Source organism: Pseudomonas sp. MN1F (assembly GCF_009391885.1).
Taxonomy (GTDB): domain Bacteria; phylum Pseudomonadota; class Gammaproteobacteria; order Pseudomonadales; family Pseudomonadaceae; genus Aquipseudomonas.
Window position 1 is genome coordinate 224,884 of the sequence record NZ_VZII01000037.1, and the last position, 56,673, is coordinate 281,556.

The following is a 56,673-nucleotide window of genomic DNA, read 5'->3' on the forward strand; positions in this document are numbered from 1 at the left end:
CCTGCCACTTTGGCAATACACAGGCAGCGTAAACGTCCGGGGATTTCGAGGTCAGCTTACTGGCGGTAGGCTTGCCTGGGTTGGCGCAAGCGGCAAGGCTTGCAGCGAGGGCGGCACAGAACAGGATGCGAAAGGTTGGCATTTGCAATTAACCAGACTGGAACGTGCGCCATTCTAGCCGGGTTCGCGCCAAAGGAGTAATCCACCAAGGTCGTGCCCAGGCTTGATGGCCATGGCGCAAGACTTCTGTCGAATGGGCAAGACGGCTCGATCCCATAAAATGCAACACGCTGATGGATCAGCACCCATCGCAAAAAGCCCGCTCTCATGTGCGCGGGCTTTTTGCTCTTGTGAATCAACGGTTCAGGCTTTTTTACACATCAACGCAGCATCGAGCAACCTGCCATGGTCATACCAGGCGTCGCGCTGGTAGGCCGTGAACTGACGCTGGGAGCCGGTGCCGCGCAGTTCCACCAACCCTTCGGCCTGGGTGGGGTCGCTACTTTCGACATACAGCTTGACCGAGTTGTCGCCATCAACTTCATAGGTTTTCACATTGCCTTGAAGTTCGCCTTTGACACACCCCAGATAAGCGGGCGTGCTTCTGTCGGTAGTGCCGGACGTATAATCATGGCCATCGCGCAGATCCCGGTTCTGTGCGCACCCGGCCATGAACAGCGTGGCAAAAGTGGTTAACAGTATTGCGCCTGTGACCGATCTTGAACTCTTCACGCGACACGCTCCTGCTGCCCCATCGAGAACTTACGAAAGAGTGGCCAAGCCGAACGCCCTTTTTTGGTTTTCGTGTGCCTATGGTACTGCGCAAAGTGCGCAGCACAATATGCTTGTTTGCTATATGGGCAAAGGCCCATTACGGGCAACTCTCACGCTTTCTCACTATTTCTTTAGCCGAACGGAACGATTTCAATCAGCCATGATTCTCATGCCTATCGACCCGGCACATCGATCAGGAGAGGCCCATGGTGTGGTGGTTGGACATACTCGCCCAGTTCGTGACTTCTGCGGGGCTCGCCGTGTTCAGTATCTTTGTGTTCTGGGCCTATACGCTGGCATTCGGCAGGACGTACAGCAAGCTGCTGTCAGTCGCATTGGCGGTGGCCTTGCTGGGCATCGCCGCTTTCCCCCATGGGGCGAGCTTCGCCATCAGCCAACAGGCGCTGCTGGAGGACGGCAGCGAGTTCCTGCTACTGGTCGCGGACGCGTTGGGTGTGATCAGCGCCGTGATGATTGCATCGTTCTTCTTCAACCCTGGGCGGTTGCTCGAAGAATCATGACGGCAACCGGGCTATCCGCTCAGCCCTTGGCCGGTGAGCGAACAGCCGTCTGTATCAATACTCTCAGCGTGGGCCGCCACCGTGCCCGCCGCCCATCATGCCTGGGCCACCATGCCCCCCACCATGCCCCCCACCGCCTCCTGGCGGCATGAACATCCAGCAACCTGCCAGCGTGGATACCAGTGCAGCCACCACGGCGGCACGCAATACATGCTTCAACTTCATTACAACGCTCCAAAGGCAAAAACCGGTACCCTGCCTTATGGCAGGCAGGGCAGCGCTGCCAGTGTAAATTCCAGACCGGCCAGCCTGGGCGAGCTTTTACCTAACTTTACTGTTGCGTGGCCCAGGCCTGGCCGCAAGCGGAAGGCATGAAGTCAATGCTGCCTTGCGTCAGTAGCGACGATAGTCCTGGTGCCCCCCACGATCTTCATCGTAGTAATGCCGGTGGTGGTGACCCCCGTCGTGCCAGTAAGGCCAGCAGCCACTGAGCAACAACAACCCTGAAAACACGACAACCCATGCGGTCTTGCGTTTCATGTGCGTACCTCCGGCCAGGTGAAGCGAGGCCTTGCTTACGTTGGACTGCGCAAAAAAGCGAGGTTCGGGCCGCTCGCCTGCCGCTGATCTTGTTTCATCTGCATTTGACGCCACCCTCGCCGCGTGCTCTCCTTACGCCTTGCGTCAGGTGCCCCCATCGGGGGTGAAACGGGAAATCGGTGCGTCACAGGCCCTTGCCAGGGCCGGGCAAATCCGGTGCTGCCCCCGCAACGGTAAGCGAGCGAAGCGTCCAGACCACTGTGCCAGGCAGTCCGGCATGGGAAGGTGATGCTTTTCAAGGAGCCCTGCTCCTCCTCGCAAGCCCGGAGACCGGCCTGGCGTTCATGAACACCCCGCGGTGGGCGGGCGCTGTCGCATTCCCTTGGGCGCCTTGCACCCGGGATTGCCGCGCTTGTCCGTTGCCCTTACAAAAAAGCAGAGGATCGCGTCATGCCCGTCACCAGCGCCAAACACAGCATCGCCACTCCCGTCACCCTCAGCCAACGCCTGGTCATCGCCGTCGGCGCCAGCCTGCTCGGCCTGTGCCTGGTCTACTTTGCCGGGTTCTCGCACATCGAAGCCGTGCACAACGCCGCGCACGACACCCGCCACAGCGCTGCCTTCCCCTGCCACTGAGGCTGCCATGATCAAGCGAATTGCCCGCACAGCCGGGTTCAGCGGCCTGCTCGCCGCGCTGTTGCTGACCCTGCTGCAAAGCTTCTGGGTCGCACCGCTGATCCTCGAAGCGGAAACCTACGAATCGGCCGCCCCGGCTGCCGAACACCACAGCCACGGCGAAGAGGCCGGCGCTGGCCACACCCACAGCGAAGAAGCCTGGTCGCCAGAAGATGGCTGGCAGCGCATCCTGTCGACCACCGGCGGCAATCTGGTGGTTGCCGTCGGCTTCGCCCTGATCCTCGCTGCGCTCTACAGCCTGCGTGAGCCGGGCCGTACCAGCACGGGCGCGCTGTGGGGGCTGGCCGGTTTCGCCGTGTTCTGCCTCGCCCCGACCCTGGGCTTGCCACCAGAACTGCCAGGCACCGCCGCCGCCGACCTCGGTCAGCGCCAGAGCTGGTGGGTCGGCACCGCCGCCGCGACCGCACTGGGCCTGGCCCTGCTGGTGTTCGCACGCCATGGCGTGCTCAAGGCACTGGGCGCGGTCTTGCTGGTGGTGCCCCACGTGATCGGTGCACCGCAGCCGGAAGTCCACGAAAGCCTGGCTCCGCAAACCCTGGAAGCTCAGTTCAAGATCGCCTCCTGGCTGACCAACGCGGCCTTCTGGGTGGCCTTGGGCCTGCTCAGCGCCTGGCTGTATCGCCGCTCCAGCCACGCCTGATGGCCATCGCGCAGCCAATGCCGGCGCTGTATGCCGGCTTGGGTTGCCGCCGGGGCTGCTCGGTGGACGTCCTCGAAGCCTTGCTGCAAGAGGTGCTGGAGCATCACAACCTGAATGCCACGGCACTTCGCGGCTTTGCCAGTATCGCCGGCAAGGCCGACGAGCCAGGCTTGCAACAACTCGCCGCACGTCACGCCCTGCCTTTGGTGGTTTTCGCTGCCGAACAACTGCAGGCGTTCGAGCCGCAGCTCAGCCACCGCTCCGCCGTCGCTTACGCCCACAGCGGCTGCTGGGGCGTCGCCGAGAGCTCGGCACTGGCCCTGGCCAGCCTCAGTCACGCCAGCGCCACACTCAGGGTGGCCCGCCAGGTGCGTGGCCCCGCTACCCTGGCACTGGCCTGCGCCGGATAATCGCTTCTTTCATCTTTTCAAGGATTTGCCATGACGGTCTACTTCATCGGCGCCGGCCCCGGCGACCCGGAACTGATCACGGTCAAGGGCCAACGCCTGATCCGCCAGTGCCCGGTGATCATCTATGCCGGCTCGCTGGTACCCGCCGCAGTGCTCGAAGGGCATCAGGCCGAGACGGTCATCAACAGTGCCGAACTGCACCTCGAACAAATCATCGACGCCATCCGCGCCGCACATGCCAACGGCCAGGACGTGGCCCGGGTGCACAGTGGCGACCCCAGCCTGTATGGCGCCATCGGCGAGCAAATCCGCCACCTGCGCGAACTGGGCATCGATTACCAGATCATTCCCGGCGTCACCGCCACCGCCGCCAGCGCGGCACTGCTGGGCTGCGAGCTGACCCTGCCGCAGGTGGCGCAAACGGTCATCCTCACCCGTTACGGCGACAGCTCACCGATGCCCGCAGGCGAACAGCTCGGCGACCTGGCCCGGCACGGCAGTACCTTGGCCATTCACCTGGGGGTCAAGCACTTGCCGCGCATCGTCGAAGAACTGCTGCCCCACTATGGCCCCGACTGCCCGGTCGCGGTGGTCCATCGGGCTACCTGGCCGGACCAGGACTGGGTGCGCGGCACGCTGGCCGATATCGTCGGTCAGGTTGCCAGCAAAGGTTTCCGGCGCACCGCGCTGATCCTGGTCGGCCATGTGCTTGGCGATGCGCCGTTCGCCGAGTCGGCGCTGTACCGCGCCGGCCACGCCCACCTGTACCGCCCCGGCGACTAGCATTGCCAAGCTTGAGAGGGGCGGAGCAGACTGCGCATTCAACCCGACCGGAGGGAGACCCATGCTGGAGCTGCGCCCTAATTGTGAATGTTGCGATGCCGACCTGCCGGGCGATAGCCCCGACGCCCTGATCTGCTCGTTCGAATGCACCTTCTGCCGCCACTGCGCTGACCACCGCTTGCAGGGCCGCTGCCCGAATTGCGGCGGCCAGTTGCAGCCCCGCCCGACGCGAGTGGGCCAGGCCTTGAGCAACAACCCCGCCTCGACCCAGCGCGTCCTCAAGCCACACCCGGCCTGCGCCTGACCCTCCGCCAACACAGGCATCGGCGCTTGCGACGGTGCCTGTAACGGCTTCCTTGTAGGAAATTTCTACAATACCGGCTCGCTTGTTCAACACATCTATACTCGCCATTACCATGGATCCGGAATGGTCGTATCGTGCCGCACAGCAGAAAAAGCTTGCAGACGTATTCCTGATTGCTTCAGGAAACCGACCACATTCCGACAGGAGCTAGTGACATGACAACCGTGCTGATCGTTGATGATCACGCCATCGTCCGTTTTTCCTTGCGCATATTGCTCGAGCGTGAGCGCTTTCGTATCGTCGGCGAAGTCGACAATGGCAGTGAAGTGGCGCAAAAAGTGCGCGAGCTGCGCCCCGACGTGGTGCTGCTGGACATCGGGCTCCCCGGCCTGGATGGCATGGAAGTCATCAAGCGCCTGCAACAACAGGAGCCGGCGCCGAAGATCATGGTGCTGACCGGGCAGGCCACCGACCTTTACGTGCGCCGCTGCCTGGATGCCGGCATCGGTGCATTCGTCACCAAGGGCGAAGACCTGGAGGCCGTGGTGTTCGCCCTCAAGGCCCTGATCAAGGGCTATTCCACCTTCCCCCAGATGGCGGTGAACAGTAATACCCTGGAAAGCGAGCCAGAGCGCCTGGGCAGCCTGTCCAACCGCGAGATGGAAGTACTGCGGCGCCTGAGCCGTGGTGAAAACAACAAGAACATCGGCGCTTGCATGAACCTCAGTGCCAAGACCATCAGCACTTACCGTGGCCGCATCATGGAAAAGCTCAAGACCGAGTCACTGGTGGAAATGGTTGACCTGGCCAAACGCAACCAAGTCAACTGAGCGTACGGGTAGCATGAAACCTGTCCTGGCCGGCCTGACTCTGTTCATCGCCCTGCTCTGCTGCCCGCTCATGACGCTCGCCGACGGTGAGCCACGGCATTTGCTGGCGCGCGCTACCAGCGCCGCCCAACCTCTGCAACTGGACGACGCCGACCGCCAGTGGCTGCAGCGGCGCGGCGTGTTGTTGCTGGGGACTTCACAACCGGATTACCCACCCTTCGAGATCAACGTCAGCCTGGCTGATTACGAAGGCCTCAGCGCCGACTACGCCGGGCTGATCGCCGAGCAGCTGGGCGTGCCGATCGAAGTCAGGCGCTTCGCCAGCCGCCACGAAGCGATCGCCGCGTTGCGCGCGGGCACCCTCGACCTGCTGGGCAGCTCCAATGGTTTTGAAGCTGCCGATGCCCAGCTCAGCCTCAGCCAGCCCTACGCCGACGACCTGCCGGTGATCGTGACACGCGAGGACGCTTCGCTGAATCAGGGCAAAGACCTGGCCGGCCTGCGCCTGGCGATGGTCGACCACTACTTGCCGGGCGAGACCGTTCGCACCCTCTACCCCAAGGCACAACTGAGCCTCTATCGCTCGACCCTGGCAGGCCTGGCAGCGGTCGAAATGGGTGAGGCCGACGCCTATCTGGGCGATGCCATCAGTACCGATTACCTCATAGGCAAGAGTTACCAGGGCACGGTGAGGATCGATCACTTCTGCCAGGTGGCGCCCGGTTCCTTTGCCTTCGCTTTCGCCAATGACAACCTGCGGCTGCGCCGTCTGGTCGATGCGGCCATGGCCAGGATCACCGAAAGCGAGCGCCTGAACATCCTGCGCCGCTGGAGCAGTGGCAATACCAGCCTGTTGCTGGAGCGGCACCTGTCGGTACTGACGAAAGAAGAAAAGGACTGGATAGCCCGCAACCCTACGGTCAGCGTGCTGGTCGACACGGCCCTGGCCCCGCTGACGTTCAACGACGCCCAGCAGCATGTCAGCGGTATCACCGTCGACCTGCTCAAGCAGATCACCCTGCGCACCGGTTTGCAGTTCAGGTTCATCGAGCAAGGCACCGTGCAGCAGATGGTTGAAAAGGTTGCCCACGGCGAGGCACAGATGATCGGGGCACTGGGTTATGGCACGGAACGCGCAGCGCGGCTGCGCTACACCCGTCCCTATCTGGTCAGCCCCAGGGTGCTGGTGACCCGCGACCAGGCGCCCTCGCCGCTGCACGCCAGGCACCTGGACGGGCAACGCATTGCCCTGCTGCAGGGCTCTCACCTTCGCGACGAGGTATTGCGCCGCTTTCCGCAAGCGAAACTGATCAAGGTGAACAACCCCCTTGGCCTGATGGAAGCGGTGGCCAACGGCGATGCTGACGCCGCCTATAGCAGTTATATCAACGCCTCGTACTACATCAAACAGGTCTTCAAGGGGCGCCTGCGTATCGCCGATGTGCTGGGGGACGAGCTGGCCGTCGCCGCCTTTGCCGTGGCGCCTGGCCTGCCGCAACTGCAGGCCATCCTCGACAAAGCGCTGATGAGCATCCCTCCTGAAGAACTGGAACAGTTGATAAACCGTTGGCGCACCAGCACCTTGGTCAGCGACAGCCCCTGGCGCAACTACCGCACGCTGGCCCTGCAAGTGTTGGTGCTGTCAGCCCTGCTGCTGGCGGGCGTGGTGTTCTGGAACAGCTACCTGCGCAAGCTGATCCACCAGCGCACCGAAGCGCAGCACGCGCTGCAGGCGCAACTGGCCTTCAGCCGCGGCCTGCTGGAGCAACTGCGCCAGGCCAAGAACGAAGCGGAACAGGCCAGCAAGACCAAAAGCACGTTCCTGGCGAACATGAGCCACGAGATCCGTACCCCCATGAACGCGGTGATAGGCTTGCTGGAACTGGCACTGGAAGACAACCGCGCTGGCCACTGCGACACCCAGACCCTGCAAACCGCTTACGATTCCGCCATCGGTCTGCTCGGGTTGATCGGCGACATCCTGGACATTTCCCGCATCGAATCCGGGCACATGAGCCTGCAGCCGGTTGCCACCGACCTGGCCGAACTGCTGCGTAGCACCCTGCGTGTGTTCGAAGGCAACGCGCAGATGAAGGGCTTGCACCTGCAAGGCGAGCTGCCAGACGCGCCACTCTGGGTCCTGGCTGACCCGTTGCGAATCAAGCAGATCCTCTCCAACCTGCTGAGCAATGCCATCAAGTTCACCGATCGTGGCGACGTGCTGGCCCGTCTCTCGTTCAAGCCCTCGGCCACAGCCGACACCGTGCGGGTCGAGCTGAACGTAACCGACACCGGTATCGGCATTGCCGCTCAGGATCAGGCCCGGCTGTTCAACACCTTCACCCAGGCTTCAGGCCCACGGGCCAGCCAAGGCGCCGGCCTGGGCCTGGTCATCAGCCGAACCCTGACCGAACTGATGGGGGGCCGGCTGGACCTGCAGAGTGTGGAAGGTGTCGGCACCCGTGTGCTCGTCCAGTTGCCGCTGCCACTGAGTGCGCCACCGGCACCACTGCAACACGACACGGTGGCCGAAGCCGCCGACAGCGGGCCGCTGAATGTCCTGGTGGTCGATGACTACCCTGCCAATCTGCTGTTGCTGGAAAAACAGCTGCACAGCCTGGGCCATCAGGTGACGCTGGCCGAGAACGGTGAAGCGGCGCTGGCCCTGTGGCGAGCACACGCCTTCGACCTGGTCATCACTGACTGCAGCATGCCGGTCATGGACGGCCATGAGCTGGCCCGCAGGGTTCGGCTACTCGAACAAGAACGCGGGCAGCCCGCCTGCAGCATTCTCGGCGTGACCGCCAATGCCCAGGCCGAAGAGCGTCAACGCTGCCTGCACAGCGGCATGGACGACTGCCTGTTCAAGCCCATCGGGCTGCAGGCACTGAAGGCTCACCTGCCACAAAGGCGATCCGCCAGCCCTGCACCCGCGCCAAGCGAAAGCGGTTTCAATCTGAACGAGCTGCAGCATCTGACCCAGAATGACCAGCAGCTGACCAGGCGCCTGCTCGAGCAACTGACGCAAAGTGCCCGCGAAGACCTTGCCGCCCTGCACGCCCTTGACGCCGCCCACGACCGCGAGGCGCTACCCGCGCTCGCTCATCGCATCAAAGGGGGCGCCAAGATGCTGCGGGTACGCGGGGTGGTCAAGGATTGCGAAGCCATCGAACAGGCACATGCCCAGGGGCTGCCGACGAACGCGCTGCACCTGCAGCTGGAAGCCAGCCTGCAGGCCTTGCTGCGGGAACTGGGCGACACCCTCAGTGCAATTGCAGCGTCGAGTTGATCTGGCTGATGGCGTCGACCACGTGACGGGAACCCTGCTGGATTTCCATGATCACCGTCCCCGCCTCGTTGGCCAGGGCAACGCCATGCCCGGTGCGTGACAGGCTCGACTGCATGCTGGCCACGGCAGTCAGCGACAGGTCGTGGTTCTGGCGTACCACATCGACGATTTCCAGCGTCGCCTTGCTGGTGCGCGCCGCCAGGCTGCGCACTTCATCGGCCACCACGGCGAAGCCGCGACCATGCTCACCGGCCCTCGCCGCCTCGATGGCTGCGTTCAAGGCCAGCAGGTTGGTCTGGTCGGCGATGCCGCGAATGGTCAGCACGATCTGCCCGATCACATCCGACTGCTTGCTGACCGCATCGATACTGCGCGCGGCATCGTTGAGTTCCTCGGAAATCTGCTCGATGACCGCTACGGTCTGCTGCACGACCTCGGTCCCCTTGCGCGCGCAGGCATCGGTCTGCACCGAACTGGCATGGGCCGCATCGGCGGCACTTTGCTGGGTGTTGACCTGCGCAGTGATGTCGCTGGCGAATTTGACCACCTTGTACAAGCGCCCTTTGCTGTCGAAGATCGGGTTGTACGAGGCTTCCAGGTAAACCGTCTGGCCCTGTTTGTTGATCCGCTCGAAGCGGTGCGAGTGGTATTCGCCGCGATTGAGCGAAGCCCAGAACTCGCGGTATGCACCGGATTCGCGCTCATGGGGCAGGCAGAACAGGCCGTGGTGACGCCCGACTACTTCCTCCAGGCGATAGCCCATGGTCACGAGGAAGTTCTCGTTGGCCTTGATCACCCGCCCTTGCGGGGTGAACTCGACCACAGCCATGGACCGCCCAATGGCCTTGAGCAAGCTTTCGCTCTCGTGCTCGTCCTTGACCCGCTGGCTGATATCGGCCGCCACCTTGATCACGCTGGTGACCTGTTGTTGCTCATCGAGCACCGGCATGTAGCTGGCCTCCAGCCAGACCTCGCGGCCAGCCTTGTCGACGCGCTCGAAGGTGCCGCTGATGGCCTTGCCCTGCCCCAGCTCACGCCACAGCTGCTGGTATTCGGCGCTCTTGGCGTAGGCTGGGTCACAGAACAGACGGTGGTGCTTGCCGCGCAATTCGTCGACGCTGTAGCCCATGGCCTGGCAGAACTGGGCATTGGCATCAACAATGGTACCGTCCGGGGCGAACTCGATCATTGCCATGCAGCGGCTGATCGCCGCGAGCTTGGCCTGGGCCTCGGCCAGGGCCTTGCGAGTGCGCTGAATCTCGATCAAATCAGACTTGCGGTGGAAGTCGAACATGGCGCCAGGATCCTTGATGCCCAGGGTTTCCTGAGCATAGATCGGCTTTGATAGCGTGCAAGCACCTTGATATCACTTTGTGATTAGCCAGTTAGCGAAAGTTCCTGAGAATCCTCAAGAGCTTTCACGCACCATCAGTTCAAAGCCCAAGTCCTGCTGCTCGGTCGCTACCCGCTTGCCATCGAGCAGCGCCAGCAGTGCCTGGGCGGCGCCTCGACCAACGGCAGCCCTTGGCGTGCGAATGGAGGTCAGGCGCGGCACCATGTGCGCCGAAGCCGGCAAATCGTTGAAACCGACCATGGCCACCTGGCGCGGCACTTCGATGCCTTGACGCAATGCCTGCAACACCGCGCCCTGGGCCAGGTCGTCGTTGCAGAAGAAGATCCCGTCCACATCAGGCGCCTGCGCCAACAGTTGGCTGAACAGTTCGCTGCCCAGTGCGATGGATGACGGTTGCGGCGCCAGCATCTCCAGCTCGCAGGCCTGCATGCCGGCTTCGGCAAGGGCCTGGCGGAAGCCCTCGGCGCGTTGCATCACCCGTGGGTCGAGCTGCGCAGCAATGAACGCCAGGCGCCGCCGGCCGCGTTCGATCAGGTGCGTCGCCGCAGCCCGCCCGGCCTGCTGCTGGGAAAAGCCCACCGACAAGGCGCCCGCCTCACCGCCCAACTCCATCATGTGCACGCAGGGCACGCCGCTGGCTGCCAGCATCTGCCGCGCCGCATCGCTGCGATCGAAGCCGGTGAGCAACATGCCGCAGGGCTGATAGGCCAGGTAGTTGCGGATCAGGTTTTCTTCTTCGTCGAGATCGTAGTGATAGTTGCCGATCAGCACTTCGAGCCCACGCGGGCGCATCACCTCGTGAATGGCCTCCAGGGTGTCGATGAACAGCTGGTTGGACAACGACGGAATCAGCACCACCACCGACTGGCTGCGCGCCGACGCCAGCGCCCGGGCCGCCGGGTTGGCGACGTAGCCCAGGGACGCGGCGGCGACCCTGACCTTTTCCACCAGTTCCGGGGCAACCGTGCTGACCCCGCGCAGCGCGCGCGAAGCAGTGATCGGGGAAACCCCGGATAGCCTGGCGACTTCAGCCAGTGTGGGACGACCTGTGGTGCGAGAGCCGGTGCGGGACATGGATGTTGTAATTTTACTACTTGCAGGAATGGGGAACGGCCACTAAGGTAGCGCTGTCTCAGGACGCAGGCAATGTAATCTTTGGTAGTGGCCACTGCAGCACGCTGCCAAGCGTCCATACTGCGTAAGGACAAGACCAATAACACCGGGGAGGTGGCGTTTCGTTTGCAACGAGACAGCGCTATCTCACCCCGCAGGAGGTACTGATGAATTCTCCCCTGTCCGCCATCGTGGTGATGGGCGTGGCTGGCTGCGGCAAAAGCTGCGTCGGCGATGCCATTGCCAAGCGAAGCGGCGGTCGCCTGATCGAAGGCGACGCATTCCACCCTGCCGAAAACATCCGCAAGATGAGCGCCGGCATCCCCCTGGACGACGATGACCGTGCCGGTTGGCTGGTGCGCCTGGGCCAGGAACTGCAAGCAACGGTAAAGGCTGGCGAACGGCCGATCCTCACCTGCTCCGCGCTCAAGCGTCGTTACCGCGACACCCTGCGCGCGGCGATGCCGGAGTTGGTGTTCGTGTTCCTCGAACTCACCCCCATCGAGGCCGAAAAGCGCGTACTCGCCCGCCCCGGCCACTTCATGCCGGCCAGCCTGATCGACAGCCAGTTCGCCGCCCTCGAGTCACCCCGTGGCGAGCCTCTGACCCTGCCGCTGGACGCCACTCAACCGATTGCGGTGCTCGCCGAAACGGTCGACGCCTGGCTAAAGCCCTGCGGTGAGCGGAACCTGGCGCGGACTGCCTGAACCGGCGGTTTTTCCGGCTCACCAAAGATAGCGCTGTCTCGGCGCCTGAAGGCGCCACGTTTTCACTCATAGCTACGCCCAAAACAACGATAAGACCGAGGCATCAAAACCATGTTCGGACTGGCTACAGATACCTACCTGCTGCTCGACGCGCTGGTCACCATCGTCGGGCTGATCCTGCTGATCACCCATTTCAAGGTCCACCCCTTCGTCGCCCTGACCCTGGCCGCCGGCTTCCTCGGCCTGACCTCCGGCATGCCGGTGGCCAAGGTCATGAAATCGTTCCAGGACGGTTTCGGTGGCGTGCTCGGCTTTGTCGGCATCGTCCTCGCCCTGGGGACGATGCTCGGCAAGCTGATGGCCGACTCCGGTGGCGCCGACCAGATCGCGCAGACCCTGATCCGCGCCTTCGGCAAGAAGAATGTGCACTGGGCGATGATGTTCGCCGCCTTCCTGGTCGGCATCCCGCTGTTCTTCGAGATCGGCTTCGTGCTGCTGATTCCGCTGGTGTTCATCGTCGCCCGGCGCTCGGGCGTGTCGCTGATCAAGATCGGCATCCCGCTGCTGGCCGGCCTTTCGGTGGTCCATGGCCTGGTCCCACCACACCCGGGGCCGCTGCTGGCGATCGGCATCTTCCACGCCGACATCGGCAAGACCATCTTCTATGGCCTGCTGGTGGCGCTGCCCACGGCGATCATTGCCGGCCCGCTGTTCGGCAACTTCATTGCCCGCTACATCCCGGGCAGCCCGTCGCAGGAACTGATGGACCAGATTGCCAAGGAGTCGGATCAGAACAACCTGCCAAGCTTCAGCATCACCCTGATCACCGTGCTGCTGCCGGTGGCGCTGATGCTGCTCAAGACCTTGGCCGACGTGGTGCTGCCGGCCGAGCATATCTTCCGCCAGTGGATGGACCTGATCGGCCACCCGATCACCGCGCTGCTCGCCGCCCTGTTGCTGGCCTTCTACACCTTCGGCTCGGCCCGTGGCTTCAACCGCCAACAGATCATGAAAATGCTCGACCAGAGCCTGGCACCGACCGCAGCCATTGTGCTGATCGTGGGTGCCGGTGGCGGCTTCAAGCAGATGCTGGTGGATACCGGCGTGGGTAACGTCATCGGGCAGATGGCCGTGCAGGCTGAAATCTCGCCGATCATGCTGGCCTGGCTGGTGGCGGCAGTAATCCGTATCGCCACAGGTTCGGCGACCGTGGCCACCATCACCGGCGCCGGCATCGTTGCCCCGGTGATCGACCTGGTGCCCGGGGTAAACCGCGAACTGCTGGTGCTGGCCACGGGTGCTGGCTCGCTGATCCTGTCCCACGTCAACGATGCCGGGTTCTGGCTGGTGAAGCAGTACTTCAACATGACCGTGGCGGAAACCTTCAAGACCTGGAGCATGATGGAGACGATCCTGTCGATCGTCGGCATTATCTTCATCATGGCGCTGTCGACGGTGGTGTGACCGCTGATCGGGGTGATGGCACCCAAGCCGCTCGGGCAGGGCCCAACTCAAGTGTGAGCCCTGTCCCTTGCAAAGGAGCCTGCCATGCCCCGCTCAACCCTGCTGCTGGTTGCCCTGTTCGTCTCGCCATTGGCCCTGGCCGTAGGCACCGGGCCAACCTACCCCGATGATCCGCACAACCCGGCGCCGCAGCCGGGTGTCGATAGCACCCTGAACCCGATCGAGAAACCCATGCCCCGGGATACCGATCCGCGCATCCAGGGCAATGACCCAGAAAGCCCGCCGGCCAGGCAGAATGACAACCGCGACCTGCCGGGGATGGATGGCAGCGGTTCCGAGGGCACCGGGCGACAAGGCGGAAACGGTTCAGAGGGTGGCCAGCAATAAAGCTCAAGGGGCGCCATGCGCCCCTTGCCTCACCACTGACGTTTGTCGGGCCGGGTAAGCCCGAGCTTCTCGATGCGGTACCGCAGCATGTCCCGCGACAGGCCCAGCATCCGCGCCGACTTGGTGACATTCCAGTCAGTGCGGTCCAGGGTCTTGCACACCAGGTCGCGTTCCATGTCTGGCAGGCTGGTGCCCGGCTCCGGTTCATGGCGTGGCAATTCGTACACGGTCGCCGTGGGCTGAGCCACCAGCGGTTCGTCGATCAAGGTCAGGCACAGGTTCAGCTGATGCGCCTGCACCACTTCATTGGGGGCAAGCAACACCGTCTGCTCCAGCATGTTGCGCAGTTCACGCACATTGCCCGGCCAGCTGTAGCTCAACATCAAGGCTTCGGCCTCGGCGCTGAAACGCAGGTTCGGCTTGCCGTAGCGGCGCCCGTGGTGTGCCAGGAAATGCCGGGCCAGCAACAGCACATCCTGGCCACGGGCGTACAACCGCGGGACTTTCAGGGCGATGATGCGCAGGCGGAAGAACAGGTCACGGCGGAATTTGCCCTGCTGTACCATCTGTTCGAGGTTGCAGTTGGTGGCACTGATCACCCGCAGGTCGACCTTGCGCTCCTTGACCGCACCAATGCGGCGGATGCTGCGGTCCTCCAGCAGCTTGAGCAGCTTGGCCTGCAGCACCAGGTCCATCTCGCCGATCTCATCGAGGAACAGCGTGCCGCCATCGGCCGCTTCCACCAGGCCCACGCGGCGCTCCTTGGCGTCGGTGAACGCGCCCTTCTCATGACCAAACAGCTCGGCCTCCAGCAGATTGGCGGGGATCGAGGCGCAGTTGAACTCGATGAACGGGCCCTTGCTGCGCGAACCGTCGAAATGCAGCGCGCGAGCAACCAGTTCCTTGCCGGTTCCCGTCTCGCCTTCGATCAACACCGGCGGCAGGTCGTCACTGGCCATGCGCCGCTCGGCGTCCAGTACCTGCTGCAAGGTGTGTTTGAGGGTGAGCATCGCCGGTGACTCGCCGATCAGCGCCTGCAACCCGGACTTCTGCGCCTCGCGCTCCTGGTAGAACGACAGGGTGCGTTCCAGGCGTTCGGCAGCCAGGGCCTTTTCCAGGGTCAGCTTGAGCTCGGCCAGCACCACCGGTTTGGTCAGGTAGTGGAATGCCCCCTCCTTCATGGCCTGCACGGCGTCTTCGACATTGCCGTAACCGGTCATCATGATCACCTTGAGGTCCGGCGCCTGCGCCACCAGGGTGCGTAGCAGGTCGTGCCCGCTCATGCCGGGCAGCGAGTTGTCGGTCAGTACCGCATCGGGCTGGGCCCGCTTGATCTGTTCCAGCGCCAGCTCCGCACTGTGGCAGAGCGTCACCTCGAAGCCCTTGAGGCTCAGGTAGGTGCGAATGTTGTCGCCGAGGATTTCGTCATCCTCAACTACCAGGATGCTGTGCTCCATGGTCCCCTCCCGCTGCGATATTGAAAGTGAGGCTGACGCGGGTTCCTTCCTCTTCGCGGCTGCTCAGGCTGACCGAGCCGCCAAAACGTTCCATGATCCGCTTGACCAGGGCCAGGCCGACGCCGAGGCCGCCCTGCTTGGTGGTGAAGAATGGCTTGAACACCATCCTTTCCTGTTGTTGGCTCATGCCTTTGCCGGTGTCGCTGAGCAGCAGCTGCGCGCGCTGCCCCTCCTGCACGCTGACGTGCGCATGCAACACGCCGCCCTTGGGCATGGCTTCCAGGGCATTGGCAAACAGGCTGTTGAGAATCTGGGTCAATTGCAGGGGCTGGCTGGCCACCCACAGCACCTGCGGCCCTTCGAAGCTGAAGCGCACGCCGTTGCGCTCGATCTGCTGGGAAAAGGCCTGGTGGGTATCTTCGATGGCCGCCACCAGGTCGACCGCCTCGGCGTTGTCGCTGGCCGGGCGCAGCGACACCAGCAACTCACGCACCCAGCGCGACATGCGGTCAACCTGGCTGATGATGTCGTTGATGTTCTTCTGCGCCAACGGGCTGGCTATTTCCTCGGCCAACTCGGCACTGGAGCGAATATTGGCCAGCGGGTTGCGCAAGCTATGGGCCACGGCGGAAGACATCTCGCCCAGGGCCACATAAGTTTCGCTGGCCACCAGCCGGTCCTGCTGCTGACGCAGCATGAACGCGGCGCGGCGCACGATCCAGAACAGGCCGAAGTAGATCAGTGCGCCGCCCACCAGGGTCGAAGCCCAGATCAGCACGTAACCGCGCTGGATACGCCGCACCAGATCCTGCGGCTCCTTGTAGATCTCGACCATGGCCATGGCCTGCTCGCCCTGGCTGTCAAACAGAGGGATGTAGTTCTCGATGAACAGGTATTTGGGTTCGCGCAGGAATTTCTGCTCTTCTCGGCCTTTTACAACCTTGTGGTAGCTGGCCGACACCGCCCTGCGCGAGTTGAAGGCGCGGTTCAGGCCACCGTCGTTTTCGATGCGCTTGCCTATCAGCTCAGGGTTGGTGGACCAGACGATGCTGCGGTCACGGGCATAGACTATGGCCAGCAAGGTATCAGGCAAGTGCTCGACGTGGTCGAGAAACTCGACCCGGGTCGCCTCAACAAGTCCCGGGCTGATCTGCAGGTGCTGTTGGTCCAGGCGCGGGTTGAGCAGTTCGCCCATGGTGGTGCCGGGCGGTAACTGCGAATGACGCACTTCAGCCAGGGCCAGGGACTGGATGAACTGGGCGGTGAGCATGGCATCCCGCTCGACGCTGTCGCGCACCACGAAGCGGGTCGACACGTAGCCCAGCCCGCCAGCCACCGAAGCGATGATCAGCAGGCTGATCAGCGAGAACCAGCGCAGCAGGTTGAACTCGCGAAGCGGCACGGCCAGGCCGCTGCTGCTAGGCGGTGCCGCGGGCCTCACGGAAACATCTTCATCCAGCATCTGCATCGCGTCGTTCCCGTACAGGGAGTCCGTTCAGAAGGTGGTCACCGCATTGCTACCAATAGTAGCAAACTGATACCACCTCACCAGGGCAGCTGCCGCCGCCTTTGCCGCGCATTACCTGCTGCGAGAACCTGCAAGAACTTCGCCATGCCCGTTAACCAATCGTCATATCCATATCATTCAATGGGTTACATAACATTCATGGCTTCTGTTAGAGGGTTACTCCCCACATTTGGGTACTGTTTACCCATAAACGCATAAATTCTTTTATATCAAGCAGTTAAACAACACTCATGATGCCCATTGTTATGAGCGCACCAAGCGGAAGCTGAGCGAGACCCGCGTGCCATGGCCCTGGCTGCTGCTCAGGCGGACTGAACCGCCAAAGCGCTCCATGATGCGCTTGACCAGCACCAGCCCCACACCCAATCCACCTTGCTTGGTGCTGTAAAACGGCCTGAACGCCAAACGCTGCTGCTGTTCGCTCATGCCTTTGCCGGTATCGGCAAGGCGCAGGGTCAGGCTGCGCCGGTCACGCTTGACCACCTCGATCCGCAACCGCCCGCCCTGCTCCATCGCCTCGAGGGCATTGGCGATCAGGCTGCTGAAAATCTGCGCGAGCAATGCCGGGTGGCCAAGCACCTGCACCGGTGGTAACGGTCGCAGATCCAGGGTTACCCCATTGCGGGCCATCGGCACGGCAAAGTTTTGCAGGCTTTCCTGCAAGACCTGGGGTAAGTCGACCGGCACCGCTTCGTCATTCAGCGGCCGCAAGGATTGCAGCAACTGGCGAATCCACTGCGACATGCGGTCGACCTGGCTGATGATGTCATTGATGTTGCGTTGCGCCGGGCCTTCATCGAAGGCCTGGGCCAGTTCGGCGCTGGAACGGATGCTGGCCAGCGGGTTGCGCAGGCTGTGGGCCACCGCCGAAGACACCTCGCCAAGGGCGACGAAGGTCTCGCTGTTGATCAACCGCTTCTGCTGCACCGCCAACACCCGCGCGGCGCGGCGCATGATGCCGTACAGGCCGATGTAGACCAGCGCAGCACCGACGGTGATAGCCAGCCAGATAAGAATCAGCCCGTGCTCGATGCGCACGATCAGGTCTCGGGGTTCCTTGTAGATTTCCACCATCGCCGTGACGGTATCGCCATCGGCATCGAACAATGGGATGTAGTTTTCGATGAACAGCTGTTCCGGCGGGATCACGAACTTCTGTTCGACGCGTGCCTGCTCGAAATTGTGGTAGCTGGCCGAGACCCGCATCTTGTACTCGAAGGCCCGGTCCAGGTCGTCATCAGCGTCGATCAGCTTGCCCACCAGCGCCGGGTTGGTCGACCAGATCACCGTCCGGTCCGGGGCATAAATGTTGGCCAGCAGCATGTCCGGCAGGTGGGCGATATGATCAAGGAACTCACCGCGGGCCTTGCGCCGTGCTTCCGGGTCGACGTCGGGCATGGCTGTACGGTCGGTGCGTGGATCGAGCAGTTCACCCATGGTGCGCACATTGGGGATCGACACATGGCGTACTTCGGCGTCGGCGATCGAGGTGATGAACTGCGCGGTGAGCAAGGCGTCGCGCTCGATGCTCTCATCGATGATGAAGCGGCTGGAAATCAGCCCCAGGCCAGCGGCCACCGACAAGATGATCGCCAAGCTCACCCAGGCATACCAGCGCAGCAGGTTGAACGGCCTGTGCGGGGCGGCTTCAGTGCCGGCAGGCGCCTCAAATACTTCGGAACGGGGGGCGACGTCCATGACGGACTCCACTGCTGGGCACCTTTTGAAAGGTTATAGCCCAGAGTTGGGTAACCATGGCATTGATTGGGGACGAGTTGCATCACTTTCGCGACGCAAGGCCCGTTCAGAGCGGCGAATCATCGGCCAGCCCCTGCAGTTTGCGGTATTCGCGCAACACCGTTGGCACATAACGGCGGGTCTCGGCGTATGGCGGTACCGCACCGCGCCGCCGCACGGCATCGGGGCCGGCGTTGTAGGCGGCCACGGCCAGGGTGATGTCATTGTCGAACAGGGTCAGCATACGCTTGAGGTAGCGCGCCCCGCCCTGCACGTTATCTTCCGGGTCGAGACGGTCTTCCACGCCCATCTCCCTGGCCGTGTCGGGCATCAGCTGCATCAGCCCGACTGCCCCGGCCGCCGATCGGGCCTTAGGGTCGTAGCCTGACTCGGCCTTGATCAGCGCATGCAGCAGCGCCAGCGGCACATCGTAATCACGGGCCGCCGCGGCCACCAGTTCGGCATAGGGCCGCCCAGTGATCATCTGCGCGTCGGCCGGGCCAGCCTGGGCAAGCGGTTCGCTGATCACCCGTTCGTAATGGCGTCCTGGCCGATGAACGTTGCTCAGTACATAACCACCCTTGGCATCAATGGAAATGTACATGTCGGCCTGGGCGCTTGCCGCCACCAGCCAGGTCACTACCAGGATCACCACACGCATGTCGGTCGCCTCCCCGCCGTGCTCCCCCGATGTGGGGGAAATGCCCCGGAAAACCCGGGCTTTTCTACTGCGTCGCAAGCACCGTGCCGCTTGCCATGGCGCATGGCGCAAGGCCCCGAGGCAGACGTGCACGGCTGTTGCATGACGCTTGGAAAAGCGTGTCCCCATGCAGCGGAGGGCTTCACCATGCAGCGCAAATCCAACCCCCAACGTGGCTTCACCCTGCTTGAACTCCTGGTGGTCCTGGTGGTGCTCGGTTTGTTGGCCGGTATCGTCGCGCCCAAGTACTTCAGCCAGCTCGGTCGCTCGGAAGCCAAGGTGGCGAAGGCGCAGATCGAAGGCCTGGGCAAGGCCCTGGACCTGTACCGCCTGGAGGTGGGCCACTACCCCAGCAGTGAGCAGGGCCTGCAGGCGCTGGTCGCCGCCCCCAGTGGCGAGGCACGCTGGTCGGGGCCCTACCTGCAGAAGGCCGTGCCGCAGGACCCATGGGGCCGCGCTTACATCTACCGCCAACCCGGCGAAAACGGCGGCGAATACGACCTGCTGTCGATGGGCAAGGACGGCCAGCCCGGCGGCGATGGCGAAAACGCAGAAATCACCAGCTGGCAATGAGGAGAATCGACATGCGCTATAGCCTCAAGGCCCTCGGCAGACAGGGCATTGTGCAGTTGCAGATTGACGCCGAGGATGCCGAGCACGCGCGTCGTCAAGCCGAGAATCAAGGGCTGCGGGTGGTCAGCGTGCGCGGCCAGGGCAAAGCCCTGGGCGGCCTGGGCTGGCGCCGCGCGGCGACGTTCGACCTGGTGCTGTTCAGCCAGGAACTGACCACCCTGCTGCACGCTGGCCTGCCGCTGATCGATGCCCTGGAAAGCCTGGCGGAAAAGTCCCCCGTCGGGGCCACGCGCAAGGTCCTGACCGAGCTGGTGCGCCAGCTCTATGAAGGCCACTCGTTGTCCCAGTCGTTGGCAAAGCAGCCGCGGGTGTTCCCGCCGCTGTATGTGGCGCTGGTGCAGTCCAGCGAGCGCACCGGCGCGCTGGGCGATGCCCTGGCCCGCTACATCGGCTACCGCCAGCGCCTGGACCTGGTCCGGCAGAAACTGATGGGCGCTTCGGTCTACCCGTTGCTGCTGTTGCTGGTGGGCGGCGGCGTGGTGCTGTTCCTGCTCGGTTATGTGGTGCCGCGCTTCAGCCTGGTGTTCGAAGGCATGGGCAGCGAACTGCCCTGGTTGTCGCGGGTGCTGATGGAGGTCGGCCTGTTCCTGCATGCCCAGCAGCTGCCGCTGGCACTGGTGGTTGCAGGCGGTATCGGTACGTTGGTGGTACTGCGCCGCAACCCGCTGGTGCGGCGCTGCGCGTCACGACAACTGCGGCGCTTGCCAGCCTTGCATCAGCGCCTGGTGATGTATGAACTGGCGCGTTTCTACCGTTCGCTGGGGATCCTGCTGCAGGGTGGCATCCCGATTCTTACTGCCATGGGCATGGCCCACGGGCTGCTCGGCAGCGCTTCGGCGCAAGGCCTTGAGCAGGCCAGCCGGCGTGTTGGTGAAGGGCTGCCGTTGTCGGATGCACTGGAGGCTGGTCAGCTGGTGACTCCCGTGTCGTTGCGCTTGCTGCGGGCGGGGGAACAATCGGGGAATCTGGGGGAAATGCTCGAACGCTGCGCGGATTTCCATGATCAGGAAATCGGCCGCTGGGTGGAGTGGTTCGTGAAGCTGTTCGAGCCGCTGCTGATGACCTTCATCGGGCTGTTGATCGGCGGGATCGTGATCCTGATGTACATGCCGATCTTCGACCTGGCTTCGAGCATTCACTGACCTCAGTAGTCGAAGCGATCCACCGCTCGCCGCCGTTCGTTGTCATCACGCCGGTCATAACCGGCGGTGGTCTGGATGTTGGCATGGTGCGCGAGCTTCTGCGCGATCGACAGGTCATGCTCTTCGATCACCCGGGTGATGAACGCCCGGCGAAAGTCATGGGGCATGATCTTCACTCCCACCTGGGCACCGCGCTGGCGGGCGATGTAGTAGATCGCATGCTTGGTGATGCGGGCGCGGGTGATGTGGTTGCCACGGCGGATGCGATTGAACAGGAACGGGTCGTCCGACGCCCCCTCGGGCAGCGCCTGGCGGCGCAGGTCCAGCCAGGCCTGCAGCTTCTCGAACGCCCAGGCCGGGGCATACTTGATCAACTGCCGGTTACCCTTGCCGGTGACCTGCAGGCTGCGTGCCTCGAAGTCGACCTGGTCGAGGTCGATGTCCACCGACTCCGACTTGCGCATGCCGGTGCCGTACAGCAAGGCGATGATCGCTGCATCGCGCACGCCCTGGGGCCGTGGGTCGGCCTCGCACAAGTCCATCAGTTCGCGGATAAGGCTGCGACGCAGGTTGCGCCCGGGCGGCAGGCGGCTGCCGGACGCCGGCTTCACCTCACGGATGCGCAGCAACTGCTCATGGTCGATCAGGCCTTGGCGCCACGCCTCGTTCATCACCCCGCGTACCGCGTTCACATACAGCGAGGAACTGTTCGGCGCATAACCATCGGCGCGCAATGCCGCCACCAGCGCAATCACTTGGCCAGGATCGAGCCGGTGCCACGGTACATCGACGAGGTTGCAGTCGACGAAACCGAGCCGGTCGGCGGCATCCTGAAGGATGTAACGCATGGTCTGCTGGCTGGAGGGTGCCAGCCGGGCCAGGTATTGCAGCAGTGGATTTTGCGAGAGGTCGGACAAAACGTGAATCCTGAAGCGAATCGAAGCAACGGCGCGCAATGGTACCGTAAACCAGGCGGGTTGATCGAACTCATGCCTTGGCAGGTGATCTGTGGTCTAGAGTTCAGACCAGACATACACCCGCGAGCGCCCATGGTATTCCACCGCCTGACCCGTACCCACCCCCGTCTGAGTATTGCCGCCCTGGTCGGCCTCCTCGGCGCCTGGCTGATCCCCGCCGACGACACCGTGCAACGCATCCTCGCGGGCTGGAACCTGGGCGTCTGGCTGTACCTGCTGCTGGTCCTGTGGCTGACCTGGCGCGCCACCCCTGACAAAGTGCGCAAAGTCGCCCGGATCGAAGACGAAAACGCCGGCCTGGTGCTTTTCACCGTCTGTATCGCCGCCATTGCCAGCCTGGCCGCCGTGACCTTGCAGTTGGTCTCCAGCCGCGGCCTGCAAGGCAGCGCGCTGGCCTTGCACTACTTGTACACCGGGCTGACGGTGGCCGGCTCGTGGCTGCTGATCGGCTGCATCTTCAGCCTGCACTACGCCCGCCTGTTCTATACCGGCGAGCGCGATGCACCGGCGCTGCGCTTCCCCGACGGTGAGTGCAACCCGGATTACTGGGACTTCCACTACTTCTCTTTCACCATCAGCGTTGCCGTGCAGACCTCCGACGTCGGCGTCGGCGGGCGCGGCATGCGCCGGGTGGTGCTGGCGCATTCACTGGTAGGCTTTGTGTTCAACACGGCGATTCTGGGCTTCACCATCAATATTGCCGCAGGCCTGCTCGGCTAGCACGCGCCCGGTACAGGCAGCGATACGCCGGCAGGCGTGCTCCAGGCACTCGGCCTCCAGCACCAGCCCCATGCGCACATGCCCCGCCGCACTCGGGCCGAACGCATCCCCGGGCAAAAGTGATACGCCCTCCTCCAACAGCAAGCGTTGGGCGAAGGCCTGGGCGCTGAGCCCAGTGGCACGGATATCGAGCATGACGAACATGCCGCCCGCCGGTCGATGGGCGAGCACCCCCGGGCAGTCCGCCAGGGCTGCACAGACCCGATCGCGCCGTTGCCGATAGGCTTCGCGCATTTCGTGCACCGCTGGCAGGTCCTGCTCCAGCGCCGCACAGACACCGGCCATGACAAACTCTGGCAGGCCGAACAGCATCACCATGGCCAAGGTGGCGAGGTGTGCAATCAACGGTTGCGGGGCCACCACCCAACCCACCCGCCAACCGCTCATGGCGTGGGACTTGGACACGCTGTCGATCAGCACGCAGCGCTCGGCCATGCCCGGCAGGCTGAGCGGGTCTGCCGGTTCGCCGTCGAACAGCAAGCCGCTATACACCTGATCGCATACCAGCCACAGGTCATGCTCCCGGCACAGCTGCGCCAATAGCGCCATATCCTGCGCCGAGATGGCAGCGCCCGTCGGGTTGTGCGGGGTGTTGAGCAGCAGGCCACGGGTACGCGGGGTAATCGCCCGGGCCACCGCCATCGGGTCAAGGCGAAAACCCTGCTCAGGGCTGACAGGCACCTGGACGGGCTGCGCCCCGCAAGCGCCAAGCACACCCTGATAGGTCACGTACATCGGCTCGGCGACGATCACCTCGTCACCGCTTTCGAACAAGCATTGGCAAACCGCATACAACGCACACTGGGCGCCGGCAAGCACCATCACCTGGTCAGCCGAAACCTGCGCGCCACTGCGCCGGGCAATCGCCTGGCGCAGCGCGAGGCTGCCGTGCACGTCGCTGTAATGGGTTTCGCCGCGCTGCAGGCTGGCTATCGCAGCGTCGACCACCGGCGCGGGCGTGTCGAAGTCCGGGTCCCCCACCGACAACAGGAAAATCTCGCGCCCCTTGCGGCGCAATGCCTGGGCCTGGTAGTGAATGTCCCACGCCGCAACGGCTTGGCCGGCGATGCGTTGGGTGAGCGTGGAATAGCGCATGACTGTCTCCCTGTCTGCCCAGCTCGCACCGCTCGTCCGAAAACGTTGTGCGCCGAATGTGGATAAAAATAGCAGAGCAAGCCGGCAACCCTGCTGGCATCATGCGGTGAAAACGTTTGCGTAGCCATTTGCCGCCAGACGGTTTGCATGAATGCGGTGTGACCGCTGTCATGCATTCATACATTTGTCTTGTGTTGCGCCGAACATGGGCTGTGGCAGGTGCTATGGTTAGGTTCCCGGCGGCCGAGCGAACGGCTGCCGATCACCGCGTCCAGGCAAGGACAAGGAGGCTGGCTTGAACAAGATGACGTTCCCCAACGCCTGCCAGGTGATGCGCTGGCACTTCCATCCGCTGGGCTTCGAAGCCAGCATGGATGCACCGCGCAGCATGGTTGCACGGCTGTTTGACCGGGCCACGGGCGAGACCCTACTGGCCATCGCCGGCATCCCTTGCACGGCGATCATGGCCGCTGCGGATGTCGAACGCATCATCGAGGCCATAGAGGTCGAGATGGAAGCCTTTGCACCGGCCTTCGCCCTGCTTGACGCGGGCTAGACAGCCACTTCGCTTTCCTCGCGCAACGTCTGCAACCTGCCCATGAACTGCTCGGCCGGCACCGGCTGGCCCAGCAGATAACCCTGCAGCGAATCACAGCCCAGGCGGGTCAGGAAGTCCTGCTGACGGTCGGTTTCCACCCCTTCGGCGACGATGCGCAGGCCCAGCGACTGGCCCAGGGCGACGATCGCCGAAACAATCGCAGCGTCGTCGCTGTCCTGCTCCAGGTCACGCACAAAACCACGGTCGATCTTCAGCTCGTTGGCCGGCAGGCGCTTGAGGTACATCAGGCTCGAATAACCGGTGCCGAAGTCGTCGATGGACAGGTCCACACCCATGTCGGAAAGCCGCTGCAGCACTGTCAGGCTGGCATCGGCGTCGTGCATGGCAGTGGTTTCGGTGATCTCCAGGGTCAGCCGGTTGGCCGGCAGGCCGTTCTCCTGCAGGGCGCGGGCGACACTGTCAACCAGGCCGGCATGGCAGAACTGGATGGCCGACAGGTTGACTGCCATGCGCCAATCGCTATGCCCTTGCTCAAGCCACTGGCGCATCTGCCGGCAGGCTTCATCCAGCACCCACTCGCCGATCGGGATGATCAGGCCGGTCTTCTCCGCCAGGCCGATGAAGCGGTCCGGCAACATCAGCCCGTGCTGTGGGTGTTCCCAGCGCAACAAGGCCTCGGCACCGATCGGCGTGCAGGCCTGGGCGTCGAACTTGGGCTGGTAGTGCAGGCGGAACTGACCCTGTTCAAGGGCCGTGCGCAGGTCCTGCAACAGCTGCAACTGTTGCCGGGCGTTGCTGTTCATCGAGGCGTCGAAGAAGCTGTAGCCGTTCTTGCCGGCGCTCTTGGCGTGGTACATCGCAGCGTCGGCATTGCGCAGCAGTTCCAGCTGGTCCTGGCCGTTGCCGGGGTACAGCACGATCCCCAGGCTGGCGGTCAGTTGCAGGTCATGCTCGGCAACGCGGAACGCGCGCGACACCAGGTTAACCTGCTTGGCCGCCACGTCCATGGCGTCTTCCGGCTCTTGCAGCTCCACCAGCAACACGAACTCGTCACCGCCGATTCGCGCCAGGGTGTCCTGGCTGTGCAGATGGCCTCGCAGGCGCGCCGCCACGGCCTTGAGCAGCAGGTCGCCGACATGGTGGCCAAAGGCGTCGTTGACCGGTTTGAAACCATCCAGGTCGATGAACATCAGCGCAAAGCAGCCGCCCTGCTCCGCCACCTTGCCGATGGCTTGCTCGATGCGGTCGGACAACAGCGTGCGGTTGGGCAACCCGGTCAAGGTGTCGTGCAACGCCAGCTGGGTCAGTTCCTGGTTGGCCAGGGTCAGCGAGTGAGCCAGCGCTGCCGTGCGGGCTTCAAGGCGCGCATCCAGCACCGAGGTGAGCAACGCCACGGCCAGCACTGCCAGTGTGGTGATCAGTACCAGGTAGACCAGGCCATCGCCTTGCAGGCCGTCGGTCAACGCGCCACAAAAGCTGCCCTCGGGGAAGTTCGCCGCAGCCATGCCGGTGTAGTGCATGCCGACAATGGCAACGCCCATCACCATTGCTGCCAGGCCACGGACCTGGCGCACGTACGGGGTGTGCTGACGCAGGCGGAAGGCAATCCACAGCGCGGCCGCCGAAGCGCCTACCGCTATGGCCAGCGAGGCGCCGAACAAGGTCGGGTCATAGTCGATACCGGGCAGCATGCGCAACGCGGCCATGCCGGTGTAGTGCATGCAGGCGATGCCAGTGCCCATGATCAGGGCGCCGAACGCCAACTGCAGGCGCGGCAGGCTTGGCTGGCTTACCAGCCACAGGGCAAAACCGGAAGACAGTACCGCGATCAGCAGCGAGAACGCGGTCAGGGCGATGTCATAGCCCAGGGCGATGGGCAGGCTGAAGGCGAGCATGCCGATGAAGTGCATCGACCAGACGCCGATGCCCATGGCCAACGCCCCCCCGCCCATCCACAGATGCACGGCACGGCCCTTGGCCGTGGCGATACGGCCAGTCAGGTCGAGGGCAGTGTAGGAAGCAAGGATGGCTACGCAGAGTGAGATCAGCACCAGCGCAGAAGAGTAACTACCGGTCAGCATTGGAAAAATCCAGCTCGGGACAGGGGGGCCCGAAAAAACTGACGATTGTACTCAAGCTTTGGCGAAACGCACGGGGTTTGTGCGAACGGGAATGGATCCAACGAGCAAGAAAACCCGCTGACTCCTCTGACCTAGAGCCATCACAAAGCCAAATGAAGGCAAATTGCCATTTGTCGGGGCGGTTGCCACAGGGATCGTGCCACCTTTTAGCCCAGGAGCGCTTATTCCTGCTGGGCAAACGCCTGCTCGGCATCCCAGCCGCCGCCAAGGGCGGCAATCAGCTGCACGCTGGCCACCAGGCGCCCTTCCAGCAGGGTCAGTGCACTGCGCTCATTACTCAGCGCGGTGGTCTGCACGTTGACCACATCGAGGTAGCCAATAAGGCCAGCGCGGTACTGGTTCTCGGTCAGGCGCAACGATTCGCGGGCCGCTTCCAGCGCTTCCTGACGCACCACGGCTTCGTCGGCATACACCTTCAATTGCACCAGGAAGTTCTCCACCTCCTTGAAGCCGTCGAGTACGGTCTGGCGGTACTGCGCCACGGTCTGGTCATACACCGCACGCGTGCGGTCAACCTCGGCGCTGCGCTTGCCGGCGTCGAACAAGGTCATCGCCAGTTGCGGCCCCACCGACCAGTAGCGGTTAGGCAGCTCGATCCAGTTGCTGAAGCTGCTGCTGGAATACCCGCCGCTCATGCTCAGGCTCAAGTCCGGGAAGTAGGCGGCGCGGGCCACGCCGATATTGGCGTTGGCGGCCATCACGTTGCGCTCGGCCGAGGCAATGTCGGGGCGGCGTTCGAGCAGTTGCGACGGCAGCGTCACAGGGATCTGCGGCAATGCCGGAATGCTTTTGCTGTCAGCCAGGGAGAATTGCGCCGGGGCCTTGCCCAGCAGCACGGCAATGGCGTTCTCGAACTGCGCACGCTGCCAGATCAGGTCGATCAAATCAGCCTGGGTGGACTTCAGCTGGGTGCGCGCCTGGGCCACCGCATCCGGGCCGGCGACGCCAGCGCGGTACTGGTTTTCGTTCATCCGCAGCGACCGCTCGTAGGTCGCGACGGTCGCCTCCAGCAGGCGCTTCTGTTCGTCGATCACCCGCAGCTGCAGGTAGTTTTGCACAAGCTCCGACTGCTGGCTGAGGCGAATCGCGGCCAGGTCAGCGAAGCTGGCTTCGGCGCTGGCCTCGTTGGCGTTCAGGGTCTCGCGCAGCTTGCCCCACAGGTCGACTTCCCAGCTGACGCCCAGCTGCGCGTTGTAGGTGTTGCGGATACCGCTGCTGTTATTGGACAGGCTTGAACTGGAGCTGCCGGTGCCTTGTGCCGAACGGTTCTTGCTGGCACTCAAATCCAGGCTGGGGAACAGCGACGCCCGGCTGCTGCGCACCAAGGCCTGGGCCTGACGGTACTGGGCTTCCGATTGCGCGACGGTCTGGTTGCTGCGGTTGAGCTCCTCGACCAGCGCATTCAACCCGGCGTCGCCGTAGATCTCCCACCAGGCGCCACGGGCGATGGCATCGGACGGGTTGGCCTGGGTCCAGCCTTCGGCCTGTTTGTACTGCGCCGGGGTGCTCAGCTCCGGGCGGTGGTAGTCCGGGCTCAGGGTACAGGCACTGAGCATGGCCACGCACAGCCCGGCGCCGGCCAGGCGTGAGCCCCGCCCACGGGTCAGCAGCTGCAAGGCACGGTGAAGTCGGGTGTGGGCGAAGTTCATAGCGGTGTGTCCAGGGCGGCGTCGGTGCGTACACCGCGCCAATGGTTGAATCGGTGACGCAGGCGGTCCAGGTACAGGTACACCACCGGCGTCGTGTAAAGGGTCAGCAGCTGGCTGACGACCAGGCCGCCAATGATGGTCAGGCCCAGCGGTTGGCGCATCTCCGCACCTTCGGCGCGGCTGATCAGCAGTGGCACGGCACCCAGGATGGCCGCCAGGGTGGTCATCAGGATCGGCCGCAGGCGCAGCAGGCAGGCGCGGCGGATCGACTCTTCCGGGCTCAGGCCCTGGTGGCGCTCCAGCTGCAGCGCCAGGTCGATCATCAGGATGGCGTTCTTCTTCACCACACCGATCAGCAGGAACAGGCCCAGCAACGAGATCAGGCTGAACTCGCCGCCGGTGGCATACAGCGCGAGCAAGGCACCGACGCCGGCCGAAGGCAAGGTCGACAGGATGGTCAACGGGTGGATGTAGCTTTCGTAGAGAATGCCCAGCACCAGATACACCAGCACCAGGGCACCGAGGATCATGAACGGCTGGCCTTCCTGGGTCTTGGCGAAGGCACTGGCCGTACCGCCGAGCTTGGCGATCACTTCCTCGGGCAAGCCCAGCTTGGCCACCTCACGCTCCACCGCGGCCATGGCCTGGTCGGGGCTGTAGCCCTCGGCAACGTCGAAGGCGATGTCTTCGGAGGCGAACTGGCCTTCATGGCTGACCCGGTCATTGGCCAGGCTGTTCTCGTAGCGGGCAATGGTCGACAGCGGCACCCGCGCACCGTCGCTGGTGATGACCTGCACCTGTTCCAGCGTGCTCGGGTCCCAGGCATATTTCGGGTTGATCTCCAATACCACCTGATACTGGTTGAGGCTGTCGTAGATGGTCGAGATCTGCCGCTGGCTGTAGGCGTTGTTCAGCACCGCAGTGACCATGTCCATGTCGATGCCCAGGCGCTTGGCCTGGTCACGGTCGACCACCAGGGTCACCTGCTGGGTGCCGGAGCCGTCACGGGCATCGATGGCGGTCAGTTCGGGCAACGCGCGCAGCGCCGTGACCACCTTGGGGAACCACTGGCGCAGGGCCGCCAGGTCGCCGCTCTGCAGGGTATACAGGTACTGCGAGGAGGTCTGGTCACGGCCACCGCCGCCCAGCTGCAGGTCCTGGTCGGCCATCAGGAACAGCCGCCCACCCGGTACCTTGGGCATTTCCTTGCGCAGGCGCTCGATGATCTTCTGCGCATCGAGCTTGCGCTCGGCGATGGGTTTCAGGCGTACCAGCACGAAGGCGTTGTTGGTGCCACTGTTGCCGCCGATGAAGCCGGCCACGCTCTCTACTGCCGGGTCGGCGAGCAAGGCGCGGCGATAGATTTCCATCTTTGGCTGCATCACGTTGAACGACAGGCCGTCATCGCCACGGATAAAGCCTTGCAACTGGCCGGTATCTTGTTGCGGCATCAGCGTCTTGGGCACCACCACGTACAGGGCGATGTTCAGGCCGATGGTCGCCAGCAGGCTGATGAGGGTCAGGCGCTTGTGGCGCAGGGCCCAGCCGAGGCTGCGGTCGTAGGCATCGACCATGCGCTGGTGCGCTTTGTCGCTCCAGCGTTGCAGGCGCGTCGGTGCGGCGCGGTGAGGCTTGAGCCAACGGGCGCAGAGCATCGGCGTGAGGGTCAGCGACACCACCAGCGAGACGATGATCGCCGCCGCCAGGGTGATCGAGAACTCCTGGAACAGGTTGCGCACGATGCCGCCCATGAACAGGATCGAGACGAATACCGCCACCAGCGAGACGTTCATCGACAGCAAGGTGAAGCCGACTTCCTTGGCGCCGAGGAACGCTGCACGCATCGGCGGCTGGCCGTCCTCGATGTGCCGGGAGATGTTCTCCAGCACCACGATGGCATCGTCCACCACCAGGCCGGTGGCAAGGATCAGCGCCATCAGCGACAGGTTGTTCAACGAAAAACCGCACAGGTACATCACCGCGAAGGTGCCCACCAGCGAAACCGGCACCGCAAGGCTTGGGATCAGCGAGGCGCGCAGGCTGCCGAGGAACAGGTAGACCACCAGGATCACCAGCACCACGGCAATCAGCAGGGTGTGCTCAGCCTCCTTGAGGGTGGCCTTGATCACCGGTGAGCGGTCCATCGCCACGTTCAGCTGTACGTTGGCCGGCAGCAGTGACTGCAGGGCCGGCAGCTGCGCCTTGATCTGGTCGACGGTCTCGATGATGTTGGCGCCGGTCTGGCGGTTGACCACCAGCAGCACCGCACTCTGGTCGTTGAAAAAGCCGCTGTTGTAGCGGTTTTCGACGCTATCGGTGACGGTGGCCACGTCAGACAGGCGCAAGACGGTGCCATTCGCCTGGCGGATCACGATCGGCTCGTAGTCCTTGGCCGTTTCCAGCTGGTCGTTGGCGCGCACCTGCCAGTTGCGCTCGGCATCCTCGACAAAGCCCATGGGCCGGCGCTGGTTGGCGTTGGACACCGCCGTGCGCACCTCGTCCAGCGACAGGCTGTACTGGTTGAGCAACTGCGGCTCGACGGCGATGCGCACCGCTGGCAGCGAGCTGCCACCGATCTGCACTTCCCCTACCCCGCTGACCTGGGCCAGGCTCTGCGACAGGATGGTGTCGGCCAGGTCGTACAGCTGGCCCTTCTGCAGCACGCTGGAAGTCAGCGACAGCACCATGATCGGCGCCTGCGACGGGTTGATCTTCTTGTAGGTGGGCATGCTGCGCATGCCGCTGGGCAGCAGGTTGCGCGTGGCGTTGATCGCCGCCTGCACCTCGCGTGCGGCACCGTCGATGTCACGGCCCATCTCGAAGCCGATGATCACCCGGGTCGAGCCCTGGTTGGAGCTGCTGGTCAGGGTGGTGACGCCGGCGATGCTGCCCAGCTTGCGCTCCAGCGGCGTGGCCACGGTGGCGGCCATGACCTCGGGGCTGGCCCCTGACAGGTTGGCCTGCACGACGATCACCGGGAAGTCCATCTGCGGCAGCGGCGCCACCGGCAGCAGGCCGAAGCTGACACCGCCGAGCAACATGATCGCCAGGCTCAGCAGCATGGTCGCCACCGGCCGGCGGATGAAGGGGCCGGACAGGTTCATGCCTCGGCCTGCTGTGCGTCAGCGGCCGGGCGCCAGCGGCGGGCCAGGCGGTCGAAGTACAGGTAGATGACCGGTGTGGTGAACAGCGTCAACACCTGGCTGACCAGCAGGCCGCCGACCATCACCAGGCCCAGCGGCTGGCGCAGTTCGGCACCGGAACCGGTGGCCAGCATCAGCGGCACGGCGCCGAACAACGCGGCCAGGGTGGTCATCAGGATCGGCCGGAAGCGCAGCAGCGCCGCCTGGTAGATCGCCTCCTGCGGGCTCATGCCCTGGTTGCGCTCGGCCTCCAGGGCGAAGTCGATCATCATGATCGCGTTCTTCTTGACGATGCCGATCAGCAGGATGATGCCGATGATGGCGATCATGCCCAGGTCGTTGCCGCTGAGGATCAACGCCAGCAAGGCGCCGACCGCCGCCGACGGCAAGGTCGAAAGGATGGTCACCGGGTGGATGTAGCTCTCATAGAGCACGCCCAGCACGATATACATGGTCACCACGGCCGCCAGGATCAGCAGCAAGGTGCTCGACAGCGAGGCCTGGAAGGCTTCGGCGGCGCCCTGGAAGCGGGTCTGCACGCCCAGCGGCATGCCGATGTCCTGCTGCACCTGCTCGATCACCTTGACCGCCTCGCCCAGCGACGCACCGTGGGCCAGGTTGAACGACAGGGTCACCGCCGGGAACTGGCCGATGTGCGAAATGGCCAGCTGCGCCTGGCGCTGCTCGATGCGGGCCAGTGCCGACAACCGCACCTGGCCACCATCGGTGGCCTTGACGTGGATCGATTCCAGCGCCTGCGGGCCGATGACCGCCGCGTCCTGCGCCTGCAGCACCACGCGGTACTGACTGGCCTGGGTGTAGATGGTGGAAATCTGCCGCTGACCGAAGGCGTCGTACAGGGCATTGGTGATCTGCGACACGGTGATGCCCAGGCGGCTGGCCATGTCACGGTCGATCACCAGGTACACCTGCAGGCCCTTGTCCTGCAGGTCACTGGCCACGTCCTGCAACTCCGGGCGCGCCTGCAGGGCTTGCACCAGCTTGCCGCTCCACTGTGCCAACAGGTCGGCATCGGGCGACGACAGGCTGAACTGGTACTGGGTACGGCTGACCCGGTCCTCGATGCTCAGGTCCTGTACCGGCTGCATGAACAGGCGGATACCGACCAGCTTGTCGAGCTGCGGTTGCAGGCGGCTGATCACCTCACCAGCGGTGACATCCCGCTCGCCGTGGGGCTTGAGGTTGATCAGCAGGCGGCCGCTGTTGAGCGTGGCGTTGTCGCCGTCGACCCCGATGTAGGACGACAGGCTCTGTACCGCCGGGTCCTGCAGGATGACCTTGCTCAGGGCCTGCTGGCGCTCGCTCATGGCGGCGAACGAGGTCGATTGCGGCGCTTCGGAAATACCCTGGATCACCCCGGTGTCCTGCACCGGGAAGAAGCCCTTGGGCACGATCAAGTACAGCAGCACGGTGAGTGCCAAGGTGGCCACGGCCACCAGCAGGGTCAGCGGCTGGTGCTTGAGCACCCACTGCAGGCCACGGCCATAGTGTTCGATCATCCAGTCGATCCAGGCACCGCTGGCGCGGTAGAAGCGGCCCTGCTCTTCCTCCTTGGGCTCACGCTTGAGCAGGCGCGCGCACATCATCGGGGTCAGGGTCAGCGATACCACCAGCGAAATCAGGATGGCCACCGCCAGGGTGATGGCGAATTCGCGGAACAGCCGGCCAACCACGTCGGCCATGAACAGCAGCGGGATCAATACGGCGATCAGCGAGAAGGTCAGCGAGATCAGGGTGAAACCAATCTGCCTGGCGCCCTTGAGTGCCGCCTGCAGCGGCGTTTCGCCTTCCTCGATATGGCGCGAGATGTTCTCGAGCATGACGATGGCGTCGTCGACCACGAACCCGGTGGCGATGGTCAGGGCCATCAGCGTCAGGTTGTTGACCGAGAAGCCGGCCAGGTACATCACGCCGAACGTGCCGATCAGCGACAGCGGTACGGCGATCGAGGGAATGATCGTGGCGCTGAAGCGGCGCAGGAACACGAAGGTGACCATCACCACCAGCACGATGGCGATCAGCAGCTCATGCTGCACGTCCTTGACTGCGGCGCGGATGGTCTGGGTGCGGTCGGTAAGTACCGACACATCGAGACCGGCCGGCAGGTTGTCGGTGATCGATGGCAGCAGGTCCTTGATGCGGTCGACCACTTCGATGACGTTGGCCCCCGGCTGGCGCTGGATGTTCAGCAGCACCGCCTGGTTCTGGTTGGCCCAGGCGGCCAGGCGTTCGTTCTCGGCGCCGTCGACGATCTCGGCGACGTCCTTCAGGCGCAGCGGCGCGCCATTGTTGTAGGCAAGGATGAGGTTGGCGTATTCCTCGGGCGAACGCAGCTGGTCGTTGGCGTCGAGCATCGACACCCGGGTCGGGCCGTCGAAGTTGCCCTTGGGCTGGTTGACGTTGGACGCGCCGATCAGGGTGCGCACGTCGTCGAGGTTGAGGCCGTTGGCCGCCAGCGCATCGACGTTGACCTTGATCCGCACCGCCTGGCGCTGGCCGCCGGCGATGCTGACCATGCCCACGCCGCTGATCTGCGCGAGCTTCTGCGCGACGCGAGTGTCGACCAGGTCGTTGAGCTTGGGCAGCGGCATGGTCTTGCTGGAGATGGCCAGGGTCAGCACCGGGGTGTCGGCCGGGTTGACCTTGTTGTACACCGGCGGCGCCGGCAGGTCGCTGGGCAGCAGGTTGCTGGCGGCGTTGATCGCGGCCTGCACCTGTTGCTCGGCGACGTCCATGTTCATGTCCAGGCTGAAGCGCAGGGTCAGCACCGAGGCGCCGCCAGAGCTGGTCGACGCCATCTGCTCAAGGCCCGGCATCTGGCCGAACTGGCGCTCCAGCGGTGCGGTGACCGCACTGGTCATCACCTGCGGACTGGCGCCGGGGTACAGGGTCATGACCCGGATGGTCGGGTAGTCGACCTGGGGCAAGGCCGATACCGGCAGCAGCTTGTAGGCGATCAGGCCGGCCAGGACGATGGCCAGCATGGTCAGCGTGGTGGCGACCGGGCGGAGGATGAACAGGCGTGACAGGTTCATGCGCCCGCCTTGGCTGCCGCTTTGCCGGAAGGCGCTTCATCGGTGTGGGCCGAGCCTTTGGCGTCCTGGCCCTGCAGGTGCTGGCCGGGAGTGGTCGGCACTTGCGAGCTGTCTTCGACCACCTCGACCTTGGTGCCTTCGCGCAGGCGGTCTGTGCCTTCCAGCACCAGGCGGTCGCCGGCCTTGAGGCCGTCGAGGATGACACTGTTCTGGCCATCGCTGGCACCCACCTTGAGCTTGCGGATGTTGACCGTGCTCTGGTCATTGACCACGTAGGCGAAGGTACCGTCGTTGCCGAACTGCACGGCCGCTGCCGGCGCCATCACCACCTGCTTGAGGGTATCGGCCAGCAGGCGCACGTTGACGAACTGGTTGGGGAACAGGGCCAGGTCCTTGTTCTCGAAGCGGCCCTTGAACTTCAGGGTACCGGTGGTGGTGTCGATCTGGTTGTCGATGCTGCCCAGCACGCCGGTCGACTGCAGTTTGCTGTCGGTGCGGTCCCAGGCCTCGACCGGCAGGCTGGCGCCGCTGCGGTAACGGTCAAGTACGGTGTTCAGCTCGGTTTCGGGCAGGGTGAAGGCGACGCTGATCGGCTCGGTCTGGGTGATCACCACCAGGGCGGTGGTGTCGTTGGCCGCCACCAGGTTGCCCAGGTCGAGCTGGCGCAGGCCCACACGGCCGTTGATCGGTGAGCGGATCTGGGTGAAATCGAGGTTCAGGCGGGCATCGTTGACCTGGGCCTGGTTGGTCTTGACCAGCCCCTGGAACTGCGCGACCTGGGCTTCGGCGGTGTCGAGGGTCTGCTTGGCGATGCTGTCCTGGGCGTACAGGCCCTTGTAACGCGCCAGGTCGACCTGGGCATTCTTCAGTTGCGCCTGGTTCTGCGCCAGGGTGCCCTCGGCCTGCTGCAGGGCGATGCGGTAAGGGCGCGGGTCGATTTCAGCGAGCAGGTCGCCGGCCTTGACCTGCTGGCCCTCCTTGAACAGGATCTTGACCAGTTCGCCGGCCACACGGCTGCGCACATTCACCGTGTTGGTCGCGGTGACCGTGCCCAGGGCCTTGTAGTAGAGCGGGAAGTCGCCCACCCGCACCGGCTCGACACGTACCGGCACCGGGTCGGTGGAGCCGCCGAAGCCTGGCCGGCCCATGCCCATGCCCATGCCTTTACCACCGCGCCCTCCTCCAGCCGCTTTGTGGGCAGGCGTTGCCGCAGGCCACAGCCACCAGGCCAGCAAGGCCACCAGCAGCAGGATCAGCAGGCCGACGAGCCAGCGACGAGGGGAGCGGGAATTGGACACTTGCATGGGTTGAACGAACCTTGTTCAGAAATGGCGGCTTGGAGAGCTTGAACGATAAGCACTGGCATCGTTTTAGCAAAGGCTCTTTACCAGAGGTTTACCTTTGCCTGACGTTGCCAAAAGGCTGAACTTTAAACGAAAACGGCCCGGAAAGCGTTCCGGGCCGTTACAGGGTGTTGCTTGGAGAGGGGCCAGGCAAAGAGTGCCTATACCCTCCCCCAGGCAACCCTTACTTCAGTACAGCCAGGGCTGCTTCGTAGTTCGGCTCGTCGGCGATTTCGCCAACCAGCTCGCTGTGCAGCACCTTGTCGTTCTCGTCCAGTACAACGACAGCACGGGCAGCCAGGCCGGCCAGCGGGCCGTCGGCGATGGCAACGCCGTAGTTCTGCAGGAACTCGGCACCGCGCAGGGTGGACAGGTTTTTCACGTTCTCCAGGCCTTCGGCACCGCAGAAGCGCGCCTGGGCGAACGGCAGGTCAGCCGAGATGCACAGCACCACGGTGTTGGCCACGTCGTTGGCCTGGGCGTTGAACTTGCGCACCGAAGTGGCGCAGGTCGGGGTGTCGACGCTTGGGAAGATGTTCAGCACCTTGCGCTTGCCGGCGTAGTCCTTCAGCGACTTGTCAGCCAGGCCTTCACCCACCAGGGAGAAAGCAGGCGCCTGGGCGCCGGCCTGTGGCAGGTTGCCGTTGACCTGAACCGGGTTGCCTTTGAGGGTCACTTGAGCCATGACGAAATCCTTATGCGGGGTTTGAAAAGGACACTGAGTTAATCATGAAGGCGGCCGGGTGCCTATGGGTACATACAAATTGTTCTATTGCCTGACAATTCCTGTGGACAAAAAAAAGCCCGGATGGCGACAAACGCCCCGGGCTTTTTATCTGGCGGGCAGTGAATCAGCCGATCAGGCCGTACACCACCGAGGTCAGCGCAACTACGCCGATCACCACCACGAACACGTTCGACAGCGCACCGCTGTACTTGCGCATCGACGGCACGCGACGGATGGCGTACATCGGCATCAGGAACAGCAACACGGCGAGGATCGGGCCGCCGAGCGATTCGATCATGCCGAGGATGCTCGGGTTGAGGGTGGCGACGATCCAGCACACCACCAGCATCAGCGCAGCGACCACGCGGTCCAGGGTCTTGGCGCCCGGGCGTGCACCGGTCTTGGCGATGATGCCCTTGAGGCCTTCGCTGGCACCGATGTAGTGGCCGAGGAACGACTTGGCAATGGCGACGAAGGCGATCAGCGGCGCGGCAAAGGCGATGGTCGGGTTGCTGAAGTGGTTGGCCAGGTACGACAGGATCGACAGGTTCTGCGCCTTGGCTTCGGCCAGCTGGGCGCTGCTCAGGGTGAGCACGCAGCTGAACACGAAGAACAGCACCATCACTACCATCAGCAGGTGGGCGCGGCGCAGGATCTGGCCGCTGCGCTCGTCGGCGTGCTCGCCGTAGCTGCGCTTCTGGTCGACGGCGAAGGCCGAGATGATCGGCGAATGGTTGAACGAGAACACCATCACCGGAATGGCCAGCCAAAGGGTGTGCAGGAAGGCCGAACCCGACGGCACCTGGGCGGCGCTGTCGAGGATACCGCCGGTCCAGTGCGGGACCAGGTACAGGCCGAGCAGCCCCAGGGCAACGATGAACGGGTACACCAGCAGGCTCATGACCTTGACCGTGGCCTGTTCGCCGCAGCGCACGATCGCCAGCAGGCCGAGGATCAGCACGAACGACAGGATCATCCGTGGCGGCGGCGTCATGTGCAACTGGTGCTCCATGAAGCTGCTGACGGTGTTGGTCAGCGCCACGCTATAGATAAGCAGGATCGGGAAGATCGCGAAGAAATACAGCACGGTGATCAGCGCACCGGCCTTGATGCCGAAATGCTCTTCGACCACTTCGGTGATGTCGCCACCGCTACGGCCAGACAGCACGAAGCGGGTCAGGCCACGGTGCGAGAAGTAGGTCATCGGGAAGGCCAGCGCGGCGAGGATCAGCAGCGGCCAGAAGCCGCCCAAGCCGGCGTTGATCGGCAGGAACAAGGTGCCTGCGCCGATGGCTGTGCCGAACAGGCCCAGCATCCAGGTGGTATCGTTACGCGACCAGCTGCCGAGGGTGGCGGGGGTCGATTCTGCAAAGCGTTGTTCAACGCTTGGGGCCTGCTCATTCATTCCGGGTGAAGCTCCACTCGCAAGACTGCAACAGGCTGAGAATGGCGAAATAGACGATTCGCCCAACTCAACCGGGGAAGAGGGGCGCGATTGTGCACGGAAAGGTTGCACTTGCGAAGCCCCTTTCCGAGGAGCGGTTGCACTTGTCTTTACAAGCAGGTTGTGCCGGGGCTGCATTGCAGCCCCATGCGGTGTTACTTCTGTACGGCGGCGAAGGCCTCGGCAACCCGTTGCAGGTTGGCCGGACGCAGGCCGGACATGCACACCCGGCCACTGTCGATCAGGTACACGCCGAACTCGTCACGCAGGCGACGCACCTGCTCGACGCTGAAGCCGGTGTAGCTGAACATGCCACGCTGGCGCAGGAAGAACTGGAAGTCCTGGCCTGGCAGCAGCACGGCCAGGGCATCGACCAGCGCCTGGCGCATGTCGAGGATACGCTTGCGCATCACTTCCACTTCTGCGGCCCACTGGGCGTTGAGTTGGGCATCGCCGAGCACGCCTGCCACCAGCTGGGCACCGAAGTTGGGCGGGCTGGAATAGTTGCGACGCACGGTGGCCTTGAGCTGGCCGAGCACGCTCTGGGTGGTGGCTTCGTCGTCGCAGACCACCGACAGGCCGCCAACCCGCTCGCCGTACAGCGAGAAGATCTTGGAGAACGAGTTGCTGACCAGGCACGGCACGCCGGCACGGGCCATTTCGCGGATGGCGTAGGCGTCTTCCACCAGACCTGCGCCGAAGCCCTGGTAGGCGATGTCGAGGAACGGAATCAGCTGGCGCGCCTTGACCACTTCCACCACCTGTTGCCACTGGGCCGGTTCGAGGTCGGCACCGGTCGGGTTGTGGCAGCACGGGTGCAGCAGCACGATGCTGTTGGCCGGCAGGCCTTGCAGGGCCTGCAGCATGCCGTCGAAGTCGACGCCACGGCTGGCCTGGTCGAAGTACGGGTAGGTGTGCACCTTGAACCCGGCACCTTCGAAGATGGCGCGGTGGTTGTCCCAGGTCGGGTTGCTGACCCAGACTTCCGACTGCGGGAAGTAGCGCTTGAGGAAGTCGGCACCGACTTTCAGCGCGCCGGAACCGCCAACGGTCTGCACGGTGGCCACGCGCTTGCCGGTCACGGCCGGGTGCTCGGCACCGAACAGCAGGGCCTGGATCGCCTGGCGGTAGCTGGCCAGGCCTTCCATCGGCAGGTACAGCGAGGCTTCATGGGCCTGGCCGGCAATGCGCTTTTCCACCGCATCCACCGCTGCCAGCTGCGGCACCACACCGGCCTCATCGTAATACAGGCCGATACTCAGGTTGACCTTGTCGGCGCGCGGGTCGGCCTTGAAGGTTTCCATCAACGAGAGGATCGGGTCGCCGGCATAGGCATCGACATGTTTGAACACAGCGTGCAGCTCCTTGGATCAGGACAGTTCGGAAAGACTGCCCTGAGGATACCCGGAGTCGGGCCCAAGGAACATCACATAAGTGCAAGGTTGTCTATGCAACTTTGCACAACGGCTCAGCCCAGCAGCGCCTTCAGGCCCTGCAGCTCTTGTTCGGTCAGGGCCACCCCTTGCCGCTCGGCCAACTCGCGCTCGCGGTAGCGGCGCTCGCCCGGCATGCGCGACAACCCGGCGGCTTGCATGTGTTCGAGCAGTTCGCGGCTGCGCTGGGCGAACCGGTCACCTTCAGCCTTGCTCGGGTCGATGACGATGATCAGCTGCCCGGTCCACGGCGTTTTCGCACCCGGGTGCCCCGACCAGTCGAACTCCCAGGAGAAATGCCCGCCGGTCAGCGCCGCCGCCAGCAACTCGACCATCATCGACAGCGCCGAACCCTTGTGCCCGCCAAACGGCAACAGCGCGCCGCCTTCGAGGATGGCCTTGGGGTCAGTGGTCGGCAGGCCTTGGGCATCCACGCCCATGCCTTCGGGCAACGGCTGGCCGGCGCGCGCGGCGATCTGCACATCGCCATGGGCCATGGCGCTGGTGGCCATGTCGAAGACGATCGGATCATGCCCTGCGCACGGCGCGGCGAAGGCGATCGGGTTGGTGCCGAACAACGGTTTGCGCGCACCGTGCGGCACCACGCAGGTCATGCTGTTGACCACACTCAGCGCCACCAGGCCCTCATCGGCAAACGGTTCCACATCGGGCCACAGCGCGGCGAAATGGTGCGAATTGTGGATCGCCAGCACGGCGATGCCAGCGCTGCGGGCCTTTTCCACCAGCAACCCACGCGCCGCTGCCAGGGCGGGCTGGGCGAAGCCACCGGCGGCATCCACGCGCACATAGCCTGGCGCCAGGTCGGTTACCAGTGGTGTGGCACGCCCGTCGACCCAGCCACTGGCCAGGGTCGAAACGTAACCGGGAATACGGAACACGCCATGGCTGTGGGCGCCATCACGCTGGGCACTGGTGCAGTTGTGGGCCAGCACGGTGGCCACCGTCTCGCTGCAGCCGTGCTGCTGGAAAATCGCTTGCAACAGCCCCTGTAGCTCGGCAAAGGGCACGCGCACGAGCGGATGGGTGGAAGGTGCGGACATCTGTAGCTCCTTTCTTGGAATTGGAATGGCAACAGCGTGTGCAACGACAAAAACTTTCCGATAAGTGACAGCTATCTGTCAAATGTTGACGCGATGACAGAAAACAGCCATTTTCTATTCCACGCCTCACCTGGAGCAGCAGCATGAGCCAACCGATCAAGCAACGCCTGGAAAACAGCCTGCAAGGGGCCGCCGCCTCGGGCCGCAAGATCGCCAGCTACATGCTCGCCAACCTGCACGAACTGCCGTTCCAGACCTCGGCCAGCATTGCCGCCAAGCTAGGTGTCAGCGAATCCAGCGTCGGCCGTTTCTGTCGCTCCCTTGGTTATGCCCATCTCAAGGCGCTCAAGCAAGACCTGCAGAGCGACCTCGGCGATGGGCCGTGGCTGATGGGTGATCGCCTGCAAGAATATCGCCAGAACCAGGACGTCAGCGACAACGCCGGCAGCCTGGAGCGGGAAATCGCGGCCCTGGTGCGCGTTCACGAATACCGCCAGAGCCATGCCTGGCACGCCGTGGCCCAGCGCCTGGCAGAAAAGCCACGGGTATGCATCGCAGGCTTTCAGACCGAACGCGGCATCGCCATGTGCATGAGCCACCTGCTGCAATACCTGCGCGATGGCGTGCAATTGGTCGATGGCAGCGCCGGGCACTTCGGCGAGGTGCTGCTCGGCCGCAGCGAGGACACCGCGCTGGTGGTGTTCGAGGCCCGCCGCTATTCACGCCATGCCCTGCAGCTGTGCCAGAAGGCACGCGCCGCCGGCATCCCGGTCACCCTGGTGACCGACACCTTCTGCGACTGGGCCGACGCCCATGCCGACGAAGTGTTCCGCATCCCCACCGAATTCAACCTGTTCTGGGAGTCCACCGCGACCATGCTGTCGTGGGTGCACCTGATGGTCAACGAGGTCTGCAAGAAGCTCGGGCCTGATGTTGAAAAACGCTTGGAAGCAACTGCCGCTCTACATAACGAGTTCGTCGGCTACACCTCGTGGCCCGCGAACAAACAACAATAGCAAGAGTGCAAGAGGTGCGAGATGAACAAGACCATGGCTATGCTGGGTGCGTGTGCCCTGCTGCTGGCAGGCAACGCCAGCGCCGAGACCCTGCGCTTCGCCACCGAAGGTGCCTACCCGCCCTTCAACTATGTCGACGCCGATAACCAGTTGCACGGCTTCGACATCGACATCACCCATGCCCTGTGCGAGCAGATGAAGGTTGAATGCACCCTGGTTGCCCAGGACTGGGAAGGCATCATCCCGGCGCTGATGGCGCGCAAGTACGATGCCGTGGTGGCGTCGATGATCGACACCGAGGAGCGGCGCAAGAAAATCGCCTTCACCGACCATTATTACCGCACCCCGCTGACCGTCGCCGTGGCCAAGGACAGCAAGATCAGTGACGCCCAGACCAGGTTTGACGGCTATACCGTCGGTGCCCAGTCGTCCTCGACCCAGGCCATCTATGCCGAAGACGTGTACGCCAAGGCCGGCGCCGATGTGAAGCTGTACCCGACCATGGACGAGGCCAACGCCGACCTCGCCGCTGGCCGCCTGGACGGGGTGATCGCCGACAAGTTCCCGCTGCACGAGTGGATGAACAAGAACGGCGCCGACTGCTGCAAGATCCTTGGCGATGTTGCCAACACCAAGGCCGACGCCGCGATTGCCGTGCGCAAGGACGACGATGCCCTGCGCCAGCGGCTCAACACCGCACTGGCCGCGATCGTCGCCAACGGCACCTACCAGAAGATCGCCAGCAAGTACTTTGCCTTCGATATCTACAACTGATCTGTAGGGGGCATGCGCTTTCCGTGTGGGAGCGCATGACCCATCCAAGGGGTTCGTCATGCTCGATCAATTGTCCTTGCTGTCCTTCGCCAGTGGTGGCTGGGGCCAGGCGCTGCTGGCCGGCGCGCTGGTCACCGTGTCACTGGCCCTCGCCTGCCTGCCCATCGGCCTGCCGCTGGGCCTGGCCGTAGCGTTGGCGGCGCGTTCGCGCAAACGCTTGCCGCGCGCCTGGGCCACCACCTTTTCCACGGTGTTCCGCGGCCTGCCCGAGCTGCTGACCTTGCTGATCATCTATTACGGCTGCCAGATCGCCGCACAAAAGCTGCTGGCGGCCATGGGTTATCAAGGCGAATTCCTGATCAACACCTTCCTGGCCGCGATGATCGCCTTCAGCCTGGTCTTTGCGGCGTTCTCCAGCGAAATCTGGCTGGCTGCGTTCAAGACCCTGCCCAAAGGCCAACTGGAAGCCTGCTCGGCGCTGGGCCTGAGCAAGCGCACCGGGTTCTTCAAGGTGGTGCTGCCGCAACTGACCCGCATCGCCCTGCCGGGCCTGTCGAACAACTGGCTGTCGCTGCTCAAGGACACCTCGCTGGTGTCGACCATCTCGCTGGTCGACCTGATGCGCCAGACCAACCTGGCGGTCAGCGTAACCAAGGAGCCAATGTTCTTCTATGGCGTTGCCTGCCTGGGCTACCTGCTGTTCTCGGCCGCCTCGGGACGGGTGTTCGCCTATATCGAGCGCCGCAGCAACCGCCACCTGCAAGGAGCACGCACATGAGTGCCGAACAACTGCTGGGCCTGGTGCTGGACCCGGACCTGCTGGAACGCTACGGCCCGCGTTTCGTCGATGGCCTGCTGGTGACCGCCAAGCTGGTGGCGATCTCCTTCAGCCTGGGCGCCGTGCTCGGCCTGCTGCTGGCCCTGGCGCGCATGTCGCAACATCGGCTGCTGCAACGCATGGCGGCCGGCTACATCTACTTCTTCCGCGGCTCGCCGCTGCTGGCACAGCTGTTCCTGTTGTATTACGGCCTGGGCTCGCTGAAAGGCTTCTGGCAGGACGTCGGCCTCTGGTGGTTCTTCCGTGAAGCCTGGTTCTGCACGTTGCTGGCGTTCACCCTGAACACCGCCGCCTACCAGGCCGAAATTTTCCGCGGCAGCCTGATGGCCGTGGCCCCGGGGCAGTACGAAGCGGCACGGGCGCTGAACCTGAAACGCTCGACCACCTTCTTCAAGGTCATCCTGCCGCAATCGTTGCTGGTGGCCATCGGGCCGCTGGGCAACGAGCTGATCCTGATGATCAAGGCCAGCGCCATCGCCTCGCTGGTGACCATCTACGATCTGATGGGCGTGACCAAACTGGCGTTCTCGCGCAGTTTCGATTTCCAGATCTACCTCTGGGCCGCAGTGCTCTACCTGGTGATCGTCGAGCTGGTCCGGCGCTTGCTCAAACACCTGGAAGCCCGCCTGGGCCGCCACCTGAACTGACCGAAGGATACATCCATGCATTGCCAGACCCTTGTTCTTGGCGCCGGCATCGTCGGCGTCAGCACCGCACTGCACCTGCAGGCTCGTGGGCGCCAGGTGATCCTGATCGACCGCGACGACCCCGGCAGCGGCACAAGCCACGGCAACGCCGGGCTGATCGAGCGCTCCAGTGTGATCCCCTATGCCTTCCCGCGGCAGTTCGGCGCCTTGCTGCGCTATGGCCTGAACCGCCAGCCAGACGTGCGCTACAGCTTGCTGCACCTGCCCAAGGCGGCGTCGTGGCTGCTGCGCTACTGGCAACAGTCGGCGCCCGGGCGCCTGGCCGGGGCGGCGGCCGACATGCTGCCGCTGGTGCAGCGCAGCGTGGAGGAGCACGATGCGCTGATCCAAGCGGCCGGCCTGGAAGGGCTGATCCAGGCCAAAGGCTGGATCGAGGTGTATCGCGACCCGGCGCTGTTCGAGCAGGCCAAGGCCGAGCTCAAGGGCCTGGCCCGTTACGGCCTGCAGTACGAAATCCTCGAACGCGGCCAGCTGCAGGCACGCGAGCAGCAGCTCGACAGCACGGTGGTCGGTGGTATCCACTGGCTCGACCCGAAGACCGTCACCAACCCCGGTGCCCTCACCCGTGGCTATGCCGCGCTGTTCGTGCAGCGCGGCGGGCAGTTCCTGCATGGCGATGCGCGCAGCCTGCGCCAGGTCGACGGCCAATGGCAGGTCGACAGCCAACGGGGGCCGATTACCGCCGACGACGTGGTGGCCTGCCTGGGCCCGCAATCGGGCGACCTGTTCGAGCGCCTGGGCTACCGCATTCCGCTGGGCATCAAGCGTGGCTACCACATGCACTACGGCACCCGCGATGGCGCGCAGCTACAGCATTCGATCTGTGACACCCAGGGCGGCTATGTACTGGCCCCCATGGCCCGCGGTGTGCGCCTGACCACCGGCATCGAGTTCGCCGCCAGTGACGCACCGGGCAACGAAATCCAGCTCAAGCGCTGCGAAGCCCTGGCCCGCAAGCTGTTCCCGGCCCTGGGCGAGCGCCTCGATGACAAACCCTGGCTCGGCCGCCGGCCCTGCCTGCCCGACATGCGCCCGGTGATCGGCCCGGCGCCCCGGCACAAAGGGCTGTGGTTCAACTTCGGCCACGCCCACCACGGCCTCACCCTCGGCCCGGTCAGCGGCCGCCTGGTGGCCGAGCTGCTCACCGGCGAGCGCCCTTTCACCGACCCTGCGCCCTACAGCGCGGCACGTTTCGACTGACACCCAGCGGGAGAACAACAACATGACCGCCCCCATGAGCGTTGCCAGCCTTGCCCCCGAACCTGACCCACGCCCGGAGCTGATCCGTATCGAGGGCCTGAACAAGCACTATGGCGCCTTCCATGTACTGCGTGACATCGACCTGCAGGTGCGCGAAGGCGAGCGCATTGTCCTGTGTGGCCCGTCCGGCTCGGGAAAATCGACGTTGATCCGCTGCATCAACCGCCTGGAAATCGCCCAGCAGGGCAGCATCCGGGTGGCCGGCACGGACCTTGCCGCCAACACTCGCCAGGCGGCCCAGGTGCGCAGCGAGATCGGCATGGTGTTCCAGCACTTCAACCTGTTCCCGCACATGAGCGTGCTCGACAACTGCCTGCTCGCCCCCACCAGCGTGCGCGGCCTGTCGCGCAAGGACGCCGAGGAACGGGCGCGCATGTACCTGAGCAAGGTGGGTATCGAAAGCCAGGCGCACAAATACCCCAGCCAGTTGTCCGGCGGCCAGCAGCAGCGCGTGGCCATCGCCCGGGCGCTGTGCATGAAGCCGCGCATCATGCTGTTCGACGAGCCGACCTCGGCGCTTGACCCGGAGATGGTCGCCGAGGTGCTCGACGTGCTGGTGCAACTGGCCGGCACCGGCATGACCATGCTTTGCGTCACCCATGAAATGGGCTTTGCCCGCCAGGTGGCGGAACGGGTGCTGTTCCTCGAAGGCGGGCAGATCATCGAGGACAGCCCGCCCCAGGTGTTCTTCAACCAGCCGCGCACGGCGCGGGCCAAGGCGTTCCTGGCGCAGATACTGCACTGAGGCAACGATCATTGCAGCGCTGCAATGATCCAACTGCGTCGTTAAATATAATTGACCTTACCCCCTGCCAAACCCTTGCCGGCTCAGGCTCGCAAGGGTTCAGCCCCCGAAATTCGGCGCCTTAACCGCTTTTTGCTCGTTTGACATATCGAACGGCTCTGGCAAGCTATCTACAAGCCCCGACCGGAATCGTCCAGTTATGAGCCGGCAGTGCTCGGGACTTCAGGTAGCACAACATGGCCACGGGCCGTGCACCTGCACAACAACGACAGGCAGAGCCCTGTCATAAGGTGACATATGTCCAACAGCAACATTGGCAACAAGCAACCTTCCCTGCGCAAACCCGTGGTCCTGATGACCATGGGCAGCCAAGAGCGCAAAGGCCATGACTATCAGGTCATGACCCACAAATACATCACCCCGCTGGTCGACTTCGCCGATTGCGTCCCGGTGCTGGTGCCCACCTGCTGTGGCATCGAAGACCTCGAGACCTATCTGGACATGGCCGACGGCGTGTACCTGACCGGTGCCGGCAGCAACATCGACCCGACCCTGTACGGTCAGGAGAACGAAACGCCAGGCAAGGGCCAGGACCAGAACCGCGACCTGTTCGACATCCCGCTGGTCAAGGCGGCGCTCAAGCGCGGCCTGCCCATCTTCGGCATCTGCCGTGGCATGCAGGAAATCAACGTTGCCCTGGGCGGCGACATCTACCAGAAGGTCTACGCCGAGCCTGGCTTCAATGACCACCGGGAAAACCCGGAAGATCCGGTCGATGTGCAATACGCCCAGGTGCATGGCGTGAAGATCAAGCCGGGCAGCTGGCTGCGTGAAACCCTGGGCACCGACGAGATCCGCGTGAACTCGCTGCACGGCCAGGGCCTGCGCAACCTCGGCGCCGGCATCGAACCGATTGCCCACGCCGAAGACGGCCTGGTCGAAGCGATCCACGCGCCGAGCATTTCGCCGTTCCTGTTTGCCGTGCAGTGGCACCCGGAATGGCAGGCGGCGAAGAACCCTGACTCGATCAAGATCTTCCAGGCCTTCGGCGATGCCTGCCGCGCCCAGGTGCGCAAAAGCCAGATCAAGCGCCAGCAGGCTGCCTGAGATTCAGTTTCAGCTTCGTTAGCTTTGATCGCGGGGCGGCGCAAGGTCGCCCCCGCTTCCCCGGTCACCCTCTGCTGGTCCCAGAACACTTCCCGTGGAAGCGGGCGGCGGGCTTGTGCCTGTCTCCGCGATCGTTTTTTTCCCTCCCCCTCTAGAGATACGATGACTGCCGAGTGGTTGTCGTGCGATTTTCTGTGCCCCCCGCACATCCCGAACCCTACCCCTAGGCATCCCCACAAAATTTTCTGCACAGAGGACTAGTCATCGCACATGTTGTACGATAACTTACCTCCATCGCAGAACAACACCCTTCACCCCAAGCGCCACAGGATGCCTACAACAATGAATCCACAAGAACTGAAATCCATCCTCTCCCACGGCCTGCTGTCTTTCCCGGTCACCGACTTCAATGCCCAGGGCGACTTCAACCAGGCTGGCTACATCAAGCGCCTGGAGTGGCTCGCCCCTTACGGCGCCAGCGCCCTGTTCGCCGCCGGTGGCACCGGTGAGTTCTTCTCCCTGGCCGCCAGCGAATACAGCCAGGTGATCAAGACTGCAGTCGACACCTGCGCCAAGTCGGTGCCCATCCTCGCCGGCGTCGGTGGTTCTACCCGCCAGGCCATCGAATACGCGCAAGAAGCCGAACGCCTGGGCGCCAAGGGCCTGCTGCTGCTGCCGCACTACCTCACCGAAGCCAGCCAGGACGGCGTTGCCGCCCACGTCGAAGCGGTCTGCAAATCGGTCAACATCGGTGTGGTGGTGTACAACCGCAACGTCTGCCGCCTGAATGCCAACCTGCTGGAGCAACTGGCCGAGCGCTGCCCGAACCTGATCGGCTACAAGGACGGCCTGGGTGATATCGAACTGATGGTGTCGATCCGTCGTCGCCTGGGTGACCGTTTCAGCTACCTCGGCGGCCTGCCAACCGCCGAGGTGTACGCTGCGGCCTACAAGGCACTGGGTGTGCCGGTGTACTCGTCGGCAGTGTTCAACTTCATTCCCAAGACCGCGATGGACTTCTACCACGCCATCGCCCGCGACGATCACGCCACCGTGGCCAAGATCATCGACGATTTCTTCCTGCCGTACCTGGACATCCGTAACCGCAAGGCCGGCTACGCCGTGAGCATCGTCAAGGCCGGTGCCAAGATCGCCGGTTACGACGCAGGCCCGGTGCGCACCCCGCTGACCGACCTGACCGCCGAAGAGTACGAAATGCTCGCAGCCCTGATGGACAAGATGGGTCCGCAATAAGCGCACCCCGCGGCCTGCCATTGCCGCATCCGGAGTGGGCCAGCCCCACTCCGGCTACAACTCGTGAGCCCGCACAAAAATAACTAGTGGGAGTATTAACAGCATGCAAGCGACTAAAAAGACGCATGTGCGCTACCTGATCCTGTTCATGCTGTTCCTGGTGACCACGATCAACTACGCAGACCGAGCAACCATCGCCATCGCAGGCTCCAGCCTGCAGAAAGACCTCGGCATCGACGCCGTTACCCTTGGTTATATTTTCTCCGCCTTCGGATGGGCTTACGTGGCCGGGCAGATCCCCGGCGGCTGGCTGCTGGACCGCTTCGGTTCGAAGAATGTCTACGCCTTCAGCATCTTCACCTGGTCGCTGTTCACCCTGCTGCAGGGCTTTGTCGGTGGCCTGCCGGTGGCCTGGGCGGTGGTGACCCTGTTCACCCTGCGCTTTCTCGTCGGCTTCGCCGAAGCCCCGTCGTTCCCGGGCAATGCCCGTATCGTCGCAGCCTGGTTCCCAACCCAGGAACGCGGCACCGCCTCGGCGATCTTCAACTCGGCGCAGTACTTCGCCACCGCCCTGTTCGCTCCGATCATGGGCTGGATTGTGTTCAGCTTTGGCTGGGAGCATGTGTTCGTGGTCATGGGTGCACTGGGCATCGTGTTCTCCATGGTGTGGCTGAAGACCATCTACAACCCACGCCAGCACCCGCGCATCAGCAAGGACGAACTCGAACACATCGAGCAGAACGGCGGCCTGGTCGACATGGACCAGAAGCGTGGCAACGACGGCCCGAAGTGGGGCTACATCAAGCAACTGCTGACCAGCCGCATGCTGCTGGGCGTGTACCTGGGCCAGTACTGCATCAACGCCATCACCTACTTCTTCCTCACCTGGTTCCCGGTGTACCTGGTGCAGGAACGCGGCATGACCATCCTCAAAGCTGGCTTCATCGCTTCGCTGCCAGCGATCTGCGGCTTCATTGGCGGCGTGCTGGGTGGGGTAATCTCGGACTGGCTGCTGCGCCGTGGCAACTCGCTGACCTTCTCGCGCAAGCTGCCGATCGTCTGTGGCCTGTTGCTGTCGACCTGCATGGTGTTCTGCAACTACGTCGACGCCGAGTGGATGGTGGTCGGTTTCATGACCCTGGCCTTCTTCGGCAAAGGCATCGGTGCACTGGGCTGGGCCGTAGTGGCAGACACCTCGCCCAAGCAGATCGCCGGGCTGTCCGGTGGCCTGTTCAACACCTTCGGCAACGTTGCCTCGATCACCACCCCGATCGTGATCGGCTACATCATCAGCGCCACCGGCTCGTTCAAGTGGGCCCTGGTGTACGTGGGTGCCAACGCCCTGGTGGCGGTGTTCAGCTACCTGGTGATCGTCGGCCCGATCAAGCGTATCGAGTTGCGCGACGATGCCCCAAAGCCACAGTCTGAGCCGGCCGCCAATGGCGAACTGGCCAGCTCGCGGCACTGAGTGAACACGCCCACGCCTGCGCGGGCGGATGTACAAAAGCCTGAGAACCTGACAAGTAGGGCCCAAACATGCAGTTGATCGAACATTCCGACTCGCCCCGCTACGTCCGCCTGCACGACGACGACAATGTCGTGGTGGTGGTCAACGACGGCGGCCTGGGCGAAGGTGCCCGCTTCGCCGATGGCCTGACCCTGGTCGAAGGCGTGCCACAGAGCCACAAGGTCGCCACCGTGCTGATCGCCAAGGGCGAGCCGGTACGCCGCTACGGGCAGATCATCGGCTATGCGCTGGAAGACCTGCGCCAGGGCAGCTGGGTACAGGAAAGCCAGCTGGCCATGCCGGCCGCCCCCGAGCTGGACAGCCTGCCGCGCTGCGACGCAGTACCCGATGCCCTGCCACCGCTGGACGGCTTCACCTTCGAAGGCTACCGCAACGCCGACGGCACCGTCGGCACCCGCAACATCCTCGGCATCACCACCACAGTGCAGTGCGTGACCGGCGTGCTGGAGCACGCGGTCAAGCGCATTCGCGCCGAACTGCTGCCCAAATACCCCAACGTCGATGACGTGGTCGCCCTCACCCACAGCTACGGTTGCGGCGTGGCGATCAATGCCCGCGACGCCTACATCCCGATCCGCACCGTGCGCAACCTGGCGCGCAACCCCAACCTCGGTGGCGAGGCGCTGGTGATCAGCCTGGGTTGCGAAAAGCTCCAGGCCGGCCAGGTGATGCACGACAACGACCCGTCGGTGGACCTCAGCGAGCCTTGGTTGTATCGCCTGCAGGACGCCAGCCTCGGCTTTGTCGAGATGATCGAGCAGATCATGGGCCTGGCCGAAACCCGCCTGAAGAAGCTCGACCAGCGCCGCCGCGAGACGGTGCCGGCCAGCGAGCTGATCCTCGGCATGCAGTGCGGCGGCAGTGACGCCTTCTCCGGCATCACCGCCAACCCGGCACTCGGCTACGCTGCCGACCTGCTGGTGCGCGCGGGTGCCACCGTGCTGTTCTCGGAAGTGACCGAAGTGCGCGATGCCATCTACATGCTCACCTCCCGCGCCGAAAACCAGGAAGTTGCCGATGCCCTGGTGCGCGAGATGGACTGGTACGACCGCTACCTGCAGCAAGGCGCGGCCGACCGCAGCGCCAACACCACGCCGGGCAACAAGAAAGGCGGCCTGTCGAACATTGTCGAGAAGTCCCTCGGCTCGATCGTCAAGTCTGGCAGCGGCGCCATCCAGGGCGTGCTTGGCCCGGGCGAGCGGGTCAATCGCAAGGGCCTGATCTTCTGCGCCACCCCGGCCAGCGACTTCGTCTGCGGCACCCTGCAACTGGCCGCCGGCATGAACCTGCACGTGTTTACCACCGGCCGCGGCACGCCGTATGGCCTGGCCATGGCGCCGGTGGTCAAGGTTTGCACCCGCACCGAGCTGGCCCAGCGCTGGCCGGACCTGATCGACATCGACGCCGGGCGCATTGCCAGTGGCCGCTCGACCATCGAAGAGCTGGGTTGGGAGCTGTTCCACTACTACCTGGACGTGGCCAGCGGCCGCAAACAGACCTGGGCCGAACAGCACCGCCTGCACAACGACATCACCCTGTTCAATCCAGCACCGATTACCTGAACATTCAACCCTAGGAGCCGCACATGCCAGAGATCCTCGGCCACAACTTCATCGCCGGCCAGCGCAGCGCCGCTGGTTCGCAACGCCTGCAAAGCCTGGACGCCACCACCGGCGAGGCCCTGCCCTACAGCTTCGCCCAGGCCACCGAGGCCGAAGTGGACCAGGCAGCCAATGCCGCTGCTGCCGCGTTTGTCGAATTCCGCAACCTGAAACCGGCCCGCCGTGCCGAGTTCCTCGATGCCATTGCTGGCGAACTGGACGAACTGGACGACGCCTTCGTCGCCATCGTCTGCCGTGAGACTGCCCTGCCTGCCGCCCGCATCCAGGGCGAGCGCGGCCGCACCAGCGGCCAGATGCGCCTGTTCGCCCAAGTGCTGCGCCGTGGCGATTTCCTCGGTGCGCGCATCGACCTGGCCCTGCCCGACCGTCAGCCGCTGCCGCGGGTCGACCTGCGCCAGATGCGCATCGGCGTCGGCCCGGTCGCCGTGTTCGGTGCCAGCAACTTCCCACTGGCCTTTTCCACCGCTGGTGGTGACACCGCTGCGGCCCTTGCCGCCGGTTGCCCGGTGGTGTTCAAGGCGCACAGCGGCCACATGGCCACCGCCGACCTGGTCGGCTGCGCCATCCAGCGCGCGGCCGAGCGCACCGGCATGCCCAAGGGCGTGTTCAACATGGTCTTCGGCGCTGGCGTCGGCGAGCCGCTGGTCAAGCACCCGGCCATCCAGGCCGTCGGCTTCACCGGTTCGCTCAAGGGTGGCGACGCCCTGTGCCGCATGGCCGCCGAGCGCCCGCAGCCGATCCCGGTATTCGCCGAGATGTCCAGCATCAACCCGGTGATCATCCTGCCGGGCGCCCTGGCCAAGCGTGGCGAGGCCATCGCCCGTGAGCTGGCCGGTTCCGTGTGCATGGGTGCCGGGCAGTTCTGCACCAACCCGGGCCTGGTCATCGGCCTGCAGTCCGCGCAGTACAGCCAGCTGCTCGCCGACCTTGGCCAGCACCTGGACCAACAGGCCGGGCAGACCATGCTGAACGCTGGCGGCCTGCGCAGCTACGTGGGCGGCCTGGAGCACCTGCACGCCCACGCGGGTATCGAGCACCTCGCCGGCCAGGCCCAGGAAGGCAGCCAGGCCCGTGCTCAGCTGTTCAAGGCTGATGCCCGCCTGTTGGTGGAATCGGACCCGCTGCTGCAGGAAGAAGTGTTCGGCCCGACCACCGTGGCGGTCGAGGTCAAGGACAACGCGCAACTGCGTGACGCCCTGCTCGGCCTGCGCGGCCAGCTGACCGCGACCTTGATCGGCGAGCCGGAGGACTTCGAGGCCTTCGCCTGGCTGGTGCCGCTGCTGGAAGAGAAAGTCGGCCGCATCCTGGTCAATGGCTACCCGACCGGCGTGGAAGTGTGCGAGGCGATGGTCCACGGCGGGCCGTATCCGGCGACTTCCGATGCCCGTGGTACATCGGTCGGCACCCTGGCCATCGACCGTTTCCTGCGCCCGGTGTGCTACCAGAACTACCCGCAGGCGCTGCTGCCGGAGGCACTGCGTGACCACAACCCGCTGGGGCTGCGTCGCCTGGTCAATGGGCAGTGGAGCGAAGGCGCCATCTGAGTAATGAACTGAAACAGGAAAGCCCCGCATTTGCGGGGCTTTTCTTTATCGCCTGTCCCGGCCTCTTCGCGGGTGAACCCGCGAAGAGGCCATTACAGGTTATAGAGGCCTCAGCCCCCCTGAGCCTCTGCTGCTTCATGAGCCTGGCGCAATCGCTCGCGGCTGTTGCTCAGGTGCATGCGCATCGCCATCTTCGCCCCTTCGCTGTCGCGTCGGGCGATGGCTTCGTAGATGGCCTCGTGCTCGTGCATCAGGCGGCTCATGTAATGCGCCTGGTCATCATGGGCCAACCGCGCCGAATTCAACCGGGTACGCGGAATGATGCTGGTACCCAGGTGGTTGATGATATCGGCGAAGTAGTGGTTGCCACTGGCCTGGGCAATGCGCAGGTGGAACTGGAAGTCCGCCGACACTGCATCGGTGGCATGTGCCGCGCCTTCGTTGAGCTCGTCCAGCGCCGCCCGCATGCCCGCCAGCGCTTCGTCGCTGCGCCGTTGCGCCGCCAGGCCCGCCGACTCGATTTCCAGGGCGATGCGCAGCTCCAGCACCGCCAGCACTTCGCGCAAGGTCACCACGGTCGCCGGGTCGATACGAAAGCCCCCGGTCGCCGGGGCGTCCAGCACGAAGGTGCCGATGCCATGGCGCGTCTCCACCTGGCCGGCCGCTTGCAGCCGGGAGATCGCCTCACGCACCACGGTGCGGCTGACGCCCTCCTCGGCCATGATCTGCGATTCGGTCGGCAGCTTGTCGCCGCGCTTGAGCTGGCCGCTGCGAATGCGCTCGGTCAGCACCGTGACCAGTTCCTGGGCCAGACTACGCGGCTTGCGCCGGGTCCTTGCCTGTACCTGCTGCTCTGTCATGCCCTGTATTTCACCTTGAAAGACAGCCGTCATGATAGCGCAAGCAGTTGTACGATCACATACACCTGACGCGGTATTTCATCAAAGCGCTGCGCCAGGTGCATGCCCCAGCACGCGGGCGTATTGGTCACCTGCGTTGGACTCGGTGAACTCGCCCCAGCACTGATAAACTGCCAATCCGTGGATTTGAGGGGATTGACGCAAGGCATGAACGAAACGCGATACGCCGTGGTGGCCAAGGACTTGATGGAAGGCATCGCCAGTGGCCGTTACCCGGTGGGTAGCCTGCTGCCGACCGAATTCGAGCTGTGCGATTTGTATGAGGTGAGCCGGCACACGGTGCGGGCAGCGATCAACCAGTTGCTCAATCAGGGGCTGGTGTCACGCCGCAAGCGGGTCGGCACCCGGGTCGAGGCCAGCAGCCCACGCGGCGGCTATTCCCAGTCACTGGCGACCGTGGCCGACCTTGCGCACCTGGCGGAAACCCAGCAACGGGATATCCAGAACGTGCGCCACTTCGTCGCCGATCTGAGTGAGGCGGCGCGCCTGGGGCTGGTGCCGGGGGAGCACTACTTCTGCGTGTCGAGCATCCGCGTCGACCGCCAGCACAATGCCGCGCCGTTGTGCTGGACCGATGTCTATGCCCAGCGCGATTACGCCGAGGTCATCGAACTGGCCCGCGAGCACCCTGACCAGCTGATCGCAGCGTTGATCGAACAGCACTATGGCCGGGCGATCGCCGTCGTCGACCAGCAGGTACGGGCCGTGTTGCTGACAGCAGAGATGGCGCGTGAACTGAAGGCCGAGACGGGCACCCCAGGGCTGAAGATCATCCGTCATTACCGCGAGAAAAACGGCGACCTGATGGCAGTTTCCGAGACCGTGCACCCGGATGACCGGTTCACCCTGGTGACCCAGATGCGCCGGGACACGCAGGGCTGAAGCCGCTACAGTAGACGCTTTCCATGGAAGGAAGTCCTGCATGAAACCGCTCGACCGTGCCCTGCTCGCTTGTGGCCTGCTCATCCCGTTCTGGTTGCTGATCGGCGTCTGGTCCACCGCCCAGGCCTACCCCGGCTACGACCACCTGCAGCAGGCCATGAGCCAGCTCGGCGCCCAAGGTTCCCCGACCCAGCACTGGTCGCCCCTGGTCAATAATTTCCCCCTCGCCCTGCTGTTCGCCCTATTCGCCTGGGGCCTTGCCCGGCGTTGGCGCGCCTCGAAACTTGCGCTGCTGAGCGCTGCCCTGGTCCTGCTGCATGGCCTGGGCAGCTTCGGCACTGGCCTGTTTCCGTGCGACCAGGGCTGCGCACCTGCCGAGCCGTCCAGCTCGCAGCAACTGCACAACCTCAGTGGCCTGCTGATGTTCCTCTCGTTGACCCTGGCCAGCGCGCTGTGGGCCTGGCTCGGCAAGCGCCTGATCGGTTCGCCAGCCTTGAGCTGGTTTTCGCTGGTGTGCCTGATATCCGCCTTGGTCAGCGTCGTGTTCATGGCCCAGGCCGCACAAAGCGGCCAGCTGTTCGGCCTGTACCAGCGGCTGAACTACGGCGTGTCAGTGGTGTGGATCGCCGGTTTGGCGCTGAGCTGCCTGCACCCGGCACTGGCAAATCGCTTTCGCATCGCCACTACCTGATTCGAAAATACTGGCCCCCAGGCATCTGAAGCGAAGGCAAACTCCCTTCATCTTCAGATGCTTAGGACAGCAAAATGCGAGTATTTCTAGCAACGATGGCCGGCTGCCTGCTGGCCACTGCCGCCTTTGGCGCCCAGGCCAAAGCGCTTAGCCAGAACGACCGCCAAACCTGTGGATGGGGCTCGCAGATCGCCGCCGAGGCGCAGCAGGCCAAGCTCTCCGGCGTCACCCTGTACGCCACGCGCAAGAAACTGCAGGTACGCCGGTTCGCCAAACCCTGGATGCGCATGACCGCCATGGGCATTACCGAACAGACCTACAACAGCCGTTCACGGCTCAAGCCAGCGGCGATCAAGCAGACGTACTACGAACAGTGTGTCCAGCACACACTTGCGAAAAGGTAGATCATTAAAATCAACGAGTTAGCAAATACAACTCATGTGATTTATTTAAGATTTCAGGTGAGATAGACCGGCTCGCAACGCACTTCGGTTTTCACCGAATTGGCAATGAAGCACGCTTCATGAGCAAGGTAATGCAGGTGCTCGAGCTGCTCCCACAGCAGTGGCAGCTGGACAGCGCCGCCACGCCTGGCGTTTGCGGCCTGTCCCACGAAAAAGCGATTACATCTGTTACGCTGATAATCACCTGCCAAAGCCAATCAAAGCATTCGCCCCATGGATGAACTGCGCAAGATCGACCTCAACCTGCTGCTCACCCTGCACGCCCTGCTCAGCGAAAAGCACGTGACCCGCGCCACCCTGCGCCTGCACCGCAGCCAGCCCGCCGTCAGTCATGCCCTGGCGCAGCTACGTGCACACTTCGACGACCCCTTGCTGATCCGCCAGCACGGCCAGATGGCCCTCACCGCCCGCGCCCAATCACTGGCCAAACCGCTGCAGGACGCCCTCGGCAGCCTCAACGGCCTGCTGGCCGCGCCGCAGTTCGACCCGGCCCAAGCTCGGCGCCGCTTCAGGCTTTCGCTGTCGGACTATTCCTCACGCATCATCCTGCCACCCTTGGTCCGCCACCTGCGCCAGGTTGCCCCCGGCGTCGACCTGGCGATCAGCCAGGCCAGCCGCGATAGCATGCTCGCGCAGTTGCTCGATGGCGAACTCGACCTGGCCCTGGGCATCTTCCCGGAACTGCCAGCCGACATCACCGCCCAGACCTTGTTCGAAGACCGCTTCATCAGCGTCGCTGATCGCCAGGTGCTGCCAGCCGAGGGCGGGCTTGCGCTGGAGGACTGGCTGACGCGCCCGCACGTGCTCATGGCCATGCACCCGGATGCCCACGATGAGATCGAGCGAGCGTTGGCCGAACAAGGCCTGCGCCGGCATATTGCGCTGGCGCTGCCACATTGGAGCG

The 56,673-nt window shown here is 64.0% G+C and carries 52 protein-coding genes, 1 pseudogene and 1 riboswitch (2 of these 54 cut by a window edge); of the genes and pseudogenes, 30 read left to right on the forward strand and 23 right to left on the reverse strand.

The window, feature by feature from the left end; translation table 11 throughout:
* A protein-coding gene (locus F6X59_RS18935) for a hypothetical protein (protein WP_110638049.1) crosses the window boundary here: on the reverse strand, window positions 1-142 show its beginning. Its footprint begins 188 nt before the window's first position; 142 of the gene's 330 nt are visible here — the first part of the coding sequence; the start codon lies at window positions 140-142; its stop codon lies off the left edge, out of view.
* A gap of 221 nt (window positions 143-363) precedes the next feature.
* A complete protein-coding gene (locus F6X59_RS18940; RefSeq protein ID WP_372240445.1) occupies window positions 364-732 on the reverse strand; it encodes a hypothetical protein in 369 nt (122 codons plus the stop codon).
* Window positions 733-980: 248 nt separating this feature from the next.
* Here F6X59_RS18940 and F6X59_RS18945 point away from each other — a divergent pair, with 248 nt between their 5' ends.
* Window positions 981-1,295 carry a hypothetical protein gene (locus tag F6X59_RS18945; RefSeq protein ID WP_152957550.1) on the forward strand — a complete coding sequence of 105 codons (315 nt, stop codon included), beginning with the start codon at window positions 981-983 and terminating at the stop codon, window positions 1,293-1,295.
* Between the two features lie 63 nt (window positions 1,296-1,358).
* Here the strand turns inward: F6X59_RS18945 and F6X59_RS28430 are convergent, their stop codons facing one another.
* Together F6X59_RS28430 and F6X59_RS28435 are read right to left on the reverse strand one after the other, a co-directional pair.
* Complete coding sequence (locus tag F6X59_RS28430) at window positions 1,359-1,520, reverse strand: hypothetical protein (protein ID WP_178120111.1); 162 nt, start codon at window positions 1,518-1,520, stop codon at window positions 1,359-1,361.
* A 168-nt stretch (window positions 1,521-1,688) separates the two neighbouring features.
* Window positions 1,689-1,835 carry a hypothetical protein gene (locus F6X59_RS28435; protein WP_178120112.1) on the reverse strand — a complete coding sequence of 49 codons (147 nt, stop codon included), beginning with the start codon at window positions 1,833-1,835 and terminating at the stop codon, window positions 1,689-1,691.
* Between the two features lie 129 nt (window positions 1,836-1,964).
* Window positions 1,965-2,189, forward strand: a riboswitch (cobalamin riboswitch).
* Window positions 2,190-2,285: 96 nt separating this feature from the next.
* Here F6X59_RS28435 and F6X59_RS18950 point away from each other — a divergent pair.
* From F6X59_RS18950 to F6X59_RS18980, 7 genes are all read left to right on the forward strand, one after another.
* Window positions 2,286-2,471, forward strand: coding sequence for a CbtB domain-containing protein (locus tag F6X59_RS18950; protein WP_152957551.1), 186 nt, complete (start codon window positions 2,286-2,288; stop codon window positions 2,469-2,471).
* A 7-nt stretch (window positions 2,472-2,478) separates the two neighbouring features.
* Window positions 2,479-3,171, forward strand: a complete 693-nt coding sequence (locus F6X59_RS18955; protein ID WP_152957552.1) for a CbtA family protein — start codon at window positions 2,479-2,481, stop codon at window positions 3,169-3,171.
* 17 nt (window positions 3,172-3,188) lie between these two features.
* Window positions 3,189-3,581 carry a cobalamin biosynthesis protein gene (locus F6X59_RS18960; RefSeq protein WP_152957633.1) on the forward strand — a complete coding sequence of 131 codons (393 nt, stop codon included), beginning with the start codon at window positions 3,189-3,191 and terminating at the stop codon, window positions 3,579-3,581.
* Between the two features lie 30 nt (window positions 3,582-3,611).
* Window positions 3,612-4,364, forward strand: coding sequence for a precorrin-4 C(11)-methyltransferase (gene cobM / locus F6X59_RS18965; RefSeq protein WP_152957553.1), 753 nt, complete (start codon window positions 3,612-3,614; stop codon window positions 4,362-4,364).
* A 61-nt stretch (window positions 4,365-4,425) separates the two neighbouring features.
* A complete protein-coding gene (locus F6X59_RS18970; RefSeq protein ID WP_152957554.1) occupies window positions 4,426-4,668 on the forward strand; it encodes a DUF1272 domain-containing protein in 243 nt (80 codons plus the stop codon).
* 215 nt (window positions 4,669-4,883) lie between these two features.
* Window positions 4,884-5,498, forward strand: a complete 615-nt coding sequence (locus F6X59_RS18975) for a response regulator transcription factor (protein ID WP_152957555.1) — start codon at window positions 4,884-4,886, stop codon at window positions 5,496-5,498.
* Window positions 5,499-5,511: 13 nt separating this feature from the next.
* The gene (locus F6X59_RS18980; RefSeq protein ID WP_152957556.1) at window positions 5,512-8,787 is read left to right on the forward strand and encodes a transporter substrate-binding domain-containing protein; all 3,276 of its coding nucleotides are present in this window, start codon (window positions 5,512-5,514) and stop codon (window positions 8,785-8,787) included.
* Here F6X59_RS18980 and F6X59_RS29005 read toward each other — a convergent pair.
* The 3 genes and pseudogenes from F6X59_RS29005 to F6X59_RS18990 form a co-directional block, all read right to left on the reverse strand.
* Window positions 8,762-9,256, reverse strand: coding sequence for a methyl-accepting chemotaxis protein (locus F6X59_RS29005; protein WP_372240452.1), 495 nt, complete (start codon window positions 9,254-9,256; stop codon window positions 8,762-8,764). The genes F6X59_RS18980 and F6X59_RS29005 overlap by 26 nt on opposite strands.
* A gap of 42 nt (window positions 9,257-9,298) precedes the next feature.
* Window positions 9,299-10,081 (reverse strand): annotated as a pseudogene (locus F6X59_RS29010) (PAS domain-containing protein); the annotation flags it as partial.
* A gap of 114 nt (window positions 10,082-10,195) precedes the next feature.
* Entirely contained in the window at window positions 10,196-11,215 is a 1,020-nt protein-coding gene (locus F6X59_RS18990) for a LacI family DNA-binding transcriptional regulator (RefSeq protein WP_152957558.1), read from the reverse strand.
* A gap of 206 nt (window positions 11,216-11,421) precedes the next feature.
* Between F6X59_RS18990 and F6X59_RS18995 the strand changes: the two genes are divergently transcribed.
* The 3 genes from F6X59_RS18995 (at window position 11,422) to F6X59_RS19005 (ending at window position 13,812) form a co-directional block, all read left to right on the forward strand.
* Window positions 11,422-11,961 (forward strand): gluconokinase, encoded by a 540-nt coding sequence (locus F6X59_RS18995; RefSeq protein WP_152957559.1) that lies wholly within the window; start codon window positions 11,422-11,424, stop codon window positions 11,959-11,961.
* Window positions 11,962-12,072: 111 nt separating this feature from the next.
* Window positions 12,073-13,425, forward strand: a complete 1,353-nt coding sequence (locus F6X59_RS19000; protein ID WP_152957560.1) for a GntP family permease — start codon at window positions 12,073-12,075, stop codon at window positions 13,423-13,425.
* An 84-nt stretch (window positions 13,426-13,509) separates the two neighbouring features.
* Complete coding sequence (locus tag F6X59_RS19005) at window positions 13,510-13,812, forward strand: hypothetical protein (RefSeq protein ID WP_152957561.1); 303 nt, start codon at window positions 13,510-13,512, stop codon at window positions 13,810-13,812.
* 29 nt (window positions 13,813-13,841) lie between these two features.
* Here the strand turns inward: F6X59_RS19005 and F6X59_RS19010 are convergent, their stop codons facing one another.
* The 4 genes from F6X59_RS19010 to F6X59_RS19025 form a co-directional block, all read right to left on the reverse strand.
* Window positions 13,842-15,269 (reverse strand): sigma-54 dependent transcriptional regulator, encoded by a 1,428-nt coding sequence (locus F6X59_RS19010; protein ID WP_152957562.1) that lies wholly within the window; start codon window positions 15,267-15,269, stop codon window positions 13,842-13,844.
* Window positions 15,244-16,737, reverse strand: a complete 1,494-nt coding sequence (locus F6X59_RS19015) for a sensor histidine kinase (RefSeq protein WP_152957563.1) — start codon at window positions 16,735-16,737, stop codon at window positions 15,244-15,246. Before F6X59_RS19015 ends, F6X59_RS19010 begins: the two co-directional genes overlap by 26 nt.
* Window positions 16,738-17,040: 303 nt before the next feature.
* Window positions 17,041-18,495: a HAMP domain-containing sensor histidine kinase gene (locus F6X59_RS19020; protein ID WP_152957564.1), complete on the reverse strand. Its 1,455-nt coding sequence runs from the start codon at window positions 18,493-18,495 to the stop codon at window positions 17,041-17,043.
* 106 nt (window positions 18,496-18,601) lie between these two features.
* Window positions 18,602-19,195: a lytic transglycosylase domain-containing protein gene (locus tag F6X59_RS19025; RefSeq protein ID WP_152957565.1), complete on the reverse strand. Its 594-nt coding sequence runs from the start codon at window positions 19,193-19,195 to the stop codon at window positions 18,602-18,604.
* Window positions 19,196-19,381: 186 nt separating this feature from the next.
* Here F6X59_RS19025 and gspG point away from each other — a divergent pair, with 186 nt between their 5' ends.
* Window positions 19,382-19,807: a type II secretion system major pseudopilin GspG gene (gene gspG / locus F6X59_RS19030; RefSeq protein ID WP_152957566.1), complete on the forward strand. Its 426-nt coding sequence runs from the start codon at window positions 19,382-19,384 to the stop codon at window positions 19,805-19,807.
* An 11-nt stretch (window positions 19,808-19,818) separates the two neighbouring features.
* Entirely contained in the window at window positions 19,819-21,009 is a 1,191-nt protein-coding gene (locus F6X59_RS19035) for a type II secretion system F family protein (protein ID WP_152957567.1), read from the forward strand.
* Window positions 21,010-21,011: 2 nt separating this feature from the next.
* Here F6X59_RS19035 and xerC read toward each other — a convergent pair whose 3' ends face one another.
* Complete coding sequence (gene xerC, locus F6X59_RS19040; protein ID WP_152957568.1) at window positions 21,012-21,926, reverse strand: tyrosine recombinase XerC; 915 nt, start codon at window positions 21,924-21,926, stop codon at window positions 21,012-21,014.
* Between the two features lie 132 nt (window positions 21,927-22,058).
* On the opposite strand from xerC, the gene F6X59_RS19045 reads away from it, so the two are divergent.
* Entirely contained in the window at window positions 22,059-22,706 is a 648-nt protein-coding gene (locus tag F6X59_RS19045) for a DUF1345 domain-containing protein (RefSeq protein ID WP_152957569.1), read from the forward strand.
* On the opposite strand, the gene F6X59_RS19050 is transcribed toward F6X59_RS19045, so the two are convergent.
* A complete protein-coding gene (locus F6X59_RS19050) occupies window positions 22,632-23,861 on the reverse strand; it encodes a pyridoxal phosphate-dependent aminotransferase (RefSeq protein WP_152957570.1) in 1,230 nt (409 codons plus the stop codon). The two genes, F6X59_RS19045 and F6X59_RS19050, sit on opposite strands and share 75 nt — an antisense overlap.
* 295 nt (window positions 23,862-24,156) lie before the next feature.
* Between F6X59_RS19050 and F6X59_RS19055 the strand changes: the two genes are divergently transcribed.
* Window positions 24,157-24,417: a DUF1652 domain-containing protein gene (locus tag F6X59_RS19055; RefSeq protein WP_152957571.1), complete on the forward strand. Its 261-nt coding sequence runs from the start codon at window positions 24,157-24,159 to the stop codon at window positions 24,415-24,417.
* On the opposite strand, the gene F6X59_RS19060 is transcribed toward F6X59_RS19055, so the two are convergent.
* The 9 genes from F6X59_RS19060 to F6X59_RS19100 form a co-directional block, all read right to left on the reverse strand.
* Window positions 24,414-26,501: a bifunctional diguanylate cyclase/phosphodiesterase gene (locus F6X59_RS19060; RefSeq protein WP_152957572.1), complete on the reverse strand. Its 2,088-nt coding sequence runs from the start codon at window positions 26,499-26,501 to the stop codon at window positions 24,414-24,416. The two genes, F6X59_RS19055 and F6X59_RS19060, sit on opposite strands and share 4 nt — an antisense overlap.
* 221 nt (window positions 26,502-26,722) lie before the next feature.
* Window positions 26,723-28,210, reverse strand: coding sequence for an efflux transporter outer membrane subunit (locus tag F6X59_RS19065; RefSeq protein ID WP_152957573.1), 1,488 nt, complete (start codon window positions 28,208-28,210; stop codon window positions 26,723-26,725).
* Window positions 28,207-31,314, reverse strand: a complete 3,108-nt coding sequence (locus F6X59_RS19070; protein ID WP_152957574.1) for an efflux RND transporter permease subunit — start codon at window positions 31,312-31,314, stop codon at window positions 28,207-28,209. The genes F6X59_RS19065 and F6X59_RS19070 overlap by 4 nt, the downstream gene beginning before the upstream one ends.
* Window positions 31,311-34,409: an MdtB/MuxB family multidrug efflux RND transporter permease subunit gene (locus F6X59_RS19075; protein ID WP_152957575.1), complete on the reverse strand. Its 3,099-nt coding sequence runs from the start codon at window positions 34,407-34,409 to the stop codon at window positions 31,311-31,313. Before F6X59_RS19075 ends, F6X59_RS19070 begins: the two co-directional genes overlap by 4 nt.
* Window positions 34,406-35,713: an MdtA/MuxA family multidrug efflux RND transporter periplasmic adaptor subunit gene (locus tag F6X59_RS19080; protein WP_152957576.1), complete on the reverse strand. Its 1,308-nt coding sequence runs from the start codon at window positions 35,711-35,713 to the stop codon at window positions 34,406-34,408. Before F6X59_RS19080 ends, F6X59_RS19075 begins: the two co-directional genes overlap by 4 nt.
* A 223-nt stretch (window positions 35,714-35,936) precedes the next feature.
* Window positions 35,937-36,437, reverse strand: coding sequence for a thiol peroxidase (gene tpx, locus F6X59_RS19085; protein WP_152957577.1), 501 nt, complete (start codon window positions 36,435-36,437; stop codon window positions 35,937-35,939).
* A gap of 166 nt (window positions 36,438-36,603) precedes the next feature.
* Window positions 36,604-37,884: a serine/threonine transporter gene (locus F6X59_RS19090; RefSeq protein ID WP_152957578.1), complete on the reverse strand. Its 1,281-nt coding sequence runs from the start codon at window positions 37,882-37,884 to the stop codon at window positions 36,604-36,606.
* A 194-nt stretch (window positions 37,885-38,078) separates the two neighbouring features.
* The gene (locus F6X59_RS19095) at window positions 38,079-39,275 is read right to left on the reverse strand and encodes an amino acid aminotransferase (protein ID WP_346651979.1); all 1,197 of its coding nucleotides are present in this window, start codon (window positions 39,273-39,275) and stop codon (window positions 38,079-38,081) included.
* A 116-nt stretch (window positions 39,276-39,391) separates the two neighbouring features.
* Window positions 39,392-40,417, reverse strand: a complete 1,026-nt coding sequence (locus F6X59_RS19100; RefSeq protein ID WP_152957580.1) for an Ldh family oxidoreductase — start codon at window positions 40,415-40,417, stop codon at window positions 39,392-39,394.
* 143 nt (window positions 40,418-40,560) lie between these two features.
* Here F6X59_RS19100 and F6X59_RS19105 point away from each other — a divergent pair, with 143 nt between their 5' ends.
* The 11 genes from F6X59_RS19105 (at window position 40,561) to F6X59_RS19155 (ending at window position 52,812) form a co-directional block, all read left to right on the forward strand.
* Window positions 40,561-41,433, forward strand: coding sequence for a MurR/RpiR family transcriptional regulator (locus F6X59_RS19105; RefSeq protein WP_152957581.1), 873 nt, complete (start codon window positions 40,561-40,563; stop codon window positions 41,431-41,433).
* Between the two features lie 21 nt (window positions 41,434-41,454).
* The gene (locus tag F6X59_RS19110; protein ID WP_152957582.1) at window positions 41,455-42,207 is read left to right on the forward strand and encodes a transporter substrate-binding domain-containing protein; all 753 of its coding nucleotides are present in this window, start codon (window positions 41,455-41,457) and stop codon (window positions 42,205-42,207) included.
* Between the two features lie 58 nt (window positions 42,208-42,265).
* Window positions 42,266-42,985: an ABC transporter permease gene (locus F6X59_RS19115; protein ID WP_152957583.1), complete on the forward strand. Its 720-nt coding sequence runs from the start codon at window positions 42,266-42,268 to the stop codon at window positions 42,983-42,985.
* Window positions 42,982-43,692 carry an ABC transporter permease gene (locus tag F6X59_RS19120; protein ID WP_152957584.1) on the forward strand — a complete coding sequence of 237 codons (711 nt, stop codon included), beginning with the start codon at window positions 42,982-42,984 and terminating at the stop codon, window positions 43,690-43,692. The genes F6X59_RS19115 and F6X59_RS19120 overlap by 4 nt, the downstream gene beginning before the upstream one ends.
* 15 nt (window positions 43,693-43,707) lie before the next feature.
* Window positions 43,708-44,952 carry an FAD-binding oxidoreductase gene (locus F6X59_RS19125; RefSeq protein ID WP_152957585.1) on the forward strand — a complete coding sequence of 415 codons (1,245 nt, stop codon included), beginning with the start codon at window positions 43,708-43,710 and terminating at the stop codon, window positions 44,950-44,952.
* Window positions 44,953-44,974: 22 nt separating this feature from the next.
* A complete protein-coding gene (locus F6X59_RS19130) occupies window positions 44,975-45,757 on the forward strand; it encodes an amino acid ABC transporter ATP-binding protein (RefSeq protein ID WP_152957586.1) in 783 nt (260 codons plus the stop codon).
* A 297-nt stretch (window positions 45,758-46,054) separates the two neighbouring features.
* Complete coding sequence (locus F6X59_RS19135; RefSeq protein WP_152957587.1) at window positions 46,055-46,864, forward strand: gamma-glutamyl-gamma-aminobutyrate hydrolase family protein; 810 nt, start codon at window positions 46,055-46,057, stop codon at window positions 46,862-46,864.
* Window positions 46,865-47,206: 342 nt separating this feature from the next.
* Window positions 47,207-48,118, forward strand: a complete 912-nt coding sequence (gene kdgD, locus F6X59_RS19140; RefSeq protein ID WP_152957588.1) for a 5-dehydro-4-deoxyglucarate dehydratase — start codon at window positions 47,207-47,209, stop codon at window positions 48,116-48,118.
* Between the two features lie 103 nt (window positions 48,119-48,221).
* Complete coding sequence (locus F6X59_RS19145; RefSeq protein ID WP_152957589.1) at window positions 48,222-49,586, forward strand: MFS transporter; 1,365 nt, start codon at window positions 48,222-48,224, stop codon at window positions 49,584-49,586.
* Window positions 49,587-49,654: 68 nt separating this feature from the next.
* The gene (gene garD, locus F6X59_RS19150) at window positions 49,655-51,208 is read left to right on the forward strand and encodes a galactarate dehydratase (RefSeq protein WP_152957590.1); all 1,554 of its coding nucleotides are present in this window, start codon (window positions 49,655-49,657) and stop codon (window positions 51,206-51,208) included.
* A 23-nt stretch (window positions 51,209-51,231) separates the two neighbouring features.
* Window positions 51,232-52,812, forward strand: coding sequence for an aldehyde dehydrogenase (NADP(+)) (locus F6X59_RS19155; RefSeq protein WP_152957591.1), 1,581 nt, complete (start codon window positions 51,232-51,234; stop codon window positions 52,810-52,812).
* Between the two features lie 110 nt (window positions 52,813-52,922).
* Here the strand turns inward: F6X59_RS19155 and F6X59_RS19160 are convergent, their stop codons facing one another.
* Window positions 52,923-53,672 (reverse strand): FadR/GntR family transcriptional regulator, encoded by a 750-nt coding sequence (locus F6X59_RS19160; protein ID WP_152957592.1) that lies wholly within the window; start codon window positions 53,670-53,672, stop codon window positions 52,923-52,925.
* A 207-nt stretch (window positions 53,673-53,879) separates the two neighbouring features.
* Between F6X59_RS19160 and F6X59_RS19165 the strand changes: the two genes are divergently transcribed.
* The 4 genes from F6X59_RS19165 to F6X59_RS19185 form a co-directional block, all read left to right on the forward strand.
* On the forward strand, window positions 53,880-54,614 hold the full coding sequence (locus F6X59_RS19165; RefSeq protein ID WP_152957593.1) for a GntR family transcriptional regulator: 735 nt from the start codon (window positions 53,880-53,882) through the stop codon (window positions 54,612-54,614).
* 40 nt (window positions 54,615-54,654) lie between these two features.
* The gene (locus F6X59_RS19170) at window positions 54,655-55,305 is read left to right on the forward strand and encodes a DUF998 domain-containing protein (protein WP_152957594.1); all 651 of its coding nucleotides are present in this window, start codon (window positions 54,655-54,657) and stop codon (window positions 55,303-55,305) included.
* A gap of 74 nt (window positions 55,306-55,379) precedes the next feature.
* On the forward strand, window positions 55,380-55,709 hold the full coding sequence (locus tag F6X59_RS19175; RefSeq protein WP_152957595.1) for a hypothetical protein: 330 nt from the start codon (window positions 55,380-55,382) through the stop codon (window positions 55,707-55,709).
* Window positions 55,710-55,982: 273 nt separating this feature from the next.
* Window positions 55,983-56,673: the 5' portion of a LysR family transcriptional regulator gene (locus tag F6X59_RS19185; RefSeq protein ID WP_152957596.1), read on the forward strand. 218 nt of this gene lie beyond the right edge of the window; the window shows 691 of its 909 coding nt (coding positions 1-691); its start codon is at window positions 55,983-55,985; its stop codon lies beyond the right edge, outside the window.

Coding starts and splice junctions, on each gene's coding strand:
- F6X59_RS18945 (WP_152957550.1), top strand. CDS start 981: ATGGTGTGGTGGTTGGACATACTCGCCCAGTTCGTGACTTCTGCGGGG.
- F6X59_RS28430 (WP_178120111.1), bottom strand. CDS start 1,520: ATGAAGTTGAAGCATGTATTGCGTGCCGCCGTGGTGGCTGCACTGGTA.
- F6X59_RS28435 (WP_178120112.1), bottom strand. CDS start 1,835: ATGAAACGCAAGACCGCATGGGTTGTCGTGTTTTCAGGGTTGTTGTTG.
- F6X59_RS18950 (WP_152957551.1), top strand. CDS start 2,286: ATGCCCGTCACCAGCGCCAAACACAGCATCGCCACTCCCGTCACCCTC.
- F6X59_RS18955 (WP_152957552.1), top strand. CDS start 2,479: ATGATCAAGCGAATTGCCCGCACAGCCGGGTTCAGCGGCCTGCTCGCC.
- F6X59_RS18960 (WP_152957633.1), top strand. CDS start 3,189: ATGCCGGCGCTGTATGCCGGCTTGGGTTGCCGCCGGGGCTGCTCGGTG.
- cobM (WP_152957553.1), top strand. CDS start 3,612: ATGACGGTCTACTTCATCGGCGCCGGCCCCGGCGACCCGGAACTGATC.
- F6X59_RS18970 (WP_152957554.1), top strand. CDS start 4,426: ATGCTGGAGCTGCGCCCTAATTGTGAATGTTGCGATGCCGACCTGCCG.
- F6X59_RS18975 (WP_152957555.1), top strand. CDS start 4,884: ATGACAACCGTGCTGATCGTTGATGATCACGCCATCGTCCGTTTTTCC.
- F6X59_RS18980 (WP_152957556.1), top strand. CDS start 5,512: ATGAAACCTGTCCTGGCCGGCCTGACTCTGTTCATCGCCCTGCTCTGC.
- F6X59_RS18990 (WP_152957558.1), bottom strand. CDS start 11,215: ATGTCCCGCACCGGCTCTCGCACCACAGGTCGTCCCACACTGGCTGAA.
- F6X59_RS18995 (WP_152957559.1), top strand. CDS start 11,422: ATGAATTCTCCCCTGTCCGCCATCGTGGTGATGGGCGTGGCTGGCTGC.
- F6X59_RS19000 (WP_152957560.1), top strand. CDS start 12,073: ATGTTCGGACTGGCTACAGATACCTACCTGCTGCTCGACGCGCTGGTC.
- F6X59_RS19005 (WP_152957561.1), top strand. CDS start 13,510: ATGCCCCGCTCAACCCTGCTGCTGGTTGCCCTGTTCGTCTCGCCATTG.
- F6X59_RS19010 (WP_152957562.1), bottom strand. CDS start 15,269: ATGGAGCACAGCATCCTGGTAGTTGAGGATGACGAAATCCTCGGCGAC.
- F6X59_RS19015 (WP_152957563.1), bottom strand. CDS start 16,737: ATGCAGATGCTGGATGAAGATGTTTCCGTGAGGCCCGCGGCACCGCCT.
- F6X59_RS19020 (WP_152957564.1), bottom strand. CDS start 18,495: ATGGACGTCGCCCCCCGTTCCGAAGTATTTGAGGCGCCTGCCGGCACT.
- F6X59_RS19025 (WP_152957565.1), bottom strand. CDS start 19,195: ATGCGTGTGGTGATCCTGGTAGTGACCTGGCTGGTGGCGGCAAGCGCC.
- gspG (WP_152957566.1), top strand. CDS start 19,382: ATGCAGCGCAAATCCAACCCCCAACGTGGCTTCACCCTGCTTGAACTC.
- F6X59_RS19035 (WP_152957567.1), top strand. CDS start 19,819: ATGCGCTATAGCCTCAAGGCCCTCGGCAGACAGGGCATTGTGCAGTTG.
- F6X59_RS19045 (WP_152957569.1), top strand. CDS start 22,059: ATGGTATTCCACCGCCTGACCCGTACCCACCCCCGTCTGAGTATTGCC.
- F6X59_RS19050 (WP_152957570.1), bottom strand. CDS start 23,861: ATGCGCTATTCCACGCTCACCCAACGCATCGCCGGCCAAGCCGTTGCG.
- F6X59_RS19060 (WP_152957572.1), bottom strand. CDS start 26,501: ATGCTGACCGGTAGTTACTCTTCTGCGCTGGTGCTGATCTCACTCTGC.
- F6X59_RS19065 (WP_152957573.1), bottom strand. CDS start 28,210: ATGAACTTCGCCCACACCCGACTTCACCGTGCCTTGCAGCTGCTGACC.
- F6X59_RS19070 (WP_152957574.1), bottom strand. CDS start 31,314: ATGAACCTGTCCGGCCCCTTCATCCGCCGGCCGGTGGCGACCATGCTG.
- F6X59_RS19075 (WP_152957575.1), bottom strand. CDS start 34,409: ATGAACCTGTCACGCCTGTTCATCCTCCGCCCGGTCGCCACCACGCTG.
- F6X59_RS19080 (WP_152957576.1), bottom strand. CDS start 35,713: ATGCAAGTGTCCAATTCCCGCTCCCCTCGTCGCTGGCTCGTCGGCCTG.
- tpx (WP_152957577.1), bottom strand. CDS start 36,437: ATGGCTCAAGTGACCCTCAAAGGCAACCCGGTTCAGGTCAACGGCAAC.
- F6X59_RS19090 (WP_152957578.1), bottom strand. CDS start 37,884: ATGAATGAGCAGGCCCCAAGCGTTGAACAACGCTTTGCAGAATCGACC.
- F6X59_RS19100 (WP_152957580.1), bottom strand. CDS start 40,417: ATGTCCGCACCTTCCACCCATCCGCTCGTGCGCGTGCCCTTTGCCGAG.
- F6X59_RS19105 (WP_152957581.1), top strand. CDS start 40,561: ATGAGCCAACCGATCAAGCAACGCCTGGAAAACAGCCTGCAAGGGGCC.
- F6X59_RS19110 (WP_152957582.1), top strand. CDS start 41,455: ATGAACAAGACCATGGCTATGCTGGGTGCGTGTGCCCTGCTGCTGGCA.
- F6X59_RS19115 (WP_152957583.1), top strand. CDS start 42,266: ATGCTCGATCAATTGTCCTTGCTGTCCTTCGCCAGTGGTGGCTGGGGC.
- F6X59_RS19120 (WP_152957584.1), top strand. CDS start 42,982: ATGAGTGCCGAACAACTGCTGGGCCTGGTGCTGGACCCGGACCTGCTG.
- F6X59_RS19125 (WP_152957585.1), top strand. CDS start 43,708: ATGCATTGCCAGACCCTTGTTCTTGGCGCCGGCATCGTCGGCGTCAGC.
- F6X59_RS19130 (WP_152957586.1), top strand. CDS start 44,975: ATGACCGCCCCCATGAGCGTTGCCAGCCTTGCCCCCGAACCTGACCCA.
- F6X59_RS19135 (WP_152957587.1), top strand. CDS start 46,055: ATGTCCAACAGCAACATTGGCAACAAGCAACCTTCCCTGCGCAAACCC.
- kdgD (WP_152957588.1), top strand. CDS start 47,207: ATGAATCCACAAGAACTGAAATCCATCCTCTCCCACGGCCTGCTGTCT.
- F6X59_RS19145 (WP_152957589.1), top strand. CDS start 48,222: ATGCAAGCGACTAAAAAGACGCATGTGCGCTACCTGATCCTGTTCATG.
- garD (WP_152957590.1), top strand. CDS start 49,655: ATGCAGTTGATCGAACATTCCGACTCGCCCCGCTACGTCCGCCTGCAC.
- F6X59_RS19155 (WP_152957591.1), top strand. CDS start 51,232: ATGCCAGAGATCCTCGGCCACAACTTCATCGCCGGCCAGCGCAGCGCC.
- F6X59_RS19160 (WP_152957592.1), bottom strand. CDS start 53,672: ATGACAGAGCAGCAGGTACAGGCAAGGACCCGGCGCAAGCCGCGTAGT.
- F6X59_RS19165 (WP_152957593.1), top strand. CDS start 53,880: ATGAACGAAACGCGATACGCCGTGGTGGCCAAGGACTTGATGGAAGGC.
- F6X59_RS19170 (WP_152957594.1), top strand. CDS start 54,655: ATGAAACCGCTCGACCGTGCCCTGCTCGCTTGTGGCCTGCTCATCCCG.
- F6X59_RS19175 (WP_152957595.1), top strand. CDS start 55,380: ATGCGAGTATTTCTAGCAACGATGGCCGGCTGCCTGCTGGCCACTGCC.